At 65.4% G+C, this 57,671-nt stretch carries 21 protein-coding genes and 1 pseudogene (2 of these 22 cut by a window edge); 10 read left to right on the forward strand and 12 right to left on the reverse strand.

Annotated features, from left to right (window positions below; all coding sequences use genetic code 11):
- A protein-coding gene (gene argH, locus AD664_RS12810; protein ID WP_053146996.1) for an argininosuccinate lyase crosses the window boundary here: on the reverse strand, positions 1 to 96 show its 5' end (the start). 1,332 nt of this gene lie to the left of the window's left edge; 96 of the gene's 1,428 nt are visible here — the first part of the coding sequence; the start codon lies at positions 94 to 96; its stop codon lies beyond the left edge, outside the window.
- Between the two features lie 313 nt (positions 97 to 409).
- Here argH and AD664_RS12815 point away from each other — a divergent pair, with 313 nt between their 5' ends.
- From AD664_RS12815 to treA, 5 genes are all read left to right on the forward strand, one after another.
- Complete coding sequence (locus AD664_RS12815) at positions 410 to 1,375, forward strand: LysR family transcriptional regulator (RefSeq protein ID WP_053146998.1); 966 nt, start codon at positions 410 to 412, stop codon at positions 1,373 to 1,375.
- Between the two features lie 338 nt (positions 1,376 to 1,713).
- Positions 1,714 to 3,459, forward strand: a complete 1,746-nt coding sequence (locus AD664_RS12820) for an OPT family oligopeptide transporter (protein ID WP_053147000.1) — start codon at positions 1,714 to 1,716, stop codon at positions 3,457 to 3,459.
- 224 nt (positions 3,460 to 3,683) lie between these two features.
- The gene (locus AD664_RS12825; RefSeq protein ID WP_053147085.1) at positions 3,684 to 4,928 is read left to right on the forward strand and encodes an MFS transporter; all 1,245 of its coding nucleotides are present in this window, start codon (positions 3,684 to 3,686) and stop codon (positions 4,926 to 4,928) included.
- 95 nt (positions 4,929 to 5,023) lie between these two features.
- Positions 5,024 to 5,716 (forward strand): type 1 glutamine amidotransferase domain-containing protein, encoded by a 693-nt coding sequence (locus AD664_RS12830; protein ID WP_047735549.1) that lies wholly within the window; start codon positions 5,024 to 5,026, stop codon positions 5,714 to 5,716.
- Positions 5,717 to 5,873: 157 nt separating this feature from the next.
- Positions 5,874 to 7,505: an alpha,alpha-trehalase TreA gene (gene treA, locus AD664_RS12835; RefSeq protein WP_053147002.1), complete on the forward strand. Its 1,632-nt coding sequence runs from the start codon at positions 5,874 to 5,876 to the stop codon at positions 7,503 to 7,505.
- 432 nt (positions 7,506 to 7,937) lie between these two features.
- On the opposite strand, the gene AD664_RS12840 is transcribed toward treA, so the two are convergent.
- Together AD664_RS12840 and AD664_RS12845 are read right to left on the reverse strand one after the other, a co-directional pair.
- On the reverse strand, positions 7,938 to 9,161 hold the full coding sequence (locus AD664_RS12840; RefSeq protein ID WP_053147004.1) for a zinc-dependent alcohol dehydrogenase: 1,224 nt from the start codon (positions 9,159 to 9,161) through the stop codon (positions 7,938 to 7,940).
- 248 nt (positions 9,162 to 9,409) lie between these two features.
- Positions 9,410 to 11,125 carry an ABC transporter ATP-binding protein/permease gene (locus AD664_RS12845; protein WP_053147005.1) on the reverse strand — a complete coding sequence of 572 codons (1,716 nt, stop codon included), beginning with the start codon at positions 11,123 to 11,125 and terminating at the stop codon, positions 9,410 to 9,412.
- Positions 11,126 to 11,324: 199 nt separating this feature from the next.
- On the opposite strand from AD664_RS12845, the gene fhuF reads away from it, so the two are divergent.
- The gene (gene fhuF / locus AD664_RS12850) at positions 11,325 to 12,008 is read left to right on the forward strand and encodes a siderophore-iron reductase FhuF (RefSeq protein ID WP_083454188.1); all 684 of its coding nucleotides are present in this window, start codon (positions 11,325 to 11,327) and stop codon (positions 12,006 to 12,008) included.
- Between the two features lie 54 nt (positions 12,009 to 12,062).
- Here fhuF and AD664_RS12855 read toward each other — a convergent pair whose 3' ends face one another.
- The 8 genes from AD664_RS12855 to AD664_RS12890 form a co-directional block, all read right to left on the reverse strand.
- Positions 12,063 to 13,706, reverse strand: coding sequence for a cyclic peptide export ABC transporter (locus tag AD664_RS12855; RefSeq protein ID WP_053147007.1), 1,644 nt, complete (start codon positions 13,704 to 13,706; stop codon positions 12,063 to 12,065).
- Position 13,707: 1 nt separating this feature from the next.
- Positions 13,708 to 17,538 (reverse strand): amino acid adenylation domain-containing protein, encoded by a 3,831-nt coding sequence (locus AD664_RS12860; protein ID WP_053147009.1) that lies wholly within the window; start codon positions 17,536 to 17,538, stop codon positions 13,708 to 13,710.
- Positions 17,535 to 27,737: a non-ribosomal peptide synthetase gene (locus AD664_RS12865; RefSeq protein WP_053147012.1), complete on the reverse strand. Its 10,203-nt coding sequence runs from the start codon at positions 27,735 to 27,737 to the stop codon at positions 17,535 to 17,537. The genes AD664_RS12860 and AD664_RS12865 overlap by 4 nt, the downstream gene beginning before the upstream one ends.
- A gap of 93 nt (positions 27,738 to 27,830) precedes the next feature.
- Entirely contained in the window at positions 27,831 to 41,792 is a 13,962-nt protein-coding gene (locus AD664_RS12870) for a non-ribosomal peptide synthase/polyketide synthase (protein ID WP_053147013.1), read from the reverse strand.
- 58 nt (positions 41,793 to 41,850) lie between these two features.
- A complete protein-coding gene (locus AD664_RS12875) occupies positions 41,851 to 44,913 on the reverse strand; it encodes an amino acid adenylation domain-containing protein (protein ID WP_053147015.1) in 3,063 nt (1,020 codons plus the stop codon).
- Positions 44,914 to 45,025: 112 nt separating this feature from the next.
- Complete coding sequence (locus tag AD664_RS12880; RefSeq protein WP_053147017.1) at positions 45,026 to 46,072, reverse strand: TauD/TfdA family dioxygenase; 1,047 nt, start codon at positions 46,070 to 46,072, stop codon at positions 45,026 to 45,028.
- A 17-nt stretch (positions 46,073 to 46,089) separates the two neighbouring features.
- Entirely contained in the window at positions 46,090 to 49,515 is a 3,426-nt protein-coding gene (locus AD664_RS12885; RefSeq protein WP_053147089.1) for a condensation domain-containing protein, read from the reverse strand.
- Between the two features lie 7 nt (positions 49,516 to 49,522).
- Positions 49,523 to 50,500 carry a TauD/TfdA family dioxygenase gene (locus AD664_RS12890; RefSeq protein WP_083454189.1) on the reverse strand — a complete coding sequence of 326 codons (978 nt, stop codon included), beginning with the start codon at positions 50,498 to 50,500 and terminating at the stop codon, positions 49,523 to 49,525.
- Between the two features lie 248 nt (positions 50,501 to 50,748).
- Here AD664_RS12890 and AD664_RS12895 point away from each other — a divergent pair, with 248 nt between their 5' ends.
- The 4 genes and pseudogenes from AD664_RS12895 to AD664_RS12910 all read left to right on the forward strand — a co-directional run bounded on the left by AD664_RS12895 (position 50,749) and on the right by AD664_RS12910 (position 56,982).
- Positions 50,749 to 52,812, forward strand: a complete 2,064-nt coding sequence (locus AD664_RS12895) for a TonB-dependent receptor (RefSeq protein ID WP_053147019.1) — start codon at positions 50,749 to 50,751, stop codon at positions 52,810 to 52,812.
- A gap of 107 nt (positions 52,813 to 52,919) precedes the next feature.
- On the forward strand, positions 52,920 to 54,332 hold the full coding sequence (locus AD664_RS12900; protein ID WP_083454190.1) for a diaminobutyrate--2-oxoglutarate transaminase: 1,413 nt from the start codon (positions 52,920 to 52,922) through the stop codon (positions 54,330 to 54,332).
- A gap of 355 nt (positions 54,333 to 54,687) precedes the next feature.
- Positions 54,688 to 54,780 (forward strand): annotated as a pseudogene (locus tag AD664_RS27650) (efflux RND transporter permease subunit); the annotation flags it as partial.
- 240 nt (positions 54,781 to 55,020) lie between these two features.
- A complete protein-coding gene (locus AD664_RS12910) occupies positions 55,021 to 56,982 on the forward strand; it encodes a methyl-accepting chemotaxis protein (RefSeq protein ID WP_053147023.1) in 1,962 nt (653 codons plus the stop codon).
- A gap of 48 nt (positions 56,983 to 57,030) precedes the next feature.
- On the opposite strand, the gene AD664_RS12915 is transcribed toward AD664_RS12910, so the two are convergent.
- Positions 57,031 to 57,671: the 3' portion of an SDR family oxidoreductase gene (locus tag AD664_RS12915; protein ID WP_053147025.1), read on the reverse strand. It continues 109 nt past the right edge of the window; the window shows 641 of its 750 coding nt (coding positions 110-750); the start codon falls outside the window, past its right edge; the stop codon is at positions 57,031 to 57,033.

Raw genomic sequence — 57,671 nt, forward strand, 5'->3', positions numbered from 1 at the left:
AAAATAGCGCTCGGGGCAACGGGAGAGCGCGGCCAGGGCTTCGGATGGGCCGCTGTTGAAACGGGCACCCCAGAGACGGTCGGTGGTTTGAGACATTGTTGTTTTCCTCGTCGGTAAAGCGAACTTGATACGGGCTGCCTGGCCGGAGCATTGCCAGGACGATAGAAATCGGTCCGGCGTGGCTCGGCTTAATCAATATTCAAGGGCAGGGGACAAGCGCAGTTGCGAAGTGGAGAGCGCTGATCGAAGTGTCAGCTTTTAATAGCGGAAATTCAGTGAGTTGACACTCGGGTACGGAATTTATTAACGGTTGCCAAGCCTGGTTTTCTGTGTTCATTATTATTAGCCAGCGTTATTTTTGTTGTTGGGCACAGCGTGTTGAAAAAGGCGCCAGAGGTAAATAAGCATTATGGAAACCCCACTTTCCAATTCCGGAAACCCGCCGCCAAGACCGCCTCAACGGGCGCCGTTGGCGCTCAGCGGGCTGGACTTCAAACTGCTCAAGGTGTTCAAGGCAGTGGTCGAAGCTGGCGGCTTCAGTGCCGCGCAGAATGAGCTGAACGTGGGCCTGGCCGCCATCAGCAAACAGATCTCCGACCTCGAGATTCGTATTGGCATGCGCTTGTGTACCCGTGGTCGCGAGGGGTTTCACCTGACCGAGGAAGGGCGCCTGGTGTATCAGGCTTCAATTGATCTATTTGCCTCGGTGGATAACTTTCGAGATCGGCTTAGTTCGGCTCAGAACGAACTTATTGGCGATCTTGGTGTGGGGGTAATTGATAATACGATCACCGATGATAATTCTCCGTTAGTTGCAGCTATTAGAAGGATGAGTGAAGAGTCTCCGAAAGTAAGATTTCAACTTCAGGCCGCCCAGTTGGATGAAGTGGAACGAGGCGTGGTCGAGGGGCGACTGGTGGCGGGTATCGTGCCGGTCTACCAAAAACGCGAGGAGTTCGATTATTACCCACTGTACGAAGAGCGCTCGGAAATTTACTGCGCGATCGGGCACCCGTTGTTCGAGGTTCCGCAGGCGCAGATCGACATCCAGGTGCTCAAGGAACACCCGTGCATCAACCACCGCTACGCGATTCATCGAGACAAATTGAGCTTTGCCCACTACGACAGTTTCTCGGCCTCGGCGACCCAGGTCGAAGCCGTTGCGCTACTGGTCAAGACGGGCCGGTTCGTGGGTTTCCTGCCACACCATTACGCCGCGAACCTGGTTGCCCAAGGACAGTTTCGGGCATTACGCCCGGACCTGATCAATATTGTCACGCCCTTCAATCTGATCCTGCGGCATAACACTGTGCGCAGCCCGCTGGTCAAGGCTTTTGCGCAGGCATTGGGCGTGGATTTGAAAGCGCTCGCATAAGGTGTGTAGGCGATTGGATGGCGTGGTTTGTACGTCGTTAATAATCCGCGTGGGCAACAGGGCCGAGTAATAAGTGCCGCGGTTCTTTCATTGTTGCTTTTGTGGGACAGGCAAGATGCCAAGGCTGCGTGCACCCTCCATCTTCTGCGGGAGCGAGCTTGCTCGCGAAGTCGGTTTCACAGCCAGCATTGAGGCCGGCAGACACAATGCTTTCGCGAGCAAACTCGTTCCCACAGGCGGATTTGCCGGGGTGTGTGAACCTTCCGTGCATACAGCGCTCACTTGTTAAGCCGTCGCGCCGAGTGATCGTGCTGTCTCATCGCCGATAAGGAATTCGCATGCTCCACACCTCGCCACCGAATCCCCTCGACAGCCCTGTGCAACGCGAGCTCAGCCTGCGAGCGGTCACGACTGGGATCGTGCTTGGGATCCTGTTGACGCCTTCCAATGTGTACGCCGGGTTGAAGATCGGCTGGTCGTTCAACATGTCGATCATTGCCCTGCTGATCGGCTACGGCATCTGGCAAGGCCTGGCCCGGCGTTCCGGCGCCGGGGTGCCGTGGACGCTGCACGAAAGCAACATCAACCAGACCGTGGCGTCTGCCGCGGCCTCGATCATTTCCGGTGGATTGGTAGCGCCGATTCCGGCGTACACCTTGCTGACCGGGCAGCAATTGGATGCCCTGCCGATGGTGGCCTGGGTGTTCTCGGTGAGTTTCCTCGGGATCTGGATTGCCTGGTACCTGCGACCATCGTTGCTCAATGACAAGGCGCTGAAGTTTCCCGAGGGGATGGCGACGCTGGAAACCCTGTTGCACATCTACAATCACGGCCATGAGGCAGCAACGCGCTTGAAAGTGTTGCTTGGCGCTGCGTTCGTGTCCGGGCTGGCCAAGTGGGTCGACACGTTTATGTGGGCCTTGCCACGCTGGGCGCCGACGGGCCAGTTGGAGCGCCTGACCTTCACCGCTGACCCCTCGCTGCTGTTGCTGGGGTTCGGCGGCATTATCGGGATTCGTGTCGGCCTGAGCCTGCTGCTGGGGGCGTTGCTGGCCTGGGGCGGGTTGGCGCCGTGGTTGCTGGGGCAAGGCTTGGTGCAGTTGCCTCCTGGCAGCAGCGGTCCGCAGTTCGCGGCGCTGGTGGAGTGGTTGTTGTGGCCGGGCGTGAGTCTGATGGTCTGCTCGACGCTGGCCTCCCTGGCGATTCGCCTGTGGTCGTTGCACGCGTCCACCCAGGCCGGTGGCGGGGCGCTCTGGCGGGTGCCCAAGGTGGGGCCTGCCGCCGGTTTCGGGCTGGCGATTGTGCTGGTGGTGAGCCTGCAAGCGCTGCTGTTCGGCATCAACCTGTGGATGGCCTTGCTGACCATTCCCCTGGCCATCTGCCTGGCCGCCGTGGCCGCCCGGGTGGTCGGCGCCACGGGTATCCCGCCCATCGGGGCCATCGGGCAACTGTCACAGCTGAGCTTCGGCATCGTGGCACCTGGGCAGGTGCCGATCAACCTGATGAGCGCCAACACCGCCGGCGGCTCGGCCGGACAGTGCACCGACCTGATGAACGATTTCAAGGTGGGCCGGGCGATCGGCGCGACGCCGCGCAAGCAGTTGATCGCCCAGACCCTGGGGATTTTCGTTGGCAGCATCGTCGGGGTACTGGCCTATCTGGCCTTGATCCCGGATCCGCAGGCCATGCTGCTCTCCGAAGAGTGGCCGGCTCCGGCGGTCGCCACCTGGAAAGCCGTGGCGCAAACCCTGACCCATGGCCTGAATTCCCTGTCGACGAGCATCCGTTGGGCGATTTTCGTCGGCGGCCTGGTCGGCTTGCTGCTGGGCATACTCGACAGCGTGCTGCCCGAACGCCATGCCCGGCTGCTGCCCAGCACGGCGGCCCTGGGCCTGGCGTTTGTACTGCCGGCGTCGGTGTCGTTGATGATGGCTTTCGGCGCCGTGCTCACCTGGCTGGTGAGCTGCCGCTGGCCGACCGTCACGCAACGGTTCGCCATCAGCGCGGCAGCGGGGTTGATTGCCGGGGAAAGTATCACTGGGGTCGGCGCGTCACTGTGGGCGATGCTGGGCAACGGAGGATAGGCCTACCCTACACGGGGGCGCCGTCATCTCTTTGTGGGAGCGGGCTTGCCTGCGAAAGCGGTGGGTCAGTCGCTGGGTTGGCTGGATGAAATGACGCCTCGCTCTCGTCGTCTGACGGTTTGACTGAATGAAGAAGGGACCTTAGGGTCGCCTTGCGCTTGCGGCATTTGAGCGTCAGTGCCGCTGTCAATTATCTTCGGGCCAATGCCCTTGCCGAGGCCTACGTGGATCGACACCTGGATCGCCGCAATAACCTGTCCCTGGACAGCCTGAACTTCTTCCTCGCCGACGTCCGCGACGGGCTGGGGCCATACCTGGCCATCTATCTATTGGCCGTGCATCAATGGCAACCCTCCAGCATCGGCATGGTCATGACCCTGGCGGCCATCGCCGGGCTCATCACCCAGGGCCCCGCCGGCGCGTTGATCGACCGGGTTCGCAGCAAGCGAGCGGTGGTGGCGGTCGCGGCCTTGCTGGTGACGCTGGGGTGCCTGGTGCTGCCATTCACGTCTTCGTTTGGCCTGGTGGCGTTGACCCAGGCCCTCAGTGCCGTGGCGGCGTCGGTGTTCGCCCCGGCCATCGCGGCCATTTCCCTGGGCATCACCGGGGCTAAGGCCTTTACCCGGCGGACCGGGCGCAACGAAACCTTCAATCATGCGGGCAACGCCTGCGCCGCGTTGCTGGCCGGTGGTTGCGCCTGGCTGTTCGGTCCTATCGCGGTGTTCTACCTGATGGCGGCGATGGCCTTGGCCAGCATCATCGCGGTCAGCTGCGTGTCTGCCGAAGCCATCGACCATGACGTGGCACGCGGCCTGGAGACCGGCCAGACCGTCACCGGCCAGATGCCTTCGGCGTTACGGATCCTGCTGGATAACCGCACGCTGTTGCTTTTCGCCATGTGCTGCGCGCTGTTCCACCTGGCCAATGCGGCGATGCTGCCGCTGGTCAGCCAGAAGCTCGCCCAGGCCAACGCGCACCTGGCCACGCCGCTGACCTCGGCGTGCATTGTGGCGGCGCAACTGGTGATGGTGCCGATGGCCTGGCTGGTGGGCCTCAAGGCCGACATCTGGGGGCGAAAGCCACTGCTGCTGGCCGGATTCCTGATCCTGCCGATTCGCGGCGTGCTGTACGTGCTTTCGGACGATCTTTACTGGCTGGTGGCGGTGCAATTGCTCGACGGCATCGGCGCCGGGCTGTTTGGCGCGCTGTTTCCGCTGGTGGTCAAGGACCTGACCCAGGGCACGGGACGGTTCAACGTCAGCCTCGGCGTGCTGTCCACTGTGTTCGGCTTCGGCGCCGCGTTGAGCAACAGCCTGGCGGGCTTCGTAGTCGAAGGGGCGGGCTACAGCGCGGCATTCCTGACACTTGCCGCGATTGCTGCGCTGGCCTTCGGCTTGCTGTTGGCCATGCCGGAGACCAGCCTGTCACGGCGTGCAACACGGCCTGAGGCCGCCGTGGCCATGGAATGATCGGCCTCGCATTTGAACGTCTGGCCCGACACAACCTCTGAACCTTAAGCAAGGCGACACGCGCCTTGCCTTTGATCTTCGGAGGAGCGGTTCAGATGAACATTCTAATGGTCCTTACATCTCACGATCAGTTGGGCGATACCGGCAAGAAAACCGGCTTCTGGCTGGAGGAGTTCGCCGCGCCCTACTATGTGTTCGTCGACGCCGGGATGGACGTCACGCTGGCTTCTCCCCAGGGTGGGCAGCCGCCGCTGGACCCCAAGAGCAATGAAGAGGACGCCCAGACCGACGCCACCCGCCGGTTCCGCACGGACACCGAGGCCCAGGCTGCCTTGGCCAGTACGGTGCTGCTGGGCGAAGTGGATCCCTATGACTTCGACGCCGTGTTCTATCCCGGCGGCCATGGTCCGCTCTGGGACCTCGCCGAGGACCGGGACTCGAAGATCCTCATCGAGGCGATGTACGCCGCGAACAAACCTGTCGCCGCCGTTTGCCATGCCCCTGGCGTGTTCAAGAACGTCGTCGCCCCCGATGGCCAGCCGCTGGTCAAGGGTAAGAAAGTCACCGGCTTCACCAACTCCGAGGAAGACGCGGTGGGCTTGACCCAGGTGGTGCCGTTCCTGGTGGAAGACATGCTCAAGGCCAAGGGCGGCGAGTACTCCAAGGCGGCGGATTGGGCGGTCTACGTGGTCGAGGACGGACACCTGATCACCGGTCAGAATCCGGCGTCTTCCGAGGCCGTCGCCGAGGCACTGCTCAAGCGGTTGGAGCAGGAACAGACGGCCTAGCGCGGCCGAGGCCGAACGGCTGGGCAACGGTCTGAGCGCCGGTGGCTGCGTGCACATGCGGCTTGGCGCCGTGGTCCGGGCCAGGGTTTTATAATGAACCCGGACCCGTCCATCAGGTCACTCCTGTGTCAGGAACGACACTACGATGGAGCTGCCTATGCGACCTATGGATTTCACCAGCCTGTCTTTCGCCGCACTGTTGTGCGCCGCCTGTTCGAGTCAACCGCCTGCCACATGGAGCTATGAAGACGCCAAGGAACGTACCCCTCTTGCCCCTGACCATGCATACCCGGAGCTGTTTGAAGCGGTGCAGCGCCAGGGGATCTTCACCGACCAGAAACACTTCGTCGATGCGCTGCCCAAGCGCGATCCCGCGAAGATCCGCGCCGATTATCTCGCCCTTCATGACCGCGACGGTTTCGACCTGAAGGGCTTCGTCCAAGACAACTTCATCGAATCCGGCGAAGCGCAAAGCCCACCGCCCAAGCCTGGCGCGCCGATCGAGGCGCACATCGATGCGCTCTGGCCGGTGTTGAGCCGCACCTACCGCGAGGTGCCACAGTACAGCAGCCTGTTGCCGCTGCCGCAGCCCTACGTGGTGCCGGGCGGACGCTTTCGCGAGATGTACTACTGGGACTCGTATTTCACCATGCTGGGCCTTGAACACAGCGGCGACAAGGAGCAGGTCCGGCAGATGACCGACAACTTCGCCTACATGATCGACACCTACGGTCATATCCCCAACGGCAATCGCACGTACTACCTGAGCCGGTCGCAGCCGCCGTTCTTCGCCTACATGGTGGAGCTGCAGGCTCGCATCGAAGGCGACCAGGCCTACACTCGCTACCTTCCCCAGCTGCAACGCGAGTACGCCTACTGGATGGACGGCGCGCAGGCACTCAAGCCCGGCGCGGCCACCCGGCATGTCGTCAAGCTGGCCGACGGCAGCGTGCTCAATCGCTATTGGGACGCCAGCGCGACGCCCCGCCAGGAGTCCTGGCTGCAAGACATCAAGACCGCCGCCCAGGCGCCGGACCGGACGCGCCAGGAGGTCTGGCGCGACTTGCGCGCCGGCGCCGAAAGCGGTTGGGATTTCAGTTCTCGCTGGCTGGGTAACGGCAAGCGCCTGGAGACGATACGCACCACCGCTATCGTGCCGGTGGACTTGAACAGCCTCATGTATCACCTGGAACGCACCATCGCCAAGGGCTGCGAGACCCTCCGCGACGTGTCGTGCGTCCAGGCTTACGGCCAGCGCGCCGAGCGGCGACAGCGAGCCATCGAACGGCACTTGTGGAAGGCCGATGGCGGTTACTACGTCGATTACGATTGGCAGCTCGACCGACAGCGTCCGGACCTGACGGCTGCGGCGCTGTTCCCGTTGTACACCGGGCTGGCGTCCAACGAACACGCCAGGCGCACGGCCGAGGCGGTGCGTGGCGGACTGCTGCGTGCTGGCGGGCTTGCCACGACCCAGGTCAGCAACGGCCAGCAATGGGACGAACCCAATGGCTGGGCGCCGTTGCAGTGGGTGGCGGTGGAAGGGCTGGACCGCTACCAGCAAGGCGACCTCGCGGCGCAGATTGGCCAGCGCTTTCTCCAGCAGGTCCAAAACCTTTACCGCAAGGAGGACAAACTCGTGGAGAAATACAACGTGTCTGGCCAGGGGCAGGGCGGTGGCGGCGGTGAATACGCGTTGCAGGACGGCTTCGGCTGGACCAACGGAGTGACACTCAAGTTGCTGGAAAAATACGGAGCGAACGCTTCCAAAGCCCGCGCAGGTGAATGACAGATACCCTCCCGGTGGGAGCGGGCTTGCCCGCGAAGGCGGTGGGTCAGTTTGCTCTGGTGCTGGATGGACCATCGTCTTCGCGAGCAAGCTCGCTCCCACAAGGGGATCTGTGGTGGGCACACCTCTCCAGTCCGCCAAACAACCCGGTGGGAGCGGGCTTGCCCGCGAAGGCGGTGGGTCAGTTTGCCCCGATGCTGGATGGACCATCGTCTTCGCGAGCAAGCTCGCTCCCACAAGGGGATCTGTGGTGGGCACACCTCTCCAGTCCGCCAAACAACCCGGTGGGAGCGGGCTTGCCCGCGAAGGCGGTGGGTCAGTTTGCTCTGGTGCTGGATGGACCATCGTCTTCGCGAGCAAGCTCGCTCCCACAAGGGGATCTGTGGTGGGCGCACATTTTCAGTCCACCAAACAACACTGTGGGAGGCGGCTTTAGGTCCCCAGCGCCAGGGCCGAGCCGTCGCCTTCCGGTAGCGCAATGGCTGATTCGCCGGGGGTCAGGATGACCTTGCGGCAATCTTCCTGTTTTTTGTCAAAGATCTTGTAACCCTCGGCCGCCTGCTCCAGGGCCATTCGATGGCTGATGATGACCTCGGGTGCCAGGCGGCCGGTCTCGATGTGTTCGAGCAACTCGGGAAGATAACGCTGCACGTGGGTTTGGCCCATCTTGAAGGTCAGCCCTTTGTCGAACGCGTCGCCAAACAGAAAACCGTGGATGAACCCGGAATACACCCCTGGCACACTCACGACCCCACCACGGCGCACGGCGGCAATGCACTGGCGCAAGGCCTTGCCACTGCTGCCTTCGAGCTTCAATGTGGCGAGCACGGTTTCGGTGGTGCTGCCCTTGGCTTCGAAGCCGACCGCGTCCACTACACCGTCGACCCCGCGCATGCCTTGGGTCTGGCGAATGATCGTGTCGGCGGGGTCGTCGTCTTCATCGAAGTTGATCGGAATCACACCGTAGGTGCGTTGTGCGTAGGCCAGTCGATAGGGGTGATGATCGACCATGAAAATCTGCTCGGCCCCCAACATTCTCGCGCACGCCGCACTCAACAGACCGACCGGCCCGGCACCGTAGATCGCGATGCTCGAACCGTTGCCGATGCCCGTGTTGGTGACGGCTTGAAACGCGGTGGGCAAGATGTCCGAGAGGAACAGCACTTTCTCGTCCGCGAGGGTGCCCGGCACCTTGAACGGGCCGGTGTTGGCCTTTGGCACTCGCACATATTCGGCCTGGCCACCGGGGACGCCGCCGTACAGATGGCTGAAGCCGAACAGCGCCGCTCCCGGTGGAATGGACTTCTTGTTCAGGATCGCACCGCGGCCGGTGTTGGTGGTTTCACAGGCGGCAAACAAATCCATCTGGCAGAAAAAGCAGCTGCCGCAGGCGATCACGAATGGGATCACCACGCGGTCGCCGGGTTGTACGGCGGTCACCGCAGAACCCGTTTCTTCGACGATCCCCATGAACTCGTGGCCGAAGATATCGCCATGCTCGACCGTGGGGATCTTGCCGCGATACAGGTGCAGGTCCGAGCCGCAGATGGCTGTTGCCGTGACACGCAGGATGATGTCGTCGCTGTCCACCAGAACCGGGTCCGGGACCGTGTCGACCTTGACGCTGTGCGCGCCGTGATAAGTAAGTGCTCTCATGACGTCCTGCCTTTTTAATCGGGTGATGGTAAAGGGCAGAGACGCAAGGTCGGATGGAAGTTCAGAGAGATCTCGTGGGCGCAGGACTGGCGGTTGTCCTGGGCTTGGGGGGCTTGTGGTGGGTTGAAGGCTTGCCGGCCTCTTCGCGAGCAAGCCCGCTCCCACAAAGAGATCTATGGCGAAAACACCTCTCCAGTCCACCAAATAACCCTGTGGGAGCGGGCTTGCCCGCGAAGGCGGTAGCGGGGTCAGCCCAGGGGCATGGCTGCTTGCCGGGCCTTGCGCTGGACCCACTGGGCCTCGCCCTTGAGTTCGAGGACTTGCCAGTGAATCTGTTCCAGCGAGGTGTTGTGCCCGACGCTGATCAGGATCGATTCCGGCAGGGCCTGCTTGAGCAGTTGGTAGCAGCGCTGTTCGTTGGCCGCATCCAGGGCCGAGCTGCTTTCGTCGAGGAACAGCACCGTGGGCCGGGCCAGCAGGGCGCGGACGAAGGCGCAGCGTTGCTGTTCGCCGATGCTGAGGGTCTGGGCCCAGTCCCGTTCCTGGTCCAACTGATCGCCCAGGTGCTGCAGGCCGATGTATTCCATGGCCTGGCGCAGCGCCGCGTCTTCCTCGCGCCGTGGCGGGTTGGGGTACCAGAGCGCTTCGCGCAGGCTGCCCAATGGCAGGTAGGGTTTTTGCGACAGCGTCAGCGCCCGTTCACGGTCATAGTGGCTGCTGCCCGTGGCGTGGGGCCAGAGCCCGGTGATGGTGCGGATCAGCGTCGATTTGCCGTAGCCCGACGGCGCACTGATCATGAGGCTGTCACCGGGCTTGAGGGACAGGTTGAAGCCCTTGAACAATGGCCGGCCGTTCGGCAGCCAGACGTCCAGGTCCTTGATGTCGAGGCCGCTGACCTGCTGTTCGAGACGCACCGCAGACTTGACCTCGACGTTGTCCAGGCGCTCCTGGAACCCGTTCAAACGATCGATCACCGATTTCCATTCCGACAGCTCCGGAAACACGCTGACCAGATAGGCGATGGCCGCGTGCACTTCGCCAAAGGCTGCGCTGATCTGGGTCAGGCGGCCGAGGGGAAAGGCGCCGGCGAAGAATTGCGGCGCCATGATGAACATGGGAATGACCGTGGCGCTGCGCAGGTAGAACGTCGAGTAGCCCATGATCAGCTTCTGCTTCTTGACCAGCGCCCAGAAGTTTTCCAGCGCCGCCTCCAGGCGTCGGTTGAAGCGTTCGTTCTCCACCGGTTCACCGCGGTATTGGGCCACCGAGTCGGCGTTTTCCCGCAGGCGAATCAGCGAGAAACGAAAGTCCGCCTCGCGCCGCTGTTGCATGAAGTTGAGGCTGGGCAGGGCGCGCCCCAGCCAGAACGCCAGGCCTGTGCCCAGCAGCGCGTACACGAGGGCAATCCATACCAGCAGGCCGGGGATGACCACCGACTGGTCGTTGAACGGCACGCTCACCAGGCTGGAGGCCTGCCAGAGAATGTTCAGGAACGAAAACAGCGACACCACCGACGTCAGCAAGCCCAGGCTCAACTTCAGCGACTTGACGATGAACAGGTCGATGTCCTCGGCGATCCGCTGGTCAGGGTTATCGACCTCGGTCTCGGTCAGTTTCAGCTTCTGGTAACGCTGGCTGCCCAGCCATTGGTCGAGCATGTGGCGCGTGGCCCAGCGCCGCCAGCGTATGGTCAGCTTCTGCTGGAAGTGGAACGCGCCCACGGTAAAGGCGGCCGTGCCGACCTGCAGCAGGATGAATTGCAGGCTGCCGACGAGAAACCCGTGGTAGTCCAGGGCCTGCAAGGCGTTGTAGAAATGCAGGTTCCAGAAATTGTTGAGGATGTTGACGCCCACCAGGCACAGGGTCATCAGCACGGTGCCCAGCAGCAACAACAGGGCCGGGTACTTTTCCTCGGATACCCAGAAAGGCCGTGCGAGGCGCCAGAAATTGCGAAGTGTGTGCATGAGGTCTTTGGTGAGCCTGGTCGCTGATGACGTTGAGTTTACAGGGGCGGGAGGATAGGATCAGCCAATGCTAATCGTTTGCATTAATTAGGGAAAGTCACGGGAGCCCGTTATCGAATTTCCAGAATGGCTGAACCAGGCCTGGCCGCCGATAAAGCGCGTGATCCGACAGGGGCCTGGCGATCAGCCTTGTATCGCGTTGAACCAACTGGCCAACCCCGATGTGTTGCAGCCTTTGCTGGCCCGCTTCGCGCTGCGCTACCCCGGCGTGAACCGCGCCGCCGTGGTCTCGCAATGGTCGATGAACTACATGAGTATCGTCCTGCCGGCCACCCTGGCCTGTGTGTTGACCCGTCACTGCGCCATCGACTTCTGGGGCGAGCAAGCACAGTTGCTGCACGATGACGGCCAGCCGTCGGCGCTGGGACTGCCCAGTCGCCTGCCGGCCCTGGGCGCGCAAGCGCGTGCGGCCTACTGGTCGCGGTTGGTCCATGAGCACCTGGCGCCGTTGTTCATCCCCCTGGCCGCTGCCGGTGGCCTGGCACCGAAAATACTCTGGGGCAACATGGTTGCCATCTGGGACGGCGCTTTCGCGAGAATGGACCCCGACCTCTCCCGGGACGGGTTCGCCGAGGCGCACCGGTGGCTGGAGCAAGCTACGGTCAACGACGGGCGCCTGAAGTTGCGGGGCCTGCAACGCATGGTCGAGTCGCCCGCGCCGCAAATCTGCCCAACCTTGCCTTTGCGCCGGCATTGCTGCCTGCACTATCAGTTGCACGAGCCCGTCGAAGGCCAGCCACCGGTGCTCTGCGAGTCCTGCCCGAAACTGCATCGCCTGCCCCTGGCGGAGCAGGTGAGCTATCTGCATTACATCTATGAATAGGCGTGAGCCCCGGTAACGGGGCTCGCCAGATTATCCACGGGTCTGTCGACGACCTCAGGAAAACACCGCCGAGGCCTTCGCCGCAGCCTGGGGCGCCACTTCGCTGAGCGTGCCGTGCTCGATGCGGATCAGCCGGTCGGCCAGGCCGAAGTAGGCGTCGTCGTGGGAAATGACGATCAGCAATTTGCCTCGCACGCGCAGGTCCGGCAGGATCCGGGTGTAGAAAAAGTGCTTGAACACCGGGTCCTGGTCGGCCGCCCATTCGTCGAACAGGTAGCACGGGCGATCGTCCAGGTAGGCACTGAGCAGCGCCAGGCGCTTGCGTTGCCCGGTGGACAGGGCCAGGGTCGTCAGCTTGCCTTCCTCGATTTGCACCTTGTGATCCAGTTGCAGCTGGATCAGGTAGTCCTGCGCCTGCTTCACCAGGTGCGGATCGTCGCCGTCGAACAGGTTCTCGAACAGGCAGAAGTCGGTGAAGATCGCCGAGAAGTGCTGGCGGTAATGGTGGTTGTCGTGGCTGGAGGAGACTTGCTCGTCGAGTACGATGTCGCCGTTTTCCGGCCGGTAGAGGCCCGTCAGTAACAACGCCAGGGTGGTCTTGCCGCTGCCGTTGCCGCCGGTGATGAACACCACTTCGCCGGCATTGAGCGTAAGGTCGATGGGGCCCAGCGTGAAATGGCCGTCCTCGCGCTCGCGGTAGTAGGTATGGCTGACCTGCCGGCACACCAGGCTGCGCACCTGGGTCGGGGTGATTGTCTCGATGGCCTCGTCGGCGGCCTGCATCTCGCCTTCCAGGGCGCGAATCTTGTTCAGCGCGACACTGGCCCGGCCCAGGGTCGGCAGGGCGTGCATCAGCTCCGACAGCGGCGTGATCATGTAGAGGATCGCCAGGATGTAGCCGGTGACCAGGCTGACCTGCAGCTCGATAAAGTGCGGCGCGGCGAACAGCACCACGCCGATCAGCAGGTAGAACACCGCATTGCCCCAGTTCATCACCAGCGCATAGATGCTCATGCCCCGCACGAAATCCCGGCGATATTGCTGGCTCACCGGAATCAGCAACCGGGTGAAGAAGTGTTGCCGGCGCGGGTGGTTGAGTTGCAGTTCCTTGCTGCCGTCGGTGAGCAGGCGGTACTGGTCGAACAACTGGTCCTTGAGCTCACGGGCCCGTGAGATCGAGGTCAGCGCCCGGCGTTGCGGCCAGTTGAAGCTGAGGCTGCCCAGGGCGATCAGCAACAGCGTCAGGCCGAGCAACGGCAGGCTCAGCCAGCCCAGGTAGGCCAGGCAGGCGGCGATGATCCCGGCGTTGACCAGCAGGATCGGCACCAGCTCCACCGCCTGGCTGATGGTTTGCGTATCGTCGGTCAGCATCGCCAGCAGGCGGTGCTTGCCCAGGCGCTGCAACTGCGCGTACGGCGTGTCGATCAGTTTGGCGCTCAGGTGCAGGCGCATGTCATTGACCGCCGCCTGGCCCAGGCGCAGCAGGCTGACGTCGGAGATCACCCGCGACACCGCCACCAGCGCCACCAGGGCGCCGAAGTACACACCATCCATCGGCCGCAGTTGGTCGAACACCGTCAGGCTGTGGTTGATGTTGGCGATCAGGCCAGCCGCCGCAAGGCCGCAGATCAGGCCCGTCAAGGTCGCCACCAGCAGGGCGCGCCATGAACGTTTGGCCATGAGTAACAACAGATCCATTTCAAACCGCTCCGTGTGTCGCAAGGGCCTCGAGACGCGCCGCCAGTTGCTGCTGGAAGGCGGGCTGTTCGAGGACAGTGAGGTGTTGTGCCGGGATGACGTCGCGGGTCAGCGAACCGCTGCTCAGGCGTTCCCAGTGCGGATCGCTGAAATCAGCCTGGGCCAGGGTGTCGCTGGCCCACCAGACATGCACCGGGCAGCTCAGCCGGGCCGGCTTGAAGCTGGCCAGCAAGTGCTGGGTATGCTGCTGGTAGCGCAGCCGCGTCTGCAAATGTTCCCAGCTGTCGCCATCGAGTTGCAAGCCTTGCTGGCGCGCCCACTGCACCAGTTCCGGCAGTCTCGCCGCCGGGGGCAGGGCATCCAGTTGCGCGGTCAACGCGCTCATCAGCGGCGCCGGCAATTGGCGCATCAGCGCCTGGCTGTCGGGGGTCAAGGCCTCGACCGCCGATTCCAGCAGCGCTTGGACGCTGTCCTCCGGCGCCTGGTGCTGGTATTGCGAGTCGATGATGCCCAGGAAGGCGACCTGTTCGCCCAGGCTTTCCAGGCGCGCCGCCGCGGCGATCGCCAGCAGCCCACCGAGGGAGAAGCCCAGCAGGTGATAAGGCCCATGGGGTTGCCGTTGGCGCAGGTGTTCGACGTAGAGCGCGGCGAGGCTCTCGATGTCGCCTCCCAGCGCCGTGCTGTCCTCGGCCAGGTAGGCCGCCTGCAAGCCCCAGAGATTCCAGGCCTGCAACGGCGCCAACAGCGCGCGGTAGTCCTGCACATGGCCGGTGGAGGGGTGGAAGCAGAACAGGTTGGCCGCTTCGACGCCGGGCGGCGACAGCCTGACCAGCGGCGACAGTTTCAACTCGGCCTGCACCAGCGCCGCAAAAGCCGAGACGCTGGGCGCGTTGAACACGGCGTTGACGGTCACCGGCGCCGACAGGGCGGTCTGCAAGCGGCTGGCCAGCGTTACCGCCGCCAGGGAATGGCCGCCCAGCTCGAAGAAGTCATCGTCGATGCCCACTCGCTCCAGGCCCAGGACCTGCGCCCAGACCTCGGCGAGCAGGGCCTCCAGCGGTGTGCGCGGCAAGGCACTGCCGACCGTGTCGAGCACTTTGTCGGCCCATTGCTGCAAAGTCTTGCGGTCGAGCTTGCCGTTGCCCATCAGCGGCAACGCTTCGACGATCCGCAGGGTCGGCAGCATGTAGTCCGGCAGGCAATCCTGGGCCTGGCCGTGCAAGCGCGCGACGCTGGTCGAATGCCCGGGTGCCAGGGTCATGAAGGCGAACAATTGCTGGCCGAGTTCGCCACGGGGAATGCACTCCACCGCCGCTTGGGCCACACCGGGCAGGCCGGCCAGTTGGGCCTGTATCTCGTCGAGTTCCACGCGAAAGCCGCGGATCTTCACCTGGCGGTCCGCACGCCCGGCGATCTCCAGGCTGCCGTCATGGAGGTAGCGCGCCACGTCGCCGGTGCGATACAGGCGCTCGCCGGGCCCTTGCGCCGACTCGATGAACCGTCCGGCGTCCTGTTGTGCGTCCAGGTAACCCCGCGCCAGTTGCGGGCCGGCGATGTACAGCTCGGCACTTTGGCCGGGGGCGACGGGCGCCAGTTGCTCGTCCAGCAGGTACAGGCGCATGCCGTCGAGACGGTCGCCGAGGGGCAGGCGGCGATAGTCCACGGCCGGTTCGAGCTGGTGCATCACCACCCCGACCGTGGTTTCGGTGGGGCCGTAATGGTTGAAGATCGTCAATGCCGGCGCGTGTTCGCGAATGCTGCGCAGCAAGCGTGGTGAGCAGTTTTCGCCGCCGAGGATCAGTTGCTTGCGCGGCAGCACGGCGGCGCTTTGGGCGTGGATCAGCCAGGCGTCGAGCAACGACGGTACAACCTTCAAGTGATCGACCGGATGCTGCGCCTGCCACGTGGCCCAGGCCTGGGCATCCATGGCGGTTTCCTTGTCCAGCAGGTGCAGTTCGCCGCCGCTGAGCAGCGCCGGGAACAGCAAGGTGTAGCCCAGGTCGGCGGCCAGCGACGTGACCACCGCGCTGCGCTCGCCGGCCGCCAGTGACAGGCGCCGGGAGATACTGGCGACGTAGTTGGCAAGCTGGCGGTGCTCGACGATGACGCCTTTGGGCGTGCCGGTGCTGCCGGAGGTGAACAGCACGTAGGCGGCGTCTACGGGTTGGACCTCGTGCTCCGGTGCGTGGCTCGGGCCTTGCTGCCAGAGCGTTTCCTCGCGCAAATCGAGGCTGGCGACGGCGGGCAGGGCGGGGGCCGGGCCCGCCGCGCCGCTGAGGATGAACGCCGGTCGCGCCTGTTGCAGGATGGCCAGGGAGCGTTGGGCGGGTTGATGCACGTCCAGCGGCACGAACGCCGCACCGCTTTTCAGCACGGCGAGCATTGCCAGCACCATCGGCGCCGAGCGATCCAGGTACAGCGCCACGCGGTCTTCGCGACCGATACCCTGGGCCCGCAGGTACTGCGCCAGTTGGTTGCTACGTGCGTCCAGCTCGGCGTAGTCCAGGTGCCCATGGTGGTCGCGCAGGGCCACGTGATGAGGGTATTGGTTGGCGCAGGCGCTGAAGCGCGCCGGTACGCTGGCCAACACCGCTGCGCCGTCGAGCGGGCTCTCTAGCGCCGCCAGTGTTGCGGCGAAGCTGGGGGCCTGCAACGACAGCGTCGACAGCGATTTGGCGGGGTTGGCGAGGGCGTCGAGCAGCAGCGACTGCAGCTGTTCCAGCAGCATCGCGGCGGCCTGTTCGCTGTAGCGGTTTGGCAGGTGAGACAGGTTCAGGCGATAGCCGCTGCCAATCGTTTCAGCCACCAGCAGCAACTCCATGCCTGCCGGGATGGCGTGGGCGTCCAGCACGCTGAGCGTCGAGGCGCTGCTACCCAGGACGCCGAGCCGCTCGGGCAGTTGCGCGCCCCACTGGAAGCCGTAGTGCGACGCTTCGGATGCCTGGGCGGTGCTGACGCCGCAGTATTCCTGCCATTCGGTGGCTTGCTCGCAGAGGTTTTGCAGGTGTGCCAGGGCCTGGGCGAACGAGCTCTCGGGGGCCGGTTGCCAGCGCAGGGGCAGGGGCTTGGCGAACAGACCCCAGCAGTCTGCGAGTTCTTCGTAGTCGTCGCGGCAATCGTGGACCCAGTTCAAGGTCAGGGCCGGGCTGTCGCCGCTGCTCAGGCGTTGCAGCAACACGGCCCAGGCGGTCATCAGCACCTGCTCGGCAGACGCGTCGTGGCGCTGGCAAAAGCTGTCCAGGGCTGCGTTCAACAGCGGGCTGGCGAGCAGGCGAGTGGTCACCGGGGTGGCGGCGCGGTCGCTGCGCACCTGGCGGTAGAACAGTTCACCGGTGGTTGCGGGCTCCACCGCTTGAGTGGCCCAGAAGCGCCGGCCATGCTCGGCGTCTTCGTCGGCCTGCAATTCGTAGAGCCAGGCGCTGTATTGGGTGTAGGTCATGGCTTCGTCGTCGACCGTCGGCGCCTGCGCGCAAGCCAAGGCCTGGGCCAGGCGCAGCAAGGTCCCGCGGTCCGCGCCCAGGGCTGGCAGTTGCAGGCTGAGCCGATGCCGATCGGCCCCCACCGATTGCACCTCGACACGGATGGCGTCGTGTGCGGTGACGGCCGACTCCACCACCTGCAACGGCAGCAACAGGCCCGGCTCGGGCCGTACCCGCAGGCGTAGCGCTTCGTGGCAGGCGCTCAGCGCGGCGAGCCGTTGCTGCACGCGCTCCAGGGCCAGCGCGCCGCTGATCTCCAGCTCCAGGCGCGCCGACGGCAAACCGCCCAGCCACTGGCTGCGTTGCTGTGGCGAGAGGGCGAAGGCTTCTTCACGCTTTTCGTAGGCGCTCATGCCTGCACCTCCGCCGCCGGCTGCTCGTCGGGCAGAGCCCCTTTCAATTGGTCACGACGCATCATCTGGCCCATGGCGACACAGATCTTGCGCTCGCCTTCGAACGGGTCGCGGGCGTGGGCCACCAGCATGTTGTCGAGCATCACCATGTCACCTTTTTGCCAGGTGAACCGCACGGCGCAGTCTTCGTACGCCGCACCGATCACGTCCATCACTGCGTCTTCGATCACGCTGCCGTCGCCGTAATAAACGTTGCGTGGCAGGTGTTGCGGGCCGAACAGATTGATCAGGTTGCTGCGTACTTCTGGCTCCAGGCAGGCGGTGTGGTGCAATTGCACCTGGTTGAAGAACGACAGCTCGCCGGTCTCGGGGTGCTCGACAATGGCCGGGCAGTGCTGGGCGATGCGCAGGTTATCGGCCCCCAGCCATTCCCAGCGCATGCCCGATGCCTGGCATTGGCGCTCGACTTCCTCGCGCTGTTCGGTCTTGAAGAAGTCCTGCCAGCGCACGTCCAGCTTGTCGGTGAAGTGGCGCACGTAGAGCAGGCCCTGGCTCTTCAAGCGGGCGACGATGTCGTCCGGCAGGCGCGCCAGCACCTGGCGGCAATCGACGATCGGCGTGCAGCCGCCCACCGGCGACGGTGTCTCGCAATAGAACCACTGCTTGCGCGGCCACTGCGGCAGGTGCGAGCTCTCGTTGTGGAAGAGAATCATGTGTTGTTCCGGGTACGGCGTGGAGTGGTAGATGTTCTTGCCGGAGGTGTTCTTCGGCAGGTCACCGTAGGTCCCGTAGAGGTCCGGTTCGATGGCCTGGGCGAACTGCTCGAAAGCGGCGGCGTCCGGCAGGTTGAAGCCGCGGAACAGCAGCCCGCCGTGGGTGCGCAATTGCTCGTTGATCCATGCCCGGGCTTGCAGCGCCCAGTGCGCCGGGTCGAGGTCGCCCAGCAGCGGTTCGATGACCAGCGGCAGGGGCTGTCCGGCGATCAGCGTGCGGGTGCGCACCTGTTCGTGGGCCAACTGGCTGACGGCGGTGGCCCGGGTCTGCTTGAGCTTGCTCAGCTTGGACAGCTTGCGCGCGCTGCGTGCCGTCGCGTCGTCGGCCGGTGCTTCAGGCTGGGCCGGCGTGCTGCTGTCCTGAGGGTGCGCCAGGCGCCACGACCAATCGTCCAGCGCTTGCCCGGAAGCCGAGGCGATCCGCTCCACCAGGCTCTCGAAGCCTTGTTCGAGGCGCTTGACGGTCGCTTCCTGCAACACGCCGGTGCGGTAAACCCAACGCACATTCAGGCCTTTGGCTTCGTCTTCCTCGACAAACACGGCGAGGTCGAACTTGCTGCTTTCCTGGCGCGGCACCAGGTGTTCCACCGCAAGGTCGGCCAGGCTGGCATTGCCGGTGGGCGTGTTCTGCATGACGAACAGCACCTGGACCAGCGGATTGACTCCTGGCGTACGGGGCGGTTGCAGTTCCTCGACCAGTTTGTCGAACGGCACCTGCTGGTGCTGGAAGGCCGACAGGCAGTCTTCACGCAGGCGTTGCAGGCGCTCGTCGAACCCTTCGCCTTCGCTCAGGCGTGCGCGGATGGGCAGCACGTTGACGAAAAAGCCGATGAGGTGTTCCAGCGCCGGGTGTTCGCGGTTGGCCAGGTCGGTGCCGACGATGAAGTCGTTGGCCCCGGTGGCGCGCTGCATCAGGCTGTTGAAGGCGTTGAGCAGGACCATGAACAGCGTCGCTCGCTGCTGTTGCGCATAGGCCTTGAGCACCTGCGCCTGGGCCGGGCTGAACCGTTGCTCCAGGGCCGCGCCCTGGTAGTCGGGACGCGCCGGGCGCGGGTAGTCGAGCGGCAGCGGGATCAGCGTCGGTGCACCGTCCAGTTGGCGGCGCCAGTAGTCGATGGCCCGTGCCAGTTGGCGCTGTTGCGCTTCGCTGCGTTGCCAGTAGGCGTAGTCGGCGTACTGGACCGGCAACACCGGCAAGTCCGGGGGCGAACCGCGGGTGTAGGCCTGGTAGCCGGTGATCAGCTCCTGCACCAGGATACCCATGGACCAGGCGTCGGTGGCGATGTGGTGCAGCACCAGTTGCAGCACGTGATCGTCCGCGCCCAGGCGCAGCAACCGGGCGCGCAGCATCGGCGCCTGTTGCAGGTCGAATGGGGTGCCGGCCTGCTCGTCGATCAGGCGTTGCAGGGTGTGCGCCTGCTGTTCGCCGTCGAGCGGGGCCAGCTCGGTCGGCGTCAGGTCGACCACGGGGGCCGGGCTGATCACCTGGCAAGGCTGGTCGCCGTTGAGCTGGAAGGCGGTGCGCAGTGATTCATGGCGCTCCAGCACGGTTTGCAACGCCGCTTGCAGCGCCGGGATGTCCAGTGCGCCGCGCAACCGCACCACGGTGCTCATGTTGTAGGCGGCGCTCGGGCCTTCGAAACGATCGAGGAACCACAAGCGTTGCTGGCTGAACGACAACGGCAACGGCTGGTGCCGTGGCGCCAGGGCGATGTCGCTGTCGCCCGCGGACTCGACCGGGGCCTCGCGCTGGCGGTCCACCGCGGCGGCCAACTGCTCCAGGGTGCCGCGCTCGAACAGCGTGCGCAGCGGCAGGTTCACGTTCAGGCGTCGACGAATCCGCGACAGCACCTGGGTCGCCAACAGCGAGTGACCGCCGATGGCGAAGAAGTCGTCGTGCACGCCGACCGTGTCCAGGCCGAGAATCTCCTGCCACAGTTGCGCCAGGACCTGTTCGGTTTCGGTGCGCGGGGCCACGCACAATGCTTCGGTGGTCTCGGCCTGGGGCACACCGCGGGCGGCGAGGGCGCGGCGGTCGACCTTGCCGTTGGCGTTCAGCGGCAATTGCTCCAGCGCCAGCCAGCGCGCCGGCACCATGTAGCTCGCCAGTTGGGCGCCCAGGTAAGCGGCCAGCACCTGTGGCGCGGGCTCGTCGCCCAGGTCGGCGGTGCTGTCCAGCACGTACCAGGCGACCAGTTGCAGGGCTCCCCGGGTATCGGGCAGCGCCAGGACGGCCGCGCTGTTCACCGCCGGGTGTTGCATCAGGCGGTTTTCGATCTCGCCGAGTTCGATCCGGTGGCCGCGGATCTTCACTTGCTGATCGCGGCGGCCGAGGTATTCGAGCACGCCATCGGCGCGCAGCCGGCCGATGTCACCGCTGCGGTACAGCCGTGCATCCGCCTGGAACGGGTGCGGGACGAAGGCTTCGCGGGTGCGCTGTGGGTCGCGCAGGTAACCGCGCCCCACGCCGACGCCACCGATGCACAATTCACCGGGAACGCCGATGGGCACCATGCGCAGTGCTGAATCGAGCACGAACACCTGGTTGTTGGCGGTGGGTTTGCCGATAGGCATGTGCAGGCAGTCGTCGGCCGGGGCTTGGGTGATTGGGTGGAAGGCCACGTCATCCGAGCATTCCGCCGGGCCGTAGGCGTTCATCAGGGCGATGGTCGGGAAGCGTGCGAACCAGTCCCGCGCCAGGGCCGGTGGCAAGGCTTCACCGGTGGGCAGCAACCAGCGCAGGCTTGCCAGGGTATGGTGCGCCTGGCTTTCCTGGAGCATGCCGCGGATCAGCGCCGGCACGGTTTCCAGAAGCGTCAGCTCGTGCGCCTGGACGGCGTCGAGCAGGGCCACCGGATCATGGGCCTGGGCGTCGGGAAGGATCTGCACGGTGGCGCCGAACAGCGGTGCGGCGAGGAACTGCCACACGCAGATATCGAACGCCGCCGACGCGGTCTGGGCAATCCGGTCGTGCTCGCCCAGGCCCAGGCTCGGGACCTTGCCGAACATGTTGTTGAGCATCCCGCGTTGCTCGACCATGACCCCTTTCGGCGTGCCGGTGGAGCCCGAGGTGAAGATCACGTAGGCCAGTTGGTCGGGGTCGTGGGCGTAGGTGACCGCCGGTGCCTCGCTGCCTTGCCAGAGCGCTTGGGCGACCAGGCAGGTGGGTTGTCGACGCAGTTGTGGCAGGACGTTGTCCAGGGTCGCGCTGGCGCTGTCGCACACCAGCAGCAGCGGGGCTTCGCCGAGGTCCAGCAGCTCCGCCAGGCGGGCCGGCGGCTGCTGGATGTCGAGGGCCTGGAACGCGGCGCCGGCCTTGAGCGTGGCGATCATCATCGTCAGCAGGGCCAGGCCACGCTCGGCAAACAGCGCCACCAGGGTTTCCGGGCCGGCGCCAGCCTGTTGCAGCGCGTGGGCGATGGCGTTGGTGCGGCGGTCCAGTTCGGCGTAGGTCAGCGATTGGTCCTGGCAGACCGCGGCGATGTGTTGCGGGCGGCGACGGACCTGGTCGGCGAACAGCGAGGCATAGCCGCGCTCCAGCGGGAAGTCGACGGTGCTTGGGTTGCACTCGACCTGCAAGTGACGGCGCTCCGCTTCGGGGAGCATCTGCAAGCTGCCCAGCGGTGCCTGTGGCTGGTCGAGCATGCTGGACAGCAATTGCACCAGATGGCCGAGCATGCGCTGCACGGTGTCGGTGGTGAAGCGCTGGCTGTCATAGGACAGGCGAATGCCCAGGCGATCGCCGGGGTAGAGCACCACGGTCATCGGGAAGTTGGTGTGCACCCGGTCTTCATAGATGTCGATGCTGAAGGCATCCAGTTGCACGCTGCTGATGTCCAGCGGGGCGTTCTCGAACACCACCAGGCTGTCGAACAGTTGCTGGCCGCGGGGTACTTCGCTGCAACGCTGGATGTCCACCAACGACGCGCTTTCGTGCTCGCGCAATTGCGCGTTGTGCGACAGCAGCGCTTGCAGCCAGTCGGCGACCGGCGCTTGCGGGTCGACGTCCACCCGCAGCGGCAGGCTGTTGATGAACAGCCCGACCATTTCCTCGACGCCGGCAAGGTCGGTGGGACGACCGGCCACGGTGACGCCAAACAGCACGTCGCGGTTGCCGCTGTAGCGCGACAGCAACAACGCCCAGGCACCCTGGATCCAGGTGTTCGGCGTCAGTTGGTATTGCTGGCACAGCTGCTGCAAACGCTGGGTCTGGGCGATGCTCAGGGTCTGGTCGAAGTCACCCACCTGTTCCGGCGCCTGTTCGGGGCGCGCCACGGGGCTGTCCACGTGCAGCGGCGTCGGTTCGCTGAAACCGGCCATCTGCGCCTGCCAGAAAGCGTGGGCGGCGGCCATGTCATGGCGCTCCAGCCAGCTCATGTAACCACGGAACGAACGCAGGCGCGGACGGGCTACCGGCTCCTCGCGCACGATGGCCTGGTAGATCGCCAGCAGGTCTTCCATCAGCAGGCCGAAACACCAGGCGTCGGTGAGGATGTGGTGGAAGCTGCGCACCACGGCGAAGCGACGCTCATCCAGTTGGAATACCCGCAGGTGGGTCAGGGGCGCACACGCCATGTCGAAGCCTTGCAGACGCTGGGCTTCCAGGGCCTGGTCCATCGCCAGGCGTTGCTGCTCGGTATCGAGATGGCGCAGGTCCTGCCAGTCGAACGCCGCATGGGTCTGGCGGTAGACGCATTGCAGCGGTTCGTGGTCGTCCTGCCACCAGAATGCAGTGCGCATCATCGGGTGGCGTTGCAGGAACAGCTGCCACGCCGCTTCCATCGCCGGGCGTTGCAACACGCCGTCCCAGCTGTAGCGCTGTTGCATCAGGTAGATCCCGCTGTGGGGTTGCAACAGGGTGTGCAGCAGCATGCCCTGTTGCATCGACGACAGTGGGTAGACGTCTTCGATGTTCAGCCAGTCCAGCGGCTCGGCCGCCAGGGTCGCCGCTTGTTTGTGGCACAGCGGGAAGGCCTGGCTGGCGGGGCGCAGGTCGGCGGCGTTGATCAGCCCGGCCAGTTCGCCCAAGCGTTGCACGAGCTGCGGCGCCCAGGTGACGGCGAGGGCGCCTTGGCAGCGCAGGTGCAGGCAACCGTCCTGCCACCAGGCGTCCAGGGTCAGCGGGCAGCTCGTTGCCGGCAATGGGCTCGCCGCCTCGACCTGGGCCAGGATGCCGTGTGCTTCGCGGTGGCTGTCGCGGTTGCCCTGCCAGCGAATGGCGACTGCTGCCGGCGGCAGGTCACGCAGGGGTTCTTGCAGGTACGTGTTGTCCGACAGGTAGCGCAGGGCACCATAGTCGACGCCGTGCTGCGGGTAGGCCCGCCATTGCGCGGCCAGCGCCTGCACGCGTTGCAGCAGGTTGTCGCCTTCGGCCTGGAGGAAGTACGGCACCGCCAGGTCCAACGGACCGAGGATGCGGGCCGGCTCCAGGTCGGCCACGGCAATCGGGGCATTGACGGGCAGGCGTTCGGCGGCGGGGCGCCCACCCTGTACGCTCAGCGCCAGCAGGCCGGCGCCGCCGTGCTCACGGCACTGTTCGGCCACGGCAGCGGCCAACAGGCTGTTCCAGTCCAGTTGCAGCACTTGGGCCACGCGCTTGAGGTCGCAGGAGAGGCTGGTCGGCAGCGCCTGTTCGACCAGGTCGGCCGATGGCTGGCTGGCCGGCAGTTGCAGGGTATCGGCACCGGCGTATTGCAGCCAGTGCTCCCAGGCCTCGTCCAGGGCATCGCCTTGGGCGTGGTCCTGCTGGTGCCGGGTCCATTGGGTGAAGTCGCCGCCACCATAGGACAGGCGCACCGGCCGTTGATAGCGCAGTTGCGCCAGCGCCAGGTTGAGGTCGCTCAGCAGCAGTGACCAAGAGGCTTCGTCGACGCACAGTGGGTGAGCGGCCAACAGCAAGAACGGCTTGCCGGCCACGTCCAGCAGTCGGGCATGCAAGGTCTGGCCGGCGTCCAGCTCCAGGGCATCGACGCCGGCCTGGGCCAGGCGCTGCAATTGCCCCGCCGTGCAGGCGGCCAGGGTTTCGCTGCCGATCACCGACGCCTTGGCCGCGCCCAGCACCCGTTGTTGCCATTGGCCTTCGGGCAGGGCCTTGAGCGCCAGGCGCAAGGCCTGGTGGTGTTGCTGCAACGCACTGATCGCCTGGCCCAGCAGTTCGCCGTCAAGGGCCTGGGCCAGCGCCACGCAGCGCCAGGTGGCGTCCAGCGGACCCTGTTCCAGGCGGGCTCGTTGGCCGGCGCCCAGGGGCAGTTCGTAGCCTTCGGCGAGGTTGTCCGTCATTCCCTGGCTGGCGTCGGCACCCAGTACCCGGGCGATGTCAGCGATGGTGCGGTTCTCGAACAGTTGGCGCGGGGTGAGTTTCAATCCCTGTTGGTTGGCGCGGGCGATGATCTGCAGGTTGATGATCGAGTCGCCGCCAAGGGCGAAGAAGTTGTCGTGCACGCTGACCCGTTCCAGCTTCAGGACGTCCTGCCAGATCTCGGCCAGCAACGCCTCGACGTCGTTGCGCGGGGCCACGTGATTGGCGCTGTCTTCGGTAGGCTTTTGCGGGGTCGGCAGGCGTTGGACGTCGACCTTGCCGTTACGGGTGAGGGGCAGTTCATCGAGGGTAATGAAGTGCGCCGGGACCATGTAGTCCGGCACGCGGGCGCTGAGGTCGTTGCGCAGCTTGGTGGCGGACAGCGATTGGCTGGCGACCAGCCAGGCCACCAGGCGCAGGGTGCCGTCCAGCTCCACGGCACGCACCAGGGCCTGCTCGATCAGCGGCGACAGGCGCTTGATCTGCGCCTCGACTTCCCCCAGCTCCAGGCGGTTGCCGCGAATCTTCACCTGGCTGTCGACGCGGCCGAGGAACGCCAGTTGGCCGTCCACTTGCCAGCGCACGCGGTCACCGGTGCGATACCAGCGCTGCTGTTGCGCATCCAGGTGGAAACGTTCGGCGGTGAGGTCGTCGCGATGCAGGTAACCCCGGGCCAGGGCGCCGCTGATCAGCAGCTCACCGCTGACCCCGGTGGCGGTCAGGCGACCGTCGCCGTCGACCACTTGCAAGTGGCGGTTGGGCAGCGGTCGGCCGAGGGCAATGCTGCGCAGGCCTGGGGTCAGTTCGGTGGCAATCGCGCCGACCGTCGCTTCGCTCGGGCCGTAGTGGTTGAACACCCTCAGCCCCGGCGCCAGGCGATTCACCTGCTCCAGGAGCACCGGGCTGAGGGCGTCACCGCCGAACACCAGCAGCGAGCGCGGCAACAGCCGCGCATTGGGCAGCGCCTGCAACAGGCCGGCGAGGTGGCTTGGGGTGATCTTCAGTACATCCACCGGGTGCCGGTCGAAGAGCTCGGCCAGGGCCAGCGGGCTGAAACCGCTGTCCTCGTCCACCAGCAACAGGCTGGCGCCGCTGCACAGGGCACCGAACAGCTGGGTGTGGCCGAGGTCGGCGGCAATGCTCGACAGCAAGCCATAGGTGGCGGCTGAAGGCGGGTTGAGCACGGCGTGCACCGCCGTCAGGTAGTCGACAATGGCGCGGTGCTCGACCACCACGCCTTTCGGCGTGCCGGTGGAACCCGAGGTGTAGATCACGTAGGCCGCATCGGTCGGGCTGTGGGCCACGGCCGGTGGCGTGTCGGGTTGACGGGCGAGGGTGTCGGCCTGTTCCGCCAGCCACAACGCCTGGGTATGTTCGGCCAGTTGCTTGAGCAAGGGCGACGGTGTGGCGCCAAGCAGCAGCGCCGCGCGGCTGTCCACCAGCACGTCGACCAGACGCCCGGCGGGTTGCTTGATATCCAAGGGCAGATACGCCGCGCCGGCCTTGAGGGTGGCGAGCAGGGCGATCACGAAATCGGCGCTGCGCTCGAAGGCCAGTGCGACTACGCTGCCCAGGTCGATGCCTTGGGCGCGCAGGCAGTGGGCGAGGCGGTTGGCCTGCTGATCGAGTTCACGGTAGGTCAATGCGACCTGGTGATCGCGAACCGCCAGGTGCTCGGGGCAACGGGCAGCCTGCTGTTCGAAGCGCTGGTGCAGGCATTCGAGGGGCACGGGCAGTTGCGCGCCACGGCCTTGCGCCAACAATTGCTGGCGCTCTTCGGCGTCCAGCCATTCCAGGCGGTTGACCTGGCACTGGGCTTGGCTGGTCATTGCCAGCAGGATCGCGCGCAACTGCGCGGACAACACCGCGACTTCGGCGTCGCTGAAGCGGCTGCGGTCGTAGCTGATCAGGTAGTGCAGTTGGGTGTCCGGCATCACGATCAGCGACAACGGGAAGTGGTTGCGGCCCTGGGTGAGGGTCAGGCCGTCGACCTGCTGGTCGTTGGCCGGGGCGCTGAAGCTCAAGCCACCGGTGTCCTGGTTGAGGGCATCGGTCACCGGGAAGTTCTCGAACACCAGGATCGAGTCGAACAACGCCTGCTCGGCGGCAATGCGGGTCATCGCCTTGAGTTTGCCCAACGGCAGGTAGGCGTGGTGGCGCAGGTCGCTGTTGGCGTGCTGCAACTGTTGCAGCCAGTCCACCAGCGTCGGGCTCTGGGCCCACTGCACCCGCAGCGGCAGGGTGTTGATGAACAGCCCGACGGTGCTGTCCACCGCCGCCAGGTTCTCCGGCCGGCCGGCGACCGTGACGCCGTACACCACGTCGTCGCGTCCGGCGTGCTGGCCCAGCAACAACGCCCAGGCGCCCTGGATCAAGGTGTTGATGGTCAGGTCATGGCGCCGGGCGAACTGGGTCAGTTGCTCGGTTTCACCTGCGTCCAGGCGGCTTTCCCGCTCGGCGAACGGCGCGCCCGACGGCGCGGCCTGGCGAGTGGCGAAGGACGGCAGCGGGGTCGGTTCGCTCAGGTCCTGCAACTGTTCGCGCCAGAACTGTTCGGTGGCGGCCATGTCCTGTTCCGCCAGCCAGGCGATGTAGTCGCGGTAGGGGCGGGTGGCTGCCAGGTGGGCCGGGCGGCCGTGGGCCTGTTCGTAGTACAGCGCCAGCCACTCCTGGACTGCGATGCCAACGCTCCAGCCGTCCATGAGGATGTGATGGAAGGTCCAGATCAGGTGCCAGCGCTCGGGCGCCAGGCGCACCAGGCACACGCGCATCAGCGGCGACTCGTTCAGTTCCAGCGGTTGGGCCCGTTGCTCAAGGCCCAGTTGCTCCAGGGCCGCCTGCGTGTCGGCGCGGCCCTGCCAGTCCAGTTCGGTCAGGGGCAGGTCGACGTCCTGCTGCACCACCTGGTAGGCATCGTCCAGCTCTTCCCACAGGAACGCACTGCGCAGCACCGCGTGGCGTTGCATCAGCGCCTGCCAGGCCCCGCGAAAGGCGCCCAGTTGCAGCGGGCCGTTCATTTCCAGGGCCAGTTGCTGGTAGTACACCCGCGAGTCCGGTTCAAAGACACTGTGAAACAGCAGGCCGTGCTGGGTCGGCGAAAGGGAGTAGATGTCTTCGATGTTGTTCATGCTTGCTTGGTCCATTTCAAAGGCTTGAAAACAGTGAGCGTCGGTCTGGCGCCCCGCTGGGGTCAGGTGATGACCCCGCGGGCGCTGCGCCACTCACTGGCTTTGGGAGTTCGGTTTGGTCTTGAGCTTGCCCAGCAACTTGTCCAGGGATTTCTGGTTCAGCGCCTTGGCCAGCGGGAAGTCCGAAGGCATCAGTGCGCCGGCTTGCGGGTCGAGGCAGTGTTCGACCAGCGCTTGCAGGTGTTCGAGCAAGCGGGCGGGCAAGCGACTGTCGGTGTCCGGCGTGACGCTGTGCCATTCGACACGCAACACACCGTCCTCCAGCCAGGCCACCACTTCGCGGGCGTGAGTCACCCGGTTCGCCGGCGCCACGTCCGGCGGCGGCGTCAGGCCGCTGGCGCGCAACCAGCCTGCCGGTGCCTGTTCATGCCCAAGGTAGTTGAACAGCACATCGCCGTGACCGGCCGGCAGTTGACCGCGTTGGCGCAACAGGCCGTAGCCAAGCCCTTGGCCCGGCACCGCGCGCAGCGCCTCCTTGGCCTGGCGCACCTGCTCGCCACGGGCGCCGCTGGCGCTGACCCGCAGCGGGAACAGCGTGGTGAACCAACCGACGGTGCGACCGACGTCCAGGCCGTCAAGGGGCGCATCGCGACCGTGGCGTTCGAGGTCCACGACGATGTCGCTGTGGCCGTTGGCCTCCGCCAGGGTGGCGGCCAGGGCGGCGATCAGCAGCTCTTCCGGTTGCGTGCGGTAGGCCGCCTGGGACTCGGTCAGCCATTGATGGGTGCGGGTCGCTTCCCAGCGGGCCGACAGGGTCTGGCGCTCGGCGACTGTCGCCAGCGGCGCCGGGTTCGTGCCGACCTGGGTGCTCCAGTAGCGCTGTTCGCCGGTGACCTTGGCGGCGTAGGCGTGCAGTTGCTCGGCCCATTGCCGGTAGGCCGTGGTTTTCGCCGGCAATGTCGGCGTCTCGCCGCGTTCCAGGGCTGCGTACAGCTGTTGGAAGTCTTCCAGCAGCGGGGTCCAGGACACGGCATCCACCACCAGGTGATGCGCCACCAGGTACAGGCGTTGCGGTTCACCTTCCAGCAGCGCGGCGGCAAACAACGGGCCGTGTTGCAGGTCCAGGCTTTGCGCGACCGCGGCCAGTTGATCGGCGTGAGTGCAGAGAGTCAATTGCGCAGGCGCCACGGCGGCGATCTGCGCTTGCCATTGCACCTCGGCTTGCCCGGCGATCTGGCTGAAACGCAGGCGCAAGGCGTCGTGGTGCGCCACCAGCCGATCCAGCGCGGCCTGCACGAGGGCCGGTTCCAGGCGCCGGTCGCTGTCGGCCAGCACCGATTGGTTCCAGTGCGCGGGTTGCGGTTGCTGTTGGTCGAAGAACCACTGGTGCAACGGCATCAGCGGCATCGCGCCGGTGATCTCGCCCTGTTCGGCCTGGCTCAGCAGCGCGGTGGTCACTTGGGCCAGCGCCGCCGGGGTCGGCGAGCGGAACAGGTCGCGTGGGGTGAGCGAGTAGCCCTGCTCCCGCAAGCGGCTGATCAGCTTCAGGCCGAGAATCGAGTCACCGCCCAAGGCGAAGAAACTGTCCGTGGTGCCGACCTCACGGCCGACGGTCAGGCTTTCCCCGAGCAGTTCGCCGAACAGTTGGCACAACAGGCTTTCCAGGGCGTTGCGCGGTGCGGCGTAGTCCTTCTGGGTTTGCGGCAACGGCAGGGCGGCGAGGGCCTTGCGGTCGATCTTGCCGTTGCTGTTGAGCGGCAGCGCCGGCACCTGGACCCACACCGCCGGCACCATGTAGGCCGGTAGCTCGGCGGCGAGCAGGTTGTCGAGGCCCGATTGCGCGGTGGTGCTGCTGTAGAACGCCACCAGGCGATTGTCGATCACCAGGGTGCAGGCCGCGGTGATGGCCGGAAGGTTCAGCAGCGCCGCGTCGATCTCACCCAGCTCGATACGCTGGCCACGCAGCTTGACCTGATGGTCGAGGCGCCCGAGGTATTCGATGTTGCCGTCGGCGAGGAAGCGGCAACGGTCGCCGGTGCGGTACAGGCGATCACCGTCGATGAACGGGCTGGCCAGGAAACGCTCCTTGGTCAGGTCCGGGCGCTTGAGGTAACCACGGGCCACACCGACGCCACCGATGTACAGCTCGCCGATGCTGCCGATCGGCAACGGTTGCAGGGTTTCGTCGAGGATGTACAGGCGCAGGTTGGCGATGGGTTTGCCGATCGGCACGATCGTATCGTCCACCGAGCAGCGCCACACCGAGACGTCGATGGCCGCTTCGGTCGGGCCGTAGAGGTTGACCAGCGCCGCCGGGTGTTGGCCCATGAAACGCCGCACCAGGTCCACCGGCAACGCTTCGCCGCTGGCGAACACCTGGCGCAGGCTGTGGCAGTCGGCCAGGCTCGGTTCCTCGACGAAGGCGCGCAGCATCGACGGCACGAAGTGCAGCGTGGTGACCTGTTCCTGCTGGATCAACCGGCTGAGGTAGGCCGGGTCACGATGGCCGTCCGGACGGGCGACCACCAGGGTCGCGCCGGTGATCAGCGGCCAGAAGAACTCCCACACCGAGACGTCGAAGCTGTACGGGGTTTTCTGCAATACGCGGTCGTTCGGGCCAATCGGGAAGGCGTCCTGCATCCAGTACAGGCGGTTCATCAGGGCGCCGTGTTCGTTCATCACGCCTTTCGGCTGGCCGGTGGAGCCGGAGGTGTAGAGCACGTAGGCCAGGTCGTTGGCCTGCACGCTGATCGGTTCGAACGCAAGGGCCTCGGGCAGGGCGTCGAGGGTCCAGGCCGAATGCCCGGCCGGCAGCTTCGGCAACCATTGGGCTTGGGTCAGGGTGACCTTGGCGGCGGCGTCCTCGATCAGGAACGCCAGGCGCGCGGCGGGCAGTTCCGGGTCCAGCGGCAGCCAGGCGGCGCCGGCGTGGACGATGCCGAGCAAGGCGACGACCATGTCCACGGAACGTTCCATGCACACCGGCACGATGGTGTCGGCGCCGATGCCGGCTGCGCGCAGGGCACGAGCAACGGCTTGGGCGCGCAGGTCCAGTTCGGCGTAGCTCAGGCGTTGGCCTTCGAACACCAGCGCCGGGGCGTTGGGGCTCAGGGCCGCTTGCTGGCTCAGGGCCGTGTGCAGGTCATGCGGGCCGCTGTAGTGACGCTCGGTGGCGTTCCAGCGGTCCAGTTGCTGCTGGTCCTGCTGCTGCGGGAACAGCTCGATCAGCGTGCGTGTCGGCGCCGCCACCCATGCATCCAGCAGCGCACACCATTGCGCGCTCCAGCGTTGCATCGTCGCTTCGTCGAACAGCGCTGCCTGGTACTCCAGCGCCAGTGTCATGTCGCTGCCGTCGTCCTGGACTTCCCAGCTCTGCTCGAACTTGGCGTCGATCACTGGCAAGGCCTGCTCTTCGACGTTCAGCCCTGGCCACTGGCGGTTGTCCACCCGACCGTAGTTGAGGGAGAACAGCACCTGGAACAGCGGCGTGCGGTTCAGGTCGCGGTGTTGGGCGACCGCGCCGACCAGGGTGGCGAAGGGCAGGTCGGCGTGGGCTTGGGCCGCGCGCAGGTCGGCTTCGAGGTTGGCGAGCAACTGTTCGGCCGGGGCACGCGGATCGACTTCGCTGCGGATCACCAGGGTGTTGACCAGGCAGGCGAGCAGCGCCTGGGATTGCGCCTGTTCACGCTGGTCGGCCGGGGTGCCGAGACGAATCTCGCGCTGGCCGCTATAACGCGCCAGCAGTGCACTCAGGGCCGCGGCCAGGACCACGTACGGGGTCGTGCCGCGCTGGCGGGCGAACTGGCGGATCGCCTCGGCCCGCTGGGCGCCGAGGCTGACGATCAGTTGGCGGGCTCGTCGATCCGCTTCGGCGCCACGAGGATGGTCCACAGGCAGGTCGAGTTGATAGTCGTCCTGGCCCAGGTGGTTTTTCCAGTAGTCCAGGCTGGCGTTGCGTCGGGCCTGGGTGTCCGGGTGTCGTTGCCACAGGGCGAAGTCGACGTAGTCGATGTCCAGCGGCGCCCAGGTCGGCGATTGCCCTTCGAGACCGGCGGCGTAGGCCTGGGTCAGTTCGTCGATGAACAATTGCATGGCCCAACCGTCGGTGGCGCTGTGGTGCAGGCAAATCAGCAGGAGGTTTTCGTCGCTGCCCTGGCGTTGCAGCAGGTGCGCCCGCCAAGGCGCGGCGCGGGCCAGGTCGAAGGGGCGCATCAACTCGGCCTGGGCCGTGGCGCAGGCGCCGGCCCAGTCTTGGGTGGCGACGGACGTGACCGTGAGCGCCGGCCCATGGTCGTCGATCAGCAGTTGCGGCTCGCCTTCGACCTCGACAATGCGGCTGCGCAGCACCAGGTGACGTTGGCTGACCTGTTCGAACGCTTCACCCAGGACGCTGACCTGAAGCGCGCCGCGCAAGGTCAGGGCGAACGGCATGTGGTACTCGCGCGAATCCGGCACCAGGCGGCTGAGCAGCCAGAAGCGTTTTTGCGCCAGGCCCAACGGCAGTACGTCCGGACGTGGCTGCGGCGTGATCGACTCGCCTGGCAATGCGGCGCGCAGGTGTTCGGCCAGGGCCGCCACCGTGGGCTGGGCGAACACCAGTGCCAGGGGCAAGGCTACCCCAAGGCGCTCACGCACCCGGCTGACCAGGCGCGTGGCCAGCAGGGAGTGGCCGCCGAGCTGGAAGAAGTGATCGTCGACACTGACGCAGTCGCACGCCAGCACTTCGCTGAACACTTCGCAGAGCACCGCTTCGGTGGTGTTGCGCGGTGCCGTGTGAGGGCGTTCGCGCTGGCTTTGCGGCAACGGCAGGGCGGCCAGGGCCTTGCGGTCGAGTTTGCCGTTGCTGTTGAGCGGTAGGCGTTCGAGCTGAACGAAGAGGCCGGGCAACATGTGCGCGGGCAGGCTGGCGCCCAAGGCGCTGCGCAAGGCGGCCTCATCGGCGTCACCGCACCAGAAGCTCACCAGGCGTTGGTCGAGCAGGACGGTCGCGGCGTCGCGAACGCCGTCCTGGGCCAACAGCGCCGCGTCGATCTCACCCAGCTCGATACGCTGGCCACGCAGCTTGACCTGATGGTCGAGGCGCCCGAGGTATTCGATGTTGCCGTCGGCGAGGAAGCGGCAACGGTCGCCGGTGCGGTACAGGCGATCACCGTCGATGAACGGGCTGGCCAGGAAGCGTTCCTCGGTCAGGTCCGGGCGCTTGAGGTAACCGCGGGCCACGCCGACGCCCCCGATGTACAGCTCGCCGATGCTGCCGATCGGCAACGGTTGCAGGGTTTCGTCGAGGATGTACAGGCGCAGGTTGGCAATGGGCTTGCCGATCGGCACGATCGTATCGTCCACCGAGCAACGCCACACCGAGACGTCGATGGCCGCTTCGGTCGGGCCGTAGAGGTTGACCAGCGCCGCCGGGTGTTGGCCCATGAAACGCCGCACCAGGTCCACCGGCAACGCTTCGCCGCTGGCGAACACCTGGCGCAGGCTGTGGCAGTCGGCCAGGCTCGGTTCCTCGACGAAGGCGCGCAGCATCGACGGCACGAAGTGCAGCGTGGTGACCTGTTCCTGCTGGATCAACCGGCTGAGGTAGGCCGGGTCACGATGGCCGTCCGGACGGGCGACCACCAGGGTCGCGCCGGTGATCAGCGGCCAGAAGAACTCCCACACCGAGACGTCGAAGCTGTACGGGGTTTTCTGCAATACGCGGTCGTTCGGGCCAATCGGGAAGGCGTCCTGCATCCAGTACAGGCGGTTCATCAGGGCGCCGTGTTCGTTCATCACGCCTTTCGGCTGGCCGGTGGAGCCGGAGGTGTAGAGCACGTAGGCCAGGTCGTTGGCCTGCACGCTGATCGGGTCGAACGCAGGCGCCTCGGGCAGGGCGTCGAGGGTCCAGGCCGAATGCCCGGCCGGCAGTTTTGGCAGCCATTGGGCTTGGGTCAGGGTGACCTTGGCGTCGGCGTCCTCGATCAGGAACGCCAGGCGTGCGGCGGGCAGTTCCGGGTCCAGCGGCAGCCAGGCGGCGCCGGCGTGGACGATGCCGAGCAGGGCGACGACCATGTCCACGGAGCGCTCCATGCACACCGGCACGATGGCATCGGCACCGATGCCGGCTGCGCGCAGGGCTCGGGCAACGGCTTGGGCGCGCAGGTCCAGTTCGGCGTAGCTCAGGCGTTGGCCTTCGAACACCAGCGCCGGGGCGTTGGGGCTCAGGGCCGCTTGCTGGCTCAGGGCAGTGTGCAAGTCACGCGGGCCGCTGTAATGACGCTCGGTGGCGTTCCACTCGACCAGTTGCCGTTGGCGCTCGGCCGTTGGCAGTGGCGACCAGTCGCCAAGACGGGTGCGGGGGGCTTCGAGCAGGGACTCAAGCAACTGCTGCCACTGTTCCAGCCAGCGCCGGGCAGTGGTTTCGCTGAACAGCGCGGTGCGGTACTCCAGCAACACCGACAGCACTTCACCGTCGTGCACTTCCCAGTTCAGGTCGAACTTGGTCGCCTGGGCGCTCACTGCCTGTTCGCTGACTTGCAGCGGCGACCACGACTGGCTCGACGCCTCGGCGTTCTGCATGGCGAACAGCACCTGGAACAACGGCGTCTGGCCGAGGCTGCGGGCCGGCTTGAGGTGTTCGACGACCTGTTCGAACGGCACGTCCTGATGCTGCTGGGCGTCCAGCACGGTGCCGCGGACCTGATTCAGCAGGCCTTCGAAATCCAGGTTCGGGTCGAGGTCGGCGCGCATCACCACGGTGTTGACGAAGCAACCGATCAGCGGTTGCAGTTCGGCGAACGGACGTTGGGCCACCGGGCTGCCGACCCGCACATCGCGCTGGTTGGCGTGGCGGCCCAGAAGCAACTGCGCCGCCGCGAGCATCAGCATGTACAGCGTGGCGCCGCGTTGCTGGGCGAATTGCCGCAGGCGATCGACCAGGGCCGGTGGCAGTTGCCATTGCACGGCGCCGGCCGCTGGGGCGAGTTGGTCGGGACGACCGTGCTCGGTGGGCAGGTCCAGCAGGTAATCACCGTCCTCCAACTGGTTGCGCCAGTAGTCCAGCTGGCTGCTGAACGCGGCCTGCTGAGCGGGCTCGCGTTGCCAGAGCGCGTAGTCGGGGTATTGCAGCGCCAGGTCCGGCAGTGTGGCGCGGGTGCCCTGGCCATGGGCGCTGTAGCAGCGGCCCAGCTCATCCAGCAGGTTCTGGCTGGAGGCATCGTCGGTGGCGCAGTGGTGCACGCTGAGCAGCAACAACGACTGGGCGCGGCCGCTGCGTTGTAGCAGCGTGGCGCGGATCGGCTGTTCGCTGGCGAGGTCGAAACGGCGCCCGGTCTCGGTGTGGACGGCGGCGTCGGTCAACTGCTGCCAGTAAGCGTCGTCGGTCGCGTCCAGGGCGCTGACGCCCAAGGTGAGGTTGGCCTGGGGGTCAATGACCAGTGCCAACTCGCCGTCGTCGGTGCGCACGATGCGGCTGCGCAGGATTTCGTGACGCTGGGCCACCTGTTCAAGGGCCGCTTGCAGGGCGCGTGTGTCGAGTTCGCCGTCCAGTTGCACGGCGCTGACCACGTTGTACTCGCCACCGCCGGCACTCAATTGTTCAAGGAACCACAGGCGCTGTTGTTCGAACGACAGCGGCAGGCGTGCCGGGCGAGGCGCCGGTTGGAATGTCGCGGCGGGTGCTTGCAACGGGTCGTCCAGCAGCGCGGCCAGGGCTTGGAGGGTCGGGTGCTCGAACACCGCGCGCAGCGGCGGCACCGTGGCGAACTGTTGGCGCAGGCGGGCAAACAGCGCCGCCGCCAGCAGCGAATGGCCGCCGAGGTAGAAGAAGTGGCTGTCGCGACCGATCTGGGCCGCCGGCACGTTGAGCAGTTCCGACCACAGCGCGGCGAGTTGCTGTTCGGCGGCGCTGCGGGGCGGATCGAGGGCGTCCGGGGCGGCCTGGATGTCCGGTGCCGGCAAGGCCTTGCGGTTGAGCTTGCCATTGTCGGTCAGCGGCAGTTCATCCAGCAGCACGAACGCCGAAGGCACCATGTAGTCGGGCAGGGCGGCGCCGAGGGTCTTGCGCCAGGCATGGATGTCGGCCTGTTCGTCACAGGTCACGTAGGCCACCAGGCGCTTGTCGCCGGGCACGTCCTCGCGGGCCAGCACCACGGCCTGGCGCACGCCCGGCTGGGCGCCGATCAGGGTTTCGATTTCCCCCAGTTCGACGCGGAAGCCACGGATCTTGACCTGGTGATCCATGCGTCCCAGGTATTCGAGCTGGCCGTCGGGCAACCAGCGCACCAGGTCGCCGGACTTGTACATCCGGGCGCCTTCGACCGGCGAGAACGGGTCGTCGATGAACACCTTGGCGGTCTGCTCGGCGCGGTTGAGGTAGCCCAGGGTCACGCCGGCGCCGCCGATGTGCAGTTCGCCCGGTACGCCCACCGGCATCGGGTTGAGAAACCCATCGAGGACGTAGGTGCGCACGTTGGCAATCGGCCGGCCAATGATCGGGCGCTGGGGGAAATCATCGACCGCACAACCGGTGGCGTCCACGGTGCATTCGGTCGGGCCGTAGGTGTTGAAGAAGCGGCTGCCGGCAATCGATGGCAGGCGTTGCCACAGTTGCGCGTCCACCGCGTCGCCGCCGAACAGCACGAAGCGCGGCAGGTACACCTCGCCACGGCGCACGCCGTCGCTTTCGAGCAGGGCCTTGAGTTGGGCCGGAGTGCATTCGAAAGCGTCCAGGCGGGTTTCGGCGAAGAACTGCGCCAGCGCCTGTGGGTCGTAGCGCACGTCTTCCGGGGTCAGGTACAGGCTGTGGCCGTCGAGCAGCAGGATGAGCTCGGCCACCGAACTGTCGAAGGCGAACGAGTAGTTGAAGCTGGTGCGCATCGGCTGGTCGGTGTAGCGGCGATACAGGCCATGGATGCGCGCCCAGGCCAGGTTGACCACCGAGCCGTTGGTGACCAGGGTGCCCTTGGGCTTACCGGTCGAGCCAGAGGTGTACATGATGTAGGCCAGGTCGTTCGGCCCGGCGAGCGCCGGCAGGTTGTCGTCCGGCAGGTCGGCCAAGTGTGCCGCGTCGCTGTCCAGGCGCAGGCGGGGCAGGTCGGCGCCCAACTGCTCCAACAGCCCTTTTTGGCCGAGGAACAGCGCCGGTTGCGCGTCTTCGAGCATGTACGCCAGGCGATCCACCGGGTAGGTCGGGTCCAGCGGCACGTAGGCGCCGCCGGCCTTGAGGATGCCCAGCAGGCCGACCAACAGGTCCAACGAGCGCTCGACACACAGCGCCACCGGACGATTGGCGACCACGCCACGGCTGCGCAGGTAATGGGCCAACTGGTTGGCTCGACGGTTCAGCTCGTCGTAGCTCAGGCGGCGGCCCTCGAAGCACAGTGCATCGCGCTCCGGGGTCCGCTCGGCCTGTTGTTCGAACAGTTGGGCGAAGGTCAGGTGGCTGGGCACCTGCATCTCGGTCCTGTTCCACTCCACCACGGTGCGTTGCCATTCCGCATCCATCAACAGCGGCAAGGCCGCCACCGGGCGTTGCGGCTCGGCGAGCATGTGTTCGAGCAGGTGCTCAAGGCGGGCGAGGGTCTGGCGGGCGCTGTCGGCGGTGAACAGGTCAAGGGCGAACATCAGCTCCAGCTGGATCGGCGCATTGGCCGGGCACAGCACGTGCAAGTCCAGGTCGCATTCCGAGTGCCGCAGCGGTGTGTCCAGCGCTTCGAATGCCAGCCCGGGGAAGCGCAGCCGCGATTCCATGGCCAACTGTTGCGCCACCATCACCTGGTACAACGGCGCGTGGCTGAGGCTGCGAGGCAGTTGCAGGCTGTCCACCAGTTGCTCGAAAGGCAGGTCCTGGTGTTGCAGGCCACTGCGCAGGCGTTCGGCCACTTGTTTGACCAGGGCGGTGAAGTCTGCCTGAGGAGTAAAGTCGGCCCGGATCGCCAGGTTGTTCAGCAGGATACCGAGCAGGCCTTCGGTGCCCGGTTGCTCGCGATGGGTCACCGGGGTGCCGACCAGCACGGTGGCATCGCCGCTCAGGCGGTGCATCAGCACGGCGAAACCGGCGAACAGCACCGTGAACGGCGTGGTGCCGAGGCGGCTGGCAAAGGCTTGCACCCGGCCACTGAGTTCGGTGCTCAGTTCACGCTGGACGATCCCGGCGCGGTAGCTTTGCACCGACGGCCGTGGATGATCGGTCGGCAGCGCCAGCAACGGGCTGCCTTCGCTGTCGCGGCGATCCAGGGTGGCGGTCCAGTAGTCGAGCTGGCGCTTGAGTTCGGCGCCTTGCAGGTGTTCGCGCTGCCAGAGGGCGAAGTCGGCGTATTGCAGCGCCAGGGCTGGCAGTTGGGCGGGAGCGCCGTTGCAGCGGGCTTCATAGCCCAGGGCCAGTTCGCGCAGGGCGATGGTGGCCGACCAGGCGTCCGACACCAGGTGGTGCAGGGCGATGCCCAGCACGTGTTCCTGCGGCGCCAGGCGCAGCAGGCGTGCGCGCAGCAGCGGCGGGGTGGCCAGGTCGAACGGCTGCTCGAAAGTCTCTTGCAGGGCCGTGAACTGCGCGCCCTCGCGGGCCGTGGTGGAAAGCCCGGAAAGATCGTCGAAGGGCAGGGCAATGGTCAGCGACGGGCTGATGCATTGGCTCGGCACGCCGTCGCGGCTGTCGATGCCGGTGCGCAGGATTTCATGGCGCGCCAGCAGGTCATTCAGGCTGGCGTGCAGGGCCTCGACATTGAGCTCGCCCTTGAGGTGCAGGGCGAACGGGATGTTGAACAGCGTCGTGCCCGGGGTCAGTTGCTCGATGAACCACAGGCGTTGCTGCGAGAACGACAGCGGCAGCAAGGCCGGGCGCGGTCGGGCGGTCGGCGCCGCGAGGGCGGTGGCCTGCGGCGCGGCGGCGTCGGCCTGGCGTGCGGCGATGGCGTCGGCCAGCAGGGCCACGGTCGGTTGTTCGAACAGCGTGCGCAGCGGCAGCTCCAGTTTGAAGTGGCTGCGCAGCCGCGCGACGATCTGGGTCGCCAGCAGCGAGTGGCCGCCGAGGGTGAAGAAGTTGTCCTCCACGCCAATGCTGTCGCGCCCCAGGACCTCGGCCCAGATGGCGGCCACGGCGCTTTCCAGCGCGTTGCGCGGGGCGATGCTTTGCCGGGTGTCGACCTGCCAGTCCAGCTCCCGGGCGGCCAGGGCCTTGCGGTCGACCTTGCCGTTGTTGTTCAGCGGCAGGCCTTCCAGGCAAACGAATGCCGCCGGCACCATGTACGGCGGCAACTGCGCCCGCAGGTGGTCGCTCAGCCCGTCGCTGCCCAGGGTGTCGTCATGGGCCGACCAGTACGCCACCAGCCAGGCTTCGCCCGCGGTGTTTTCCCGCAGCAGCACGGCGGCTTCGCGCACGTTGGCATGCTGGGCGAGGCGGTGTTCGATTTCGGTCAGTTCGATCCGGTGGCCGCGCAGTTTCACCTGCTGGTCGCGCCGGCCGAGGTATTCGATCACCCCGTCGGCACGCCAGCGTCCCAGGTCACCGGTGCGGTACACGCGAGCGTCGAGTGACGGGTGGTCGATGAAGGCATCAGCGGTGCGCTTAGGGTCGTGCAGGTAGCCGCGGCCGACACCGACGCCACCGACGCAGATCTCCCCGGCCACGCCGACCGGCACCGGGCGCAGGCTTTCGTCCAGCACATACAGGCGGTTGTTGGCGGTCGGCTGGCCGATGGGCATGTGGCTGACGTTGGCATCGGGTGCGGCAAAGATCGGCTGGAACGCCACGTCGTCGGCGCACTCGGCCGGCCCGTAGGCGTTCATCAGGGCAATGTCGGGGAAGCGCGCGAACCAGTCCCGGGCCACGGTGGGCGGCAGGGCTTCACCGGTGGGCAGGACCCAGCGCAGGTCGGGCAGTTGCAGGTCGCACGGGCACAGGGCGAGCAAGGTGCGCATCAGGCTCGGGACGATTTCCAGCACGCTCAGGCGCTCGCTGGCGAGCACGTGCAGCAGGCGCTGCGGGTCGTGGGCGATTTCGTCCGCAAGGATGTGCACGGTGGCACCGAGCACCGGCGCGGCGAGGAACTGCCACACCGAAATGTCGAACGCCACCGAGGCGGTCTGGGGAATCCGGTCCTCGGCATCCAGCCCCAGGGCCGGGACCTTGCCGAAGATGTTGTTGAGCATGCCGCGCTGTTCGATCATCACGCCCTTTGGCGTACCGGTCGAACCCGAGGTGAACAGCACGTAGGCCAGGCTCTGCGGACGACCGAGCAGGGGCAGCGGCGCGTCGTTGCCGGACTTCCAGCAGGCTTCGGCGAACAACGCCGCGGGGGGCTGGTCGAGGCCGCCGAGCAAGGGCTCGAGCAGGCCGCCGGCCGCTTCGCTGACCACCAGCAACGGCGCGCGGGCCAGGCTGAGGATTTCCCGCAGGCGCTCGGGCGGGTGGTTGACTTCCAACGGCAGCATGGCGGCGCCGGCCTTGAACACGGCGATCATCATGGTCAGGAGTGCCAGGCCACGGGGGGCGACCAGGGCGACCAGTTGATCTTCTCCGGCACCGGCGTCGCGCAAGGCGTGAGCCAGGCGGGTGGAGCGCCGGTCCAGCTCGGCGTAGGTCAGCGACTCGTCGTCACAGCGCGCGACGACCTGATCACCGCGCTGGGCGACCTGGGCGGCGAACAACTGGGCGTAGCTCTGGTCGAGGGGGAAGTCGTGAGGGTTGACCGCCCAATCGTCCAGCAATTGCTGGCGCTCTTCGACGGCCAGCAGTTCAAAGCTGCCCAGGGGCGCGTCCGGCGCCGCCAGCATGCCTTCGACCAGGCTGGCGATATGCCCGAGCAGGCGTTGCACGGTGGACGCCTCGAAGCGTTCGCGGTCATAGGACACGCGGATGCCCAGTTGCTCGCCGGGCAGGATCACCACGGTCAGGCCGTAGTGGGTGTGTACGCTGTGGTCCATGCCTTCAAGGCTGAACTGGAAGCCGCCTTCGAGGATCTGCTCGTCGATGGGCGCGTTTTCAAACACCAGGATGCTGTCGAACAGGGTTTCGCCGCGAGGGAAATCGCTCCAGCCCTGGATGTCGGTCAACGGCGTGTGCTCGAAGTCGCGCATGTCGACATTGAGCCCTTGCAAGGCGCTCAGCCAATCGCCAAAGGTAGCGTTCGGGTCGACCGAAACCCGCAGCGGCAGGGTGTTGATGAACAGGCCGATCATTTCCGCCACGCCGGTCAGGTCCGCCGGCCGGCCGGCCACGGTGACACCGAAGACCACGTCTTGCTGCCCGCTGTAGCGCGACAGCAGCAACGACCAGACGCCCTGGAAGAAGGTGTTCGGGGTGATCCGGCGGCTGCGGCAGAACGCGGCCAGTGCCTGGGTCTGTGTGGCGCTGAGGTGAATCAGTTGATCGTCCACCAGCACCGCGTCGGTGTAGCGGTCGCGGGTCACACCGTTGTCCACGGTCAGCGGCGTGGGCGCATTGAGGCCTTGCAGCTGGCCACGCCAGAACTGTTCGGCCTTGCTCGCGTCCTGGCGTTGCAGCCACTGGATGTAGTCGCGAAACGGCCGCGGGCTTTTCAGTTCAGGCGTGCGGTCGTTGCACAGCGCTTCGTAGACCTTGAGGAAGTCCACCGTCACCAGGGAAATGCACCAGGCGTCCATCAGGATGTGGTGGAAGCTGCGAATGAATTCGTACGACTCGTCGGCCAGGCGCACCAGGCGGAAGCGAATCAGCGGCGGCTTCGACAGGTTGAAGCCGACTTTCTGTTCGTCTTCGAGCAGGGCGCGGATGCGCGCCTCCTGTTCGTGAGGGGCGAGGCCGCGCAGGTCGAGGGTATCCAGCGGCACCTTGACCTCGCGATGGATCACCTGCACCGGTTGCTTCTGGCTTTTCCATTGGAAACTGGCGCGCAGGGACGGATGCAGCGCCACCACCTGGCGCCACGACTCGAGGAACAGCACCTCGTCGATGGCCCCGCCGATGCGGTAGCGATCCTGCATCAGGTAGACACCGGAGTCTTCGTGGAGCAGAGAATGGAACAGCATCCCCTGTTGCAGCGGCGACAGCGGGTAGATGTCTTCGATCGGGTTGCCGGTGGTCTTTGCGGTGGTCATTGAAAGCGTCCTGCGTAAAAAGGGGCGACGGTGATGGCCTGGCGACGGGTGAAACCGCTCACAGGTCGGCCTCGTTCAGTTCGGCCATCAGCGCTTGCATTTCGTCATCGGACAGGCCCGAGGCGCTGAACTCGGTGCTCTGGGCAAGCGGTTCGGCGGCGGACTCGGCCAGCGGTTGCGCGACGTCGGCCATGGCGGCGATGGTCTGGCGCTCGAAGACCTGCTTGGCCGAGAGCGCGATGCCTTGCTCGTGGGCCTGGGCTACCACTTGCAGGCTCAGGATCGAGTCGCCGCCAATGGCGAAGAAGTTGTCGGTGACACTGACCGACGCCAGTTTCAGCACCTTGGCAACGATGGCTTGCAAGGCGGTTTCCATGGCGTTGCGCGGCGCCACATGAGTGCTTTCGTCGAACTGATCCGGGTCGGGCAGTTGCCGGGCGTCGAGCTTGCCGTTGGGGGTGCGCGGAAAGGTCGCCAGGGTCAGCACCCGGGCCGGCACCATGTACGAGGGCAGGCGTTCGCCCAGGAAACGCTTGAGCGCTTCGGAGTCCGGTGCATAGCCGTGGGCGGCGAGGATGTAGGCCAGCAGGCGCTTGCCGGCAGCGTGTTCCTGCACGATCACCGCGGCTTCGCGCACGTCGCTGTGAAGGCACAACTGGCGTTCGATTTCACCCAGTTCGATGCGGTAGCCGCGCACTTTCACCTGGTGGTCCTTGCGCCCGAGGAACGCCAGGCGCCCGTCCGCCAGCCAGCAAGCCAGGTCGCCGGTGCGGTAGGCGCGGGTGCCGTCGGCCAGGGTGACAAAAGCCTTGGCGGTTTCGTCGGGTTTGTTGCGGTAGCCGCGGGCCAGGGTCGGGCCGGCGAGGACGATCTCTCCCGGTTCGCCGATGCCGCAGGCCTGGTCGAATTCGTTCAGCAGGCGCAGGTCCATGCCGGCGATGGGGCGACCGATGCTGACGCTGCGGTTGGGCTCCAGCACGTCGTAGCTGGCCCAGACCGTGGCTTCGGTGGGGCCGTATTCGTTCACCAGGCGCGCCTGGGGCAGGGCCTTGTGGTGCTGGCTGACCAGCGTCGGCGGGCAGGCCTCGCCGGCGACGATCCAGCATTGCAGGCTTTCGCTGCCACCGGCCCGTTGCAACTGCTCCAGCAACGCCTGGTAGAGCGACGGCAGCGACAAGCCGTGGCTGACGTGATGCTGGGTCACCAGTTGCGCCAGGCGCGCCATCTCCAGTTCTTCCCCTGGCGCCGGCAGCACCAGTCGCCCGCCTTGGGCCAGGGTCCAGAAAATCCCCGCGACCGAGCTGTCGAAGGCAAACGATGACAGCAGCAGGTAGGCGCGCACTGGCGTTTCATAGGCGGCCATGCGCACCTGGGTCGAGAAACTCAGCGCGCCGTGGCTGATTTCCACGGCCTTCGGGGCGCCGGTGGAACCGGAGGTATAGATCAGGTAGGCGAGGGCGTCCGGCTCCGGTTGGGGCAGGGGCGGCAGGTCGGTGTGGCCTTGCTCTTGCAGGTCATCGAGGACGAAGCGTTGCAGGCTGGACGGCACGCTGTCGGCCAGGTCGGCGCTGACGACGATGTGGGCGATGGCGCTGTCGGCGAGCATGTAGGCGCGGCGTTCGGCCGGGTACGTCGGGTCGATCGGCACGTAGGCGCCACCGGCCTTCAACACCGCCAGCATGGCGACGATGGCGGCGTTGCCACGGGGAAACAGGATGCCCACCGGCACGTCGCGGCCGATGCCGGCGGCCACCAGTTGATGGGCCAGGCGCGTGGCGCAGGCATTGAGGCGGGCGTAGCTGAGGTCGCCGGCCTGGTCGCTGAGGGCGATGGCGTCCGGTTGCTGGCGAACCTGGCGGGCAATGAGTTCAACCAGCGTCACGGGTTCGATCACCGGCAGGTGGGCGCCGGTATCCAGCAGTTGCGATTGCAGTGGGCCGCCCAGGGGCAATTGCGCCCAGGCTCGCTGCGGTTCGGCCAGGGCGCCCAGCAGCAGTTGCAGCCACTGCTCGCCGAGGCTGCGCACGGCTTCGGCGCTCAGCACGTGGCGATCGTACGTCAGGTCCGCCAGCAGTTGGCCGGGCAACTGGCGCACGTTCAGGCAGGCCTTGAGCGGGTTCATCCGCGCGTCGGCGTAGCGCTCCCGGGCGTCGCCCGAGCGCCATGCGAAGGCGTAGCCGATGCTGAAGCCCTCGGTGTAATAGTCTTGCCAGCCGGTGCTGTGCTCGACGCTGGCGCGTACCTGCTGGCTCTGTTGGGCCAGGGTGGTCTGGGCATCCAGGTCGATGTTCAGGGGCAGCCCCTGTTCGAACAGGCCGAGGGCGCTTTCCAGCTCGACGCCACGGCTTTCATGGATCAGCGTGACCGGGACCTGTTGCTGGCCCGCCAAACGACCGAGCACCGCTGCCCAAGCCGCCAATAGCAGGTCCGCGCTCAGGCTCGGATGACGGCTGAGGTCGTCCGGCAGCGCCAGCGTGTGCCGTGCTGGAGCAAAACCGCTGCCGCAGGGCGCTTCAAGGGACAACTGCAAGGTGGGCTGCTCGGTCTGGCCCAGGGTTTTCCAGAAGCGCGTGCCCGGGTGGTCCGGTTCGTCCTCCACCAGGCTCCAGCGCCATTCGGCGTAGTCGGCGTACTGCAGGGTCTCGGACAGGTCCGGTGGGGTGTCCTGCAACAGGGCGTTCGCCACCAGCCTGAGGCTGGCGAGGTCGAAATGGCTGCTGGCGCCGGCCAGGTCCAGCACGGCGCTGTCATCGGACAGTTGCACCACGGTCACGGCCAGCGGCGTGGTCCAGTCCCGCGGCTGCGATGCCAGGCGCGCCAGCTCGGCCTCCTGCTCGGCGGCCTGGCGTTGGCGCAGGTCCACCGACGTCACCGCCAGCGCGCCGCTGTCGTCGATCACTTGCACCGGGTGGCGCAGGCCGGGCACCGGCATCAGGCGCGTGCGCAGGATCTCGCAGTCGGCCAGCAGCGTGCGCAGGCGGTTGTCCAGCGCGTCGACGTCCGTCGGGCCGGACAGCGTCCATTGCAGGTGGCAGCCGTACGGGTGCGCGGCGGCGCCATTGAGGTGTGGGTAGAGGGCTGCCTGTTGCGGCGAGATACGAAAACCTTGAAGTCCGCTCATGTTCAACTCGTCTGGAAAGAGGGCTTGGATCGGGGTGACACCGCGCCCGCCGGGGCTCGCTGACCGAGAGTCGAGCGAGCCGCTGGCAAGCGGTGGGTGGACCCGTTGGAAGTCAAACGGCGACGTCGCTCGACAGCAGGGCTTCGGCCATGCCGGTCATGATTGCGCGCTTGCCGGTAAAGGGTTCGCGACCGTGCACCGCGAGCATGTTGTCGATGAACAACACGTCGCCCTGCTGCCAGCTGAATCGCACCAGCGAGTCGAGGTAGGCCGCTCGCAGCGACTCCAGTACCTGCGGCTCGATCGGTTCGCCGTCGCCGTAGAAGGTGTTGGTGGGCAGGTCCAGGTCGCTGAAGTTGCTTTGCAGCGAATCCCGGATGCGCGGTGGCAAGGTGCTGATGTGAAAGAAGGTCGCGTGGTTGAACCAGACTTCTTCGCCAGTGCGCGGATGACGCACCACGGCCGGCCCGCGCTGACGGGTGCGCAGGCGATTGTTGTCTTTCCATTCCACTTCGATGCCGACGCTGGCGCAGTAGGTTTCCACTTCGCTGCGATCTTCGGACTGGAACACGCTCTGCCAGGGCAGGCCGAAGCCGTCGCCATAGTTGCGCACGTACAACACGCCTTTTTCCCGGAAGCGTGCTTCGATTTCCGGGCTGATGCGGGCCTTGACCGCGCGGGTCGAGCCGATCGGGGTTTCGCCACCGGTCTCGGAAGCGAGCTGACAGTAGAAGAACAATCGCAGCGGGAAGCGAGGCGAATAGGAGTGCTCGTTGTGGGGGAAAATCATCTGGTCGGCCGGGTAGTCGGTCGAGGTGTAGATGTTGCCGCCGACCCGGGTCCGGGGCGAGGCGCGGAACATGTATTCGAGGGCGCCAGGGGAGAGCGCGGCGATCACCTGGTCGAACTGCTCGACCGACGCCACGTTGAACCCGCGAAACAACAAGGCGCCGTACTGCAGCAGTTTTTGCTCCAGAGACTCGCGTTCGCGGGCGGCCCAGGCGACCAGGTCAACGCCGCTGACCGCCGGTTCGATCACCAGCGGCAGGGCGTGTTCGGGGCTGAGCAGGCGCTCGGTGACCAGTCGCTGTTCCGAGACGTTCATGGCTTTGCGACGCACGGCGCCTAGGGCGCGGGGCGATGGGGGCACGATAGACATAACGGCATCCGACTCGGTTAAAGGGGCATGGAACGACGTTTGGCTTGCAGCATCTGGCTGCGTCCGGTCTGCGCCTGGGCCTGCTGGCGCTCACGCTGGAACGCCTGGTCCCAGGCGTCGACGCGCGCAGCCAGCGCCGGCAGCGGCTCGTCCAGCTGCTGGCGGGTGTCTTCCAGCAGGCGCGTCCACAGATGTTGCAGGCGCAAGGCACGGTCCTGGTCGAAGTATTCGCCGCGGTACTTGAGGGTCGCTTCCAGGTCATCGGCGCCGTGCACCAGGTCCAGCACCAGGTGAAAATCACCCGGCGCCTGCGCCACTTCCAGCGTGTCCAACTGCGCACCGGCGATGCTGGCGGGTGTGACGCGGGACGGTTGGTAGTTGAGCTTGACCTGAAACAGCGGCGAGTGGCCGGGCAGGCGTTGCGGCGCCAGGGCCGAGACCACCAGGTCGAACGGCAGGCCCTGGTGGGCATAGGCCAAGCGTGCTTCATCGCGGACCCGCTCAAGAAAACCGGCCAGCGTCGGCTCACCGTGCAGGTCGCAGCGCAGGGTCAGTTGGTTGACGAAGAAACCGATCACGTCGTGGTGCTCCGCCAACGGTCGACCGCTGACGTCGGTGCCGAGCAGGAACCGTTGCTGGCCCCCCAGTTGCTTGAGCACCAGTTGGTAGTGGGCCAGCAACAGCATGAACAGGGTCATGCCGCGCTCGCGGGCCAATGCCGACAGCTGTTCGCAGGTGGCCTGGGGCACGCTGAAGTGCAGGCTGTGTTCACCCAGGGCCTGGCCGCTGCCGCCCAGTTCGAGGGTTTGCGGCAGGCCGGCCAGGTGGGCGCGCCAGAAGTCTTGCTCGGTGGCGATCCGCTGTTCGCTCCAATGGGTCGCTTCCCACTGGGCGAAATCGAGGTATTGCACCGGCTGTTGGGCGTTCGCTACACCGGCCAACTCCGCCAGCAGCACTTGCGCCGAACGCCCGTCAAAGGCGATGTGGTGCAGGGTCAGCAGCAGGTCGTGTTGCTGCGCGTCACGGCTCAGCAGTTGAGCGCGCAGCAGCGGCCCCTCGGTGAGATTGACCGGGGTGGCGTGTTCGCGCGCCAGGGCGTCGCGTAGCGCTTGCCGTTGCTGCGCCTCACTCTGCCCTTGCAGGTCGTGCCAGTCCAATGCGACCGGCGTGGCGGGCTGCACCTGTTGCTGCGGGCCATCGATGCCATCGCGGTAGACCGTGCGCAATACGCTGTGTCGGTTGACCAGGGCGCTCAAGCGCTCGGCCAGCACCTCGATTTCAAGTGGACCTCGCAGGCTCAGGTGCAGCACCAGGTTGTGCCGGGTGTCGTCCGGGTTGAGTTGGCGCAGGAACCACAGGCGGCGCTGGGCGAAGGATTGGCGATGTTCGCTGGCGTTGTCGCGCGCCGCCGAGGGTCGCTCGGCCGCTGGCGGCTCGCTGAGGAAATCCAGCAGGGCCTCGGCCCATTGCGCCAGGGTCTGCTCGCCGAACAGGTCCTGGGTGTCGACGTTCCAACCCAGGTCCCGGTGCAGGCGTGCGGCGAAATCGGCGACGCTGATGGAGTCCAGTCCCTGGCCTACCAGGCTCTGTTGGAAATCCACGGCCAGGTACGGATTGACCTCGTGCAAGGTCTGCGCGAGCCATTGGCGGCAGGCGCCTTGGGCCTCGTGTTTCGACGCCAGGACCAGGGCCTTGAGCTGGCCTGCATCGAGGGTTTCATGCGGGGAAGGCACCGGCCCGCCGCTCTGGGCGATGATGCTCAACGTGCCTGCCGCCAGTTGCTTGCGTGCGCCCTGGCGGGCGATCTTGCCGCTGGTGGTCATCGGGATGGTGCCGGCTTCCACCAGCACGATCTGGTCGATGCCACAGTCGGCGGCTTCGCGCACGGCGTTCTGCATCGACGCGAACAGCGCCGGATGCCGTGCCGGGTCGACGAACTTGCGCTGCGGCTCGGCGACGATCACCAGTTTCTCGCGGCCCAGGGCCGGGTCCATTTCCGAGAACGCGGCGATGCGCCCGGTGCGGATGCCGGGCTCGGCATCGGTGATGGCGAACTCTATGTCGTGGGGGTAGAGGTTGCGCCCGTTGAGGATCAGCAGGTCCTTGAGCCGTCCGCAGATCACCACCTGGCCTTCGTGCATGAAACCCAGGTCGCCCGAGCGCAGGTAGTGCTCGGAGGAACCGACGATCCGCGCTTGAAAGGCTTCGCGGGTGGCCTCGGGGTTCTTCCAGTAGGACTCGGCGTTGCTCGGGCCCTTGAGCCAGACTTCGCCGATGCGATCGGCGGCGCAACGCTCGTGGGTCTGCGGGTCGACGATGGCGATGCTGTGCAAGGCCTGCGGGAAGCCGCAAGCGACGAATTCGACGGCGGCATCGGCGCTCGCCAGGGCCACGCGGCCGGTTTCCAGCACGGCCTTGTCCAGGCGCAATACCACTGGCAGCGCATCCGCCGGGGTGGCGCTGACACACAGCGTCGCTTCGGCCTGGCCATAACCGGGGCTGATCGCCAGCGGGTTGAGCCCGCAGGCGGCAAAGCGCTGGGCGAAGGCATCCAGGGTGCCGGGGTGGATCGGCTCGGCGCCGTTGATGGCGTGTTTCCAGGCGCTCAGGTCGAGTTGGGCGATCAGGTTGTCGCTGACCACCCGGTTGCACAGGGCGTAGGCGAAATTGGGGGCGAAACTCACGGTGCCACGGTAGCGACTCAAGGCCTGCAACCAGGTGGACGGTGCGTTGACGAAGGTCTGCGAAGCCATCAGGTAGCAGGGCATGCCACTGTAGAGCGGCGCCAGCAGGCCGCCGATCAGGCCCATGTCGTGGTACAGCGGCAGCCAGTTGACCATGGCGCCGTGCTCATCGAAACCGTAGGCCTGGCGCATCAGCTCGACGTTGGCGATCAGGTTGCGCTGACGCACCTCGACGCCTTTGGGCGAGCCGGTGGAGCCTGAGGTGTATTGCAGGAAGGCCACGGTCGAGCCGTCGATGGCCGGGCGTTGCCACTGGCTGGCGGCTGGCGTGCCCAGGTGCTGGACGGTCAGCACATCGACCTGGCCTTGCACCAGTTCCCGCAAGCCTTCGCAATGCTCCGCCGGGGCCAGGATCAGCGCCGGCTCGGCGTCCACCACCACGTTTCGCACGCGTTCGAGGTGACGCGGTTTACGTGACGGCGGCGGGAACAGCGGCACCGCGATCATGCCTGCGTACAGGCAGGCACAGAATGCGCGGGCGTAGTCGAGGCTGCTGGGCAGCATCAGCAACACCCGGTCACCCGGCGCGTAGCGTGCCTGCAACGCGGCGGCCAGGGACTGGGACTGCTCGTGCAATTGGGAAAAGGTCAGGGTTTCGCCGATCTCTACGCCGTCCGGCAAAAAGTGCAGGGCCGCACGCTCTGGAAAATGCCGGGCGTTGGTCTCCAGCACTTCGATCCACTGTTTGAATGAAAACATCTGCAATTCACGCCATGGCCACGATGACCTTGCGGTCACCGGTATAAGGATTGCGACCGTGTGCCACCAGTCGGTTATCGAGCATCAGGACGTCGCCGGGCTGCCAGGGGAAGCTGATGGCGGTCTGGCGATAGACCTCGCGCACGGTGTCGAGCATGGCGTCGGGGATGGCCGAGCCGTCGCCGAAGTAGACATGGCGCGGCAGGTTCTCTTCACCCACCGCCGCCAGCAGGCTGGCGCGCACGCTCGGCTCGATGGCCGACACATGGAACAGGTGCGCCTGGTTGAACCAGACCCATTCGCCGGTATCGGGGTGCTGTTGCACCGCCGCGCAGCGCTGGCGGGTGCGCAGCTCGCCGTCGGCTTTCCATTCCCACTCGATGTCGTTGTCCTGGCAGTAGCGCTCGACTTGGGCCCGGTCCTGGGTGTTGAAGACCTTCTCCCAGGGCAGGTCCAGGGCGCCGCTGTAGTTGCGCACGTAAAGCAGCTCGCGGCTGGCGAACAGCTCACGGATTTCGTCGGGCATGCGCTGGTAGATCAGGCGGCTGTCGGCGATCGGCGTTTCGCCGCCGGTCTCGCTGGCCTTGATGCAGTGGAACCAGATGCGCGAAGGCCAGGGCCGGGTGTAGGCCTGTTCGTTGTGCAGGGGGATGAACTGGTGGGCCGGGTATTCAGTGGAGCTGTAGACCCCGGCAAAGACTTTGCTGCGGGGCGTGGAGCCGAATTCGTAGCTGGCGAGCGGCGCGCCGAAGCTGGCGGCGAAGCGCTTGAAATCGATCGGGGTAGGCACGCCGAATCCGCGAAACAGGACACCGCCAACGGTCGCCAGCAGGTGGGGCAGGCGCTCGCGAATCGAAGCTTCCAGGTCGTGGATCGACTGCCCTGGTGTGGCCTGTACCAGCACGGGTAACGCCGTTGCGCTGCCATCCGTGCAAGCCAATGGAACAGGCTCGGAACGCCCGTTCAGGTGTTCGATTGAGGTCATCCTTGCGCATCCTCTTATAGCTTTTTCGACCCGTCACGACCGGAACAGCAAGGCAGTGGTCGCAGATGTAGGACGGGTCTGTAAATGTATGCAAAACAATACAGGACGGCATATTAGGTACAAATGAGAGAGATTATCAATACTATTTATTTAAATAATTTTTTGGATTAGACTCCGCTCCGCTGGCACCGAACAGCCTTCAGCCAGCTCGAAGAAAACCAAAAATATCTGTCGCAGGGGAGCGGGGCGTGAATTTCAAAAAGACTACAATTGCGTTGGCTGTGGGGTCGGCGTTGGGCCTGAGCAGCGGTGCGTGGGCGGCTGAAGAGGCCGGCAAGATGGAGATCGCTCCGATCACCGTCACCGGTGAAAAGATTGACCGTACCCTGGACCAGACCCAGTCCAGCGTGGTGGTCATGACTGACAAGACCCTGCGTGAACACGGCGACAAAGACCTGGTGGATGTTTTTGCCCGCACGCCAGGCGTCTACAGCCAGGCTGGCAACGAAAACTGGGGCATTCGTGGCGTGCCGGTATCCGGTTTCGATGACCAGGGCCCGGCGGCTCTGAACGGTGCGGTGTCGGTATATGTCGACGGTGCCGTACAGCCGAACCGCGCGCTGACCCTGAGCCCGGTTCCGCTGTGGGACGCCGAGCAGGTTGAAGTCTTCCTCGGCCCGCAATCCACCACCCAGGGCCGCAACTCCCTGGCCGGTGCGGTGGTAATCCGCACCAAGAATCCAACCTTCGAACCAAGCTTCTCGGCGCAAACCAACGTTGGTAACTACGGTGAGCATGGGGCCGCGGTTGCCGGTGGCGGCGCCATCGTTGACGACAAGATCGCCGGTCGTATCGCCGTCGACTATTCCGACGGTGACGGCTACATCCGCAACACCACGCTCGACAAGGATGCCAACCCGCACCGCACCAGCAACGCCCGCGGCAAATTGCTGATCCTGCCCAATGACGACACCGACGTCCTGCTGACCTACGCCCACAACGAACACCGCCAAGGTGATCGCTCGACCATGCGTGGTTCCGACGGCAAGCCCAGCTATTACGACATTTCATCCAACACCGAAGCCTTCGACAACCTCAAGCAGGACACCGTCAGCGCCAAGGTGGATCATCGTCTGAACGATGCCTGGTCGTTGACAAGCATGACCGCCAATACCAGCTCGGACTACAGCAACCGCCTGGACTTCGACCAGAATGCCGTGGACAACGAGGTCGTTCTGCGTAAACAGGACGGTAACCTGTTCAGCCAGGAGTTGCGTCTGAATTACGACTCGGACACGGTGAAGAGTTTCATCGGTGCCTATTACGGCCACAACACCAACAAGTTCCATGACCGGCTGTTGTTCGACAGCGTCCTGGCTCGCACGGTCAAGGGTGATACCAAGATTGAAAACAAGGCGGTGTTCGGTGAAGTCAACTGGACATTTGCCCCTCGCTGGACATTGATCACCGGCCTGCGTTACGACCACGAGACGAACGATACCGACATCGAGGCAGACGGCCGTTTCGTTCCCGAGAAAATCAAAAAGTCGTTTGATGCCGTGTTGCCGAAGCTCGGTATCGACTACGAACTGGCAACGGATCAGTACCTTGGCTTCATGGTGCAGAAGGGCTATCGCGGTGGCGGTGTCAACCTGCGCTCCGGTAGCGGTCACCAAGCCTACGACCCGGAATACACCACCAACTACGAGCTGTCCTATCGCGGTTCGTTCTTCGACAAGAGCCTGCGTGCCCGCGCCAACCTGTACTACACCGACTGGAAAGATCAGCAGGTCAGCGTTCGGCAGCCCGGCAGCACTGTCATTGATATCTATAACGCCGGTCGCAGTGACATCAAGGGCCTGGAAGTCTTCGTCGAGAAGGACATTACCGAACAGCTGACCTTGAACTTCGGCGGCGCCGTTACCGATAGCAAATACAAGGACTTCGTCGCTGACAATGGCCAGGACAGGAGCGGCGAGTCGTTCCTCTACTCGCCGAAATACAAGGCGTCGGTGGGCGGTGTCTATCGCTTCGATGATCGCCTGATGTTCGGCACGGACATTGTCTATCAGAGCACTGCGCCCTCGGAGTACGAGTTTGACTCGAATGGCAAGGTCAGTGGGGAGCGCAAGAGCGACGCTTATGTGCTGGTCAACTTCAATACCGAGTACAAAGTTACCAAGAATGTCGCCGTGTCTGCCTACGTCAAGAATGCGTTTGACAAGGAGTACATCACCAACAACCGCGACGACGACATCATCGACGTCGGCGCACCGCGCACGGTGGGGATGATCCTGCGGTACGACATGTAAAACCGGTGGCGCGGGGAGGCAATCTCCCCGCGCTCGGTTGTTCAGGTCAGCGATGGGTGTTTCCAGGCTGTAGTTCCCTTCCAAACCCAGCCTCCATGGAGGAAATCATGAGTGCTTTTTCGAATGTCACAGCGGGTGGCGCGCAACAGCTGCGCCTGTTGCATACCGGTCTGTCGAGCCCTTACTGCCTCGATCCGACGCCGCTGCTGGAACGCCAGCAACAACAGGAATCCAACGCCCGCAGTTACCCGCGGCGCATTCCGCTGGTGCTCGAAAGGGCCCATGGCATTTATGTCCAGGACAGCCGCGGGCAAGTGTTCGTCGACTGCCTGGCAGGGGCTGGCACCCTGGCCCTGGGGCACAATCATCCGGTGATCATCGAAGCCATCACCCAGGTCATGGCCGCGGGCGTGCCGATGCACACCCTGGACCTCATGACGCCGGTCAAGGACGCTTTCGTCCAGGAAATTTTCGGTTGCCTGCCTGCCGAGTTCGCTCGCAATGCACGCATCCAGTTTTGCGGCCCAAGCGGGGCCGATGCGGTGGAGGCGGCCCTCAAGCTGACCCGTACCGCGACCGGCCGGCACTCGGTGCTGGCGTTCGAAGGGGCCTATCACGGGATGACCCTGGGCACGCTGGCCATCAGTGGTAATCTGTCGCCGAAGAATGCCCTCGGTGCGTTGATGCCGGGTGTACAGCGCCTGCCGTTCCCCCACGACTACCGTTGCCCGTTCGGTGTGGCCGGCGACCAGGCGGTCACCTTGAACGTGCGTTACCTCGAACACTTGCTCAACGACCCGGAGAGCGGCGTGACCGCGCCGGCGGCGATGATCCTGGAGCCGATCCAGGGCGAGGGCGGGGTGATTGCCGCGCCGGATCGCTGGTTGCAGGAGCTGCGCCGACTGACCCAGGCCCATGGCATACCGTTGATCGTCGACGAGATTCAGTGCGGCATCGCCCGTAGCGGCCGGATGTTCGGTTTCGAGCAGTCGGGCATCATCCCGGATGTCATCACGTTGTCCAAGGCCATTGGCGGTGGCTTGCCGTTGTCGGTCATGGTCTACAACGATTCGCTGGACGTCTGGCAGCCGGGCGCTCACGCCGGCACGTTCCGCGGCAATCAGCTGGCGATGGCGGCGGGCACCGCGACCTTGCGCTTTATCCGCGATGAAGGCCTGGTCAAGCACGCCGAAACGGTGGGTGCGCAACTGCGCAAACAGCTTGAGGCGTTGCAGAACGAATTCGCCTGGGTGGGCGATGTTCGCGGCCGTGGCCTGATGCTTGGCATGGAAATCGTCGATCCCCAGGGGGCGCCGGATGCCCAGGGCCATCCACCGGTGGACACGGCCTGGGCCAAGGCCTTCCAGCAGGCTTGCCTGCGACACGGCTTGATCGTCGAGCTCGGTGGGCGGCACGGTGCGACAGTGCGCTTGCTGCCGCCGTTGATCATCACCGAGCAGGAGGTCGATTTCGTCGCGAAGATCCTGTTCCAGGCAGCGAGCACCCTCAACGAGCGTTGAGCGCGTTGATTGAGCGTTTTCGCTGCCTGCCCGCGAACGCGGTGGGCCAGCTTGAAGTATTGTTGGATGGGATGACGCCTTCGCGAGCGAGCTCGCTCCCACAGGGGTTGGGTGGGGATTGCACGTGATGTGTTCGCCGACATTGCCTGTGGGAGCGGGCTTGCCCGCCAATGCAGTGGGTCAGCTTGAAGTGATTCTGGATGGAATGACGCCTTCGCGAGCGAGGCCATTCCTACGGGGGCCTGTCGATTGCAATCGGCGGGCCTTTTTTCATTGGGCAGGGAGTGACCATGCAGAAGATTTTCGCCGCGATGGCACCCACCTGGGTGTTGCTGGGCTTGCTGGGTTCAAGTGCGTGCGGTTCCGGCCGATTGTCATGACCTAGCTGGCGTTCATCCTGGGCGTGCTGCCCCTGGCGCTTGCCAGCGATGCCGGTGCGGCCAGCCAGCACAAGGCTCAGGTGTGACGTACCGCTCACTCATCAACTAAATGCCAGGTTATTGATCTTGATCAAGGCAAATTCAAATTCTGCACTTGGCACTTAGATAAACGCTGTACGGTAGGATATTAGGGATGATGGCCATTTGATATTGGGTTAATATCACCCCACGATCAGCGTGTACAAAATCCCTTCTTACAACATCGCCGCGCGTCAACTAATCGAGTATGGAATGAGGCTTGAACGAATATGCTCAGGAATGCACCGCTACGTCTGAAACTTTTATTGATTCTTTTACTGCCGTTATTAGGATTCCTGACCCTGGCCGGTATTTTTGTCGGCGATAACTACCGGACGCTGCGCGACATGGACGCGACGGTGACCGCCAGCGCCACCGCCCAGAAACTGAGTTTGCTCATCACCACCCTCCAGCGCGAACGCGGCGCCAGCGGGGTTTTCCTCGGTAGCGGCGGTAAATCCATGGGTGACCGGCTGGCCCAGATGCGCCGGGATGCCGACACATCGGTCGCTGTGATTCGTGAATTGCCGGTGTCGGGGAACAATCAACTCACCAAGGTCATTAGTGCCTTGGATGAGTTGTCCAGTGTGCGTGCACAAGTCGACAAGTTAAATATCAGCAGCACCGAATCCGGTGTTCGCTACACCGACATTATTCAAGTATTGATGGGTTACACCCACTCCCTGGAAGCGACCATCAATAACGCGACCATTGTTCATGCGCTCGGCGCACTCAATCAATTCATCGAAATGAAAGAACGGGCCGGGCGCGAGCGCGTCGTGCTCGGCCTGGTGTTCGCCCAGGACCGTTTCGACGAAGGGCTGTTGTCACGGTTCAGCCGCAACTGGGGTGAATTTACCGCCTACCTGGACGCTTTCCGTCGCAAGGCACCACCCGTCTTGTTGCAGCAGTTCGATGATCAGATGCGCGAGCCGGCGGCCGTCGATGTTGCCCGGTTGCAGCGCCTGGCATTCGAGGTGCCGCTGGGCCAGTCGCTGGGCATCAAGCCGCAAGACTGGTTTGAAACCGCGACCCAACGGATCGACCTGATGGGCCAGGTGGAAGAAGCCCTCGGTCAGAGTGTCAGCCGCCTGGCCATGCACGAGCGCGATAGCGCCAGCCGTGCCCTGTGGCTGACGCTCGGTGCCGTGGTCGTTGCGTTGTTGGCGGTGGCGGTGCTGTCGTACCTGATCATCCGCATGATCGACCTGGCGGTGCGCGACGTGAATCAAGTCCTCAATGACCTGGCCGAGCGTGATCTCACTGCCAGGGCAAGTCATGAAGGCAAGGACGAGTTCGGCCAGATCTCCCGCAACCTCAACCGCATGGCCCAGGAGATCAGCGGGGTGGTGCAGGAAATCGGCAACGCCACGGCACAAGTGGCGACGGCGGCGGAAGAGTCTTCCACGGTGACGATCCAGACCAGCCAGAGTGTCGAGCAACAACGCCAGGGCACTGAACTGGTCGCCACGGCGATCAACCAGATGAGCGCAACGGTGCGAGAGGTGGCGCAAAGCACCAACGATGCGGCGCACATGTCACAGCAGGTGAACATCAGCACCGCCCAGGGCCGGGTCGAGATTGAAAGCACCATCGGGCTGATCCGCCAGTTGTCCGGCCAGGCCGAGGAGACTGCTGCGATCATCGGGGACCTCAAGGAGGAAAGCGATGCCATTTCCTCGGTACTGGATGTGATTCGTGGCATTGCCGAGCAGACCAACCTGTTGGCCCTCAATGCGGCGATCGAGGCTGCGCGTGCCGGCGATCACGGTCGCGGGTTCGCGGTGGTGGCCTCGGAAGTGCGTACCCTGGCGCAAAAGACGCAAGAGTCCACGGGCAGCATCCAGCAGATGATCAGCAACTTGCAGGCCGGTTCGGACCGCGCGGCGCTGTCCATGCAGCAGACCCTGGGCAAGGCTCAGGATGGCGCGAGCAAGGTCGAGCGGGCGGGTGAGTTGCTGGTGGAAATTGCCGAGGGCGTGGCGACCATCAGCGACCGTAACATCCAGATCGCTTCGGCGGCGGAAGAACAGAGTGCGGTGTCCGAAGACATCAATCGCAATGTCAACGAGATCAATGACCTGGTGATCCAGGTCAGCGCCGGGGCCGAGCAGACGGCAATCACCAGCCAGGAACTGGCGCGCCTGGCGGAGTACCAGCAGCAGTTGGTCAGTCGTTTCAAGGTGGCCTGAAGGGGAGCGGCTGCGGATCGAACTTCGATCCGCAGCCGCTCGTTCGATTCAGACCTGATTGGTCGGCATCACGAACAACTCGGCAATGTTGACGTTGCGGGGGGCCGAGACCGCGAACAGGACCGTGTCGGCAATGTCTTCCGGCGACAGGAACTGCAACTGCCCCGAGAAGCCGGCAATCATCTGCACATACTCTTCGCTGGTCGTGTGCTGCGTCAATTCCGTGGCCGTCGCACCGGGTTGGATGCTGGTCACGCGGATATTGTGCTTGTGCCCGACCTCCATGCGCAGGCCTTCGGTGAAGGCGCTGACGGCGAACTTGGTGGCTGAGTACACGGCGAAACCCTGGCCGAACACCCTGCGGCCGGCGACCGATGACGTGTTGATGATGTGGCCGGAATGCTGCTCGATCATCTGTGGCAGGACCGCCGCCGACACGTTCAATACGCCCTTGATGTTGACGTCCACCATGCGGTCCCATTCGTCGGTCTTGAATTCATCGACGCTCGACAACGGCATCAGCCCGGCGTTGTTGAAGGCCACGTCGATCCTGCCGTAGGTGTCGAGCAGTTTCCTCACGCCGGCGTCGACGGAGGCCTTGTCGGCGACGTCCATTTCCAGGACCAGGGCCTGGCCACCTTGTTGTTCAATCTCAGCGTGCAACGCGTGAAGGCGATCGGCCCGGCGCG

It is taken from the genome of Pseudomonas sp. P97.38, assembly GCF_001269745.1.
GTDB classification, from domain to species: domain Bacteria; phylum Pseudomonadota; class Gammaproteobacteria; order Pseudomonadales; family Pseudomonadaceae; genus Aquipseudomonas; species Aquipseudomonas chlororaphis_E.

Bases quoted from the DNA above. Each gene is read 5' to 3' on its own strand.
- treA (WP_053147002.1), top strand. From the start codon at position 5,874: ATGCGACCTATGGATTTCACCAGCCTGTCTTTCGCCGCACTGTTGTGC.
- AD664_RS12900 (WP_083454190.1), top strand. From the start codon at position 52,920: ATGAGTGCTTTTTCGAATGTCACAGCGGGTGGCGCGCAACAGCTGCGC.
- AD664_RS12840 (WP_053147004.1), bottom strand. From the start codon at position 9,161: ATGAGAGCACTTACTTATCACGGCGCGCACAGCGTCAAGGTCGACACG.
- AD664_RS12910 (WP_053147023.1), top strand. From the start codon at position 55,021: ATGCTCAGGAATGCACCGCTACGTCTGAAACTTTTATTGATTCTTTTA.
- AD664_RS12890 (WP_083454189.1), bottom strand. From the start codon at position 50,500: ATGACCTCAATCGAACACCTGAACGGGCGTTCCGAGCCTGTTCCATTG.
- AD664_RS12870 (WP_053147013.1), bottom strand. From the start codon at position 41,792: ATGACCACCGCAAAGACCACCGGCAACCCGATCGAAGACATCTACCCG.
- AD664_RS12815 (WP_053146998.1), top strand. From the start codon at position 410: ATGGAAACCCCACTTTCCAATTCCGGAAACCCGCCGCCAAGACCGCCT.
- AD664_RS12855 (WP_053147007.1), bottom strand. From the start codon at position 13,706: ATGGATCTGTTGTTACTCATGGCCAAACGTTCATGGCGCGCCCTGCTG.
- AD664_RS12860 (WP_053147009.1), bottom strand. From the start codon at position 17,538: ATGAGCGCCTACGAAAAGCGTGAAGAAGCCTTCGCCCTCTCGCCACAG.
- AD664_RS12865 (WP_053147012.1), bottom strand. From the start codon at position 27,737: ATGAACAACATCGAAGACATCTACTCCCTTTCGCCGACCCAGCACGGC.
- AD664_RS12875 (WP_053147015.1), bottom strand. From the start codon at position 44,913: ATGAGCGGACTTCAAGGTTTTCGTATCTCGCCGCAACAGGCAGCCCTC.
- AD664_RS12820 (WP_053147000.1), top strand. From the start codon at position 1,714: ATGCTCCACACCTCGCCACCGAATCCCCTCGACAGCCCTGTGCAACGC.
- AD664_RS12845 (WP_053147005.1), bottom strand. From the start codon at position 11,125: ATGCACACACTTCGCAATTTCTGGCGCCTCGCACGGCCTTTCTGGGTA.
- AD664_RS12880 (WP_053147017.1), bottom strand. From the start codon at position 46,072: ATGTCTATCGTGCCCCCATCGCCCCGCGCCCTAGGCGCCGTGCGTCGC.
- AD664_RS12885 (WP_053147089.1), bottom strand. From the start codon at position 49,515: ATGTTTTCATTCAAACAGTGGATCGAAGTGCTGGAGACCAACGCCCGG.
- AD664_RS12830 (WP_047735549.1), top strand. From the start codon at position 5,024: ATGAACATTCTAATGGTCCTTACATCTCACGATCAGTTGGGCGATACC.